This is a genomic window from Micromonospora sp. DT53 (assembly GCF_049841535.1).
Taxonomy (GTDB): domain Bacteria; phylum Actinomycetota; class Actinomycetes; order Mycobacteriales; family Micromonosporaceae; genus Micromonospora.
The window spans coordinates 1-57,044 of record NZ_JBNCKM010000005.1; the positions used below are offsets into that span (position 1 = coordinate 1).

Annotated in this window: 52 protein-coding genes and 1 pseudogene (1 of these 53 running past the window's edge); 14 read left to right on the top strand and 39 right to left on the bottom strand. The window is 71.3% G+C overall.

Annotated elements, in window-relative coordinates; translation table 11 throughout:
* Positions 1-476: 476 nt before the first annotated feature.
* Positions 477-1,316, bottom strand: coding sequence for a GNAT family N-acetyltransferase (locus ACLQ3B_RS16925; protein WP_425781715.1), 840 nt, complete (start codon positions 1,314-1,316; stop codon positions 477-479).
* A complete protein-coding gene (locus ACLQ3B_RS16930) occupies positions 1,246-2,586 on the bottom strand; it encodes an MFS transporter (protein WP_425781716.1) in 1,341 nt (446 codons plus the stop codon). Before ACLQ3B_RS16930 ends, ACLQ3B_RS16925 begins: the two co-directional genes overlap by 71 nt.
* 113 nt (positions 2,587-2,699) lie before the next feature.
* On the opposite strand from ACLQ3B_RS16930, the gene ACLQ3B_RS16935 reads away from it, so the two are divergent.
* Positions 2,700-3,293 (top strand): PadR family transcriptional regulator, encoded by a 594-nt coding sequence (locus ACLQ3B_RS16935; RefSeq protein WP_327032438.1) that lies wholly within the window; start codon positions 2,700-2,702, stop codon positions 3,291-3,293.
* A gap of 128 nt (positions 3,294-3,421) precedes the next feature.
* On the opposite strand, the gene ispG is transcribed toward ACLQ3B_RS16935, so the two are convergent.
* The 7 genes from ispG to ACLQ3B_RS16970 form a co-directional block, all read right to left on the bottom strand.
* On the bottom strand, positions 3,422-4,594 hold the full coding sequence (gene ispG / locus ACLQ3B_RS16940; protein WP_210787026.1) for a flavodoxin-dependent (E)-4-hydroxy-3-methylbut-2-enyl-diphosphate synthase: 1,173 nt from the start codon (positions 4,592-4,594) through the stop codon (positions 3,422-3,424).
* A 9-nt stretch (positions 4,595-4,603) separates the two neighbouring features.
* Complete coding sequence (locus ACLQ3B_RS16945) at positions 4,604-5,854, bottom strand: M50 family metallopeptidase (RefSeq protein WP_425781717.1); 1,251 nt, start codon at positions 5,852-5,854, stop codon at positions 4,604-4,606.
* Positions 5,854-7,065, bottom strand: a complete 1,212-nt coding sequence (gene dxr / locus ACLQ3B_RS16950) for a 1-deoxy-D-xylulose-5-phosphate reductoisomerase (RefSeq protein ID WP_425781718.1) — start codon at positions 7,063-7,065, stop codon at positions 5,854-5,856. Before dxr ends, ACLQ3B_RS16945 begins: the two co-directional genes overlap by 1 nt.
* Before the next feature lie 43 nt (positions 7,066-7,108).
* Positions 7,109-7,741, bottom strand: a complete 633-nt coding sequence (locus tag ACLQ3B_RS16955) for a Uma2 family endonuclease (protein WP_425781719.1) — start codon at positions 7,739-7,741, stop codon at positions 7,109-7,111.
* A 283-nt stretch (positions 7,742-8,024) separates the two neighbouring features.
* Positions 8,025-10,001, bottom strand: a complete 1,977-nt coding sequence (locus tag ACLQ3B_RS16960) for a hypothetical protein (protein ID WP_425781720.1) — start codon at positions 9,999-10,001, stop codon at positions 8,025-8,027.
* A gap of 122 nt (positions 10,002-10,123) precedes the next feature.
* Positions 10,124-10,321 (bottom strand): DUF397 domain-containing protein, encoded by a 198-nt coding sequence (locus ACLQ3B_RS16965; protein WP_425781721.1) that lies wholly within the window; start codon positions 10,319-10,321, stop codon positions 10,124-10,126.
* Positions 10,311-11,192, bottom strand: a complete 882-nt coding sequence (locus ACLQ3B_RS16970) for a helix-turn-helix domain-containing protein (protein WP_425781722.1) — start codon at positions 11,190-11,192, stop codon at positions 10,311-10,313. The genes ACLQ3B_RS16965 and ACLQ3B_RS16970 overlap by 11 nt, the downstream gene beginning before the upstream one ends.
* A gap of 133 nt (positions 11,193-11,325) precedes the next feature.
* Between ACLQ3B_RS16970 and ACLQ3B_RS16975 the strand changes: the two genes are divergently transcribed.
* Complete coding sequence (locus tag ACLQ3B_RS16975) at positions 11,326-11,568, top strand: hypothetical protein (RefSeq protein ID WP_425781723.1); 243 nt, start codon at positions 11,326-11,328, stop codon at positions 11,566-11,568.
* Positions 11,569-12,024: 456 nt separating this feature from the next.
* On the opposite strand, the gene ACLQ3B_RS16980 is transcribed toward ACLQ3B_RS16975, so the two are convergent.
* Both ACLQ3B_RS16980 and ACLQ3B_RS16985 read right to left on the bottom strand, forming a co-directional pair.
* Positions 12,025-15,711 (bottom strand): CARDB domain-containing protein, encoded by a 3,687-nt coding sequence (locus ACLQ3B_RS16980; RefSeq protein WP_425781724.1) that lies wholly within the window; start codon positions 15,709-15,711, stop codon positions 12,025-12,027.
* A 449-nt stretch (positions 15,712-16,160) separates the two neighbouring features.
* The gene (locus ACLQ3B_RS16985; RefSeq protein WP_425781725.1) at positions 16,161-16,712 is read right to left on the bottom strand and encodes a GNAT family N-acetyltransferase; all 552 of its coding nucleotides are present in this window, start codon (positions 16,710-16,712) and stop codon (positions 16,161-16,163) included.
* A gap of 51 nt (positions 16,713-16,763) precedes the next feature.
* On the opposite strand from ACLQ3B_RS16985, the gene ACLQ3B_RS16990 reads away from it, so the two are divergent.
* Positions 16,764-17,594 (top strand): YhjD/YihY/BrkB family envelope integrity protein, encoded by an 831-nt coding sequence (locus tag ACLQ3B_RS16990; protein ID WP_425781726.1) that lies wholly within the window; start codon positions 16,764-16,766, stop codon positions 17,592-17,594.
* A gap of 157 nt (positions 17,595-17,751) precedes the next feature.
* On the opposite strand, the gene ACLQ3B_RS16995 is transcribed toward ACLQ3B_RS16990, so the two are convergent.
* Genes ACLQ3B_RS16995 through ACLQ3B_RS17010 form a run of 4 tightly spaced genes read right to left on the bottom strand, consistent with a single transcriptional unit; the run spans position 17,752 to position 21,377 of the window.
* Positions 17,752-18,948, bottom strand: a complete 1,197-nt coding sequence (locus ACLQ3B_RS16995; RefSeq protein WP_425781727.1) for an ABC transporter permease — start codon at positions 18,946-18,948, stop codon at positions 17,752-17,754.
* Positions 18,945-19,643 carry an ABC transporter ATP-binding protein gene (locus ACLQ3B_RS17000; protein ID WP_425781728.1) on the bottom strand — a complete coding sequence of 233 codons (699 nt, stop codon included), beginning with the start codon at positions 19,641-19,643 and terminating at the stop codon, positions 18,945-18,947. The genes ACLQ3B_RS16995 and ACLQ3B_RS17000 overlap by 4 nt, the downstream gene beginning before the upstream one ends.
* On the bottom strand, positions 19,640-20,773 hold the full coding sequence (locus ACLQ3B_RS17005) for a peptidoglycan-binding protein (RefSeq protein WP_425781729.1): 1,134 nt from the start codon (positions 20,771-20,773) through the stop codon (positions 19,640-19,642). Before ACLQ3B_RS17005 ends, ACLQ3B_RS17000 begins: the two co-directional genes overlap by 4 nt.
* Positions 20,760-21,377, bottom strand: a complete 618-nt coding sequence (locus tag ACLQ3B_RS17010) for a hypothetical protein (RefSeq protein WP_425781730.1) — start codon at positions 21,375-21,377, stop codon at positions 20,760-20,762. Before ACLQ3B_RS17010 ends, ACLQ3B_RS17005 begins: the two co-directional genes overlap by 14 nt.
* A 113-nt stretch (positions 21,378-21,490) precedes the next feature.
* On the opposite strand from ACLQ3B_RS17010, the gene ACLQ3B_RS17015 reads away from it, so the two are divergent.
* The 3 genes from ACLQ3B_RS17015 (at position 21,491) to ACLQ3B_RS17025 (ending at position 25,735) form a co-directional block, all read left to right on the top strand.
* Positions 21,491-22,192 (top strand): response regulator transcription factor, encoded by a 702-nt coding sequence (locus ACLQ3B_RS17015; RefSeq protein WP_425781731.1) that lies wholly within the window; start codon positions 21,491-21,493, stop codon positions 22,190-22,192.
* On the top strand, positions 22,182-24,020 hold the full coding sequence (locus tag ACLQ3B_RS17020) for a HAMP domain-containing sensor histidine kinase (protein WP_425781732.1): 1,839 nt from the start codon (positions 22,182-22,184) through the stop codon (positions 24,018-24,020). Before ACLQ3B_RS17015 ends, ACLQ3B_RS17020 begins: the two co-directional genes overlap by 11 nt.
* Before the next feature lie 119 nt (positions 24,021-24,139).
* Complete coding sequence (locus tag ACLQ3B_RS17025) at positions 24,140-25,735, top strand: phytoene desaturase family protein (protein WP_425781733.1); 1,596 nt, start codon at positions 24,140-24,142, stop codon at positions 25,733-25,735.
* 148 nt (positions 25,736-25,883) lie between these two features.
* Here the strand turns inward: ACLQ3B_RS17025 and ACLQ3B_RS17030 are convergent, their stop codons facing one another.
* Positions 25,884-27,464, bottom strand: coding sequence for a Rieske 2Fe-2S domain-containing protein (locus tag ACLQ3B_RS17030; protein WP_425781734.1), 1,581 nt, complete (start codon positions 27,462-27,464; stop codon positions 25,884-25,886).
* A gap of 197 nt (positions 27,465-27,661) precedes the next feature.
* Here ACLQ3B_RS17030 and ACLQ3B_RS17035 point away from each other — a divergent pair, with 197 nt between their 5' ends.
* The gene (locus ACLQ3B_RS17035) at positions 27,662-27,883 is read left to right on the top strand and encodes a DUF2631 domain-containing protein (RefSeq protein ID WP_124776315.1); all 222 of its coding nucleotides are present in this window, start codon (positions 27,662-27,664) and stop codon (positions 27,881-27,883) included.
* 86 nt (positions 27,884-27,969) lie between these two features.
* Here ACLQ3B_RS17035 and ACLQ3B_RS17040 read toward each other — a convergent pair whose 3' ends face one another.
* From ACLQ3B_RS17040 to ACLQ3B_RS17050, 3 genes are all read right to left on the bottom strand, one after another.
* Entirely contained in the window at positions 27,970-29,163 is a 1,194-nt protein-coding gene (locus ACLQ3B_RS17040) for a DivIVA domain-containing protein (protein ID WP_425781735.1), read from the bottom strand.
* A 31-nt stretch (positions 29,164-29,194) separates the two neighbouring features.
* Complete coding sequence (rlmN, locus tag ACLQ3B_RS17045) at positions 29,195-30,352, bottom strand: 23S rRNA (adenine(2503)-C(2))-methyltransferase RlmN (protein WP_425781736.1); 1,158 nt, start codon at positions 30,350-30,352, stop codon at positions 29,195-29,197.
* A 104-nt stretch (positions 30,353-30,456) separates the two neighbouring features.
* Entirely contained in the window at positions 30,457-31,827 is a 1,371-nt protein-coding gene (locus ACLQ3B_RS17050; protein WP_425781737.1) for a phosphatidate cytidylyltransferase, read from the bottom strand.
* Positions 31,828-32,269: 442 nt separating this feature from the next.
* Between ACLQ3B_RS17050 and ACLQ3B_RS17055 the strand changes: the two genes are divergently transcribed.
* Entirely contained in the window at positions 32,270-32,713 is a 444-nt protein-coding gene (locus tag ACLQ3B_RS17055) for a hypothetical protein (RefSeq protein WP_425781738.1), read from the top strand.
* A gap of 82 nt (positions 32,714-32,795) precedes the next feature.
* Here ACLQ3B_RS17055 and frr read toward each other — a convergent pair whose 3' ends face one another.
* The 5 genes and pseudogenes from frr to ACLQ3B_RS17080 all read right to left on the bottom strand — a co-directional run bounded on the left by frr (position 32,796) and on the right by ACLQ3B_RS17080 (position 37,770).
* Entirely contained in the window at positions 32,796-33,353 is a 558-nt protein-coding gene (gene frr, locus ACLQ3B_RS17060; protein WP_088946658.1) for a ribosome recycling factor, read from the bottom strand.
* An 82-nt stretch (positions 33,354-33,435) separates the two neighbouring features.
* Positions 33,436-34,203, bottom strand: a complete 768-nt coding sequence (pyrH, locus tag ACLQ3B_RS17065; RefSeq protein ID WP_030487501.1) for a UMP kinase — start codon at positions 34,201-34,203, stop codon at positions 33,436-33,438.
* Between the two features lie 161 nt (positions 34,204-34,364).
* Entirely contained in the window at positions 34,365-35,192 is an 828-nt protein-coding gene (gene tsf, locus ACLQ3B_RS17070) for a translation elongation factor Ts (protein WP_425781739.1), read from the bottom strand.
* A gap of 134 nt (positions 35,193-35,326) precedes the next feature.
* Positions 35,327-36,238 (bottom strand): 30S ribosomal protein S2, encoded by a 912-nt coding sequence (gene rpsB, locus ACLQ3B_RS17075; protein WP_425781740.1) that lies wholly within the window; start codon positions 36,236-36,238, stop codon positions 35,327-35,329.
* A 421-nt stretch (positions 36,239-36,659) separates the two neighbouring features.
* Positions 36,660-37,770, bottom strand: a pseudogene (locus ACLQ3B_RS17080) (hypothetical protein).
* A 302-nt stretch (positions 37,771-38,072) separates the two neighbouring features.
* Between ACLQ3B_RS17080 and ACLQ3B_RS17085 the strand changes: the two are divergent.
* From ACLQ3B_RS17085 to ACLQ3B_RS17105, 5 genes are all read left to right on the top strand, one after another.
* Positions 38,073-38,432 carry a YraN family protein gene (locus ACLQ3B_RS17085; protein WP_425781741.1) on the top strand — a complete coding sequence of 120 codons (360 nt, stop codon included), beginning with the start codon at positions 38,073-38,075 and terminating at the stop codon, positions 38,430-38,432.
* A gap of 30 nt (positions 38,433-38,462) precedes the next feature.
* The gene (locus ACLQ3B_RS17090; RefSeq protein WP_425781742.1) at positions 38,463-39,983 is read left to right on the top strand and encodes a YifB family Mg chelatase-like AAA ATPase; all 1,521 of its coding nucleotides are present in this window, start codon (positions 38,463-38,465) and stop codon (positions 39,981-39,983) included.
* Positions 39,980-41,197 carry a DNA-processing protein DprA gene (gene dprA, locus ACLQ3B_RS17095; protein ID WP_425781743.1) on the top strand — a complete coding sequence of 406 codons (1,218 nt, stop codon included), beginning with the start codon at positions 39,980-39,982 and terminating at the stop codon, positions 41,195-41,197. The genes ACLQ3B_RS17090 and dprA overlap by 4 nt, the downstream gene beginning before the upstream one ends.
* A gap of 500 nt (positions 41,198-41,697) precedes the next feature.
* Positions 41,698-42,720, top strand: a complete 1,023-nt coding sequence (locus tag ACLQ3B_RS17100; protein ID WP_425781744.1) for a tyrosine recombinase XerC — start codon at positions 41,698-41,700, stop codon at positions 42,718-42,720.
* A 44-nt stretch (positions 42,721-42,764) separates the two neighbouring features.
* The gene (locus tag ACLQ3B_RS17105; protein ID WP_425781745.1) at positions 42,765-43,946 is read left to right on the top strand and encodes an aminotransferase class V-fold PLP-dependent enzyme; all 1,182 of its coding nucleotides are present in this window, start codon (positions 42,765-42,767) and stop codon (positions 43,944-43,946) included.
* On the opposite strand, the gene ACLQ3B_RS17110 is transcribed toward ACLQ3B_RS17105, so the two are convergent.
* Together ACLQ3B_RS17110 and ACLQ3B_RS17115 are read right to left on the bottom strand one after the other, a co-directional pair.
* Positions 43,867-44,589, bottom strand: a complete 723-nt coding sequence (locus tag ACLQ3B_RS17110; protein WP_425781746.1) for a murein hydrolase activator EnvC family protein — start codon at positions 44,587-44,589, stop codon at positions 43,867-43,869. The two genes, ACLQ3B_RS17105 and ACLQ3B_RS17110, sit on opposite strands and share 80 nt — an antisense overlap.
* A 142-nt stretch (positions 44,590-44,731) precedes the next feature.
* The gene (locus tag ACLQ3B_RS17115) at positions 44,732-45,178 is read right to left on the bottom strand and encodes a DUF4240 domain-containing protein (protein ID WP_425782134.1); all 447 of its coding nucleotides are present in this window, start codon (positions 45,176-45,178) and stop codon (positions 44,732-44,734) included.
* A gap of 145 nt (positions 45,179-45,323) precedes the next feature.
* Between ACLQ3B_RS17115 and ACLQ3B_RS17120 the strand changes: the two genes are divergently transcribed.
* The gene (locus ACLQ3B_RS17120; RefSeq protein WP_425781747.1) at positions 45,324-46,466 is read left to right on the top strand and encodes a sulfite oxidase; all 1,143 of its coding nucleotides are present in this window, start codon (positions 45,324-45,326) and stop codon (positions 46,464-46,466) included.
* Between the two features lie 63 nt (positions 46,467-46,529).
* Here ACLQ3B_RS17120 and ACLQ3B_RS17125 read toward each other — a convergent pair whose 3' ends face one another.
* From ACLQ3B_RS17125 to ACLQ3B_RS17185, 13 genes are all read right to left on the bottom strand, one after another.
* Entirely contained in the window at positions 46,530-46,853 is a 324-nt protein-coding gene (locus tag ACLQ3B_RS17125) for a DUF2469 domain-containing protein (RefSeq protein ID WP_007075222.1), read from the bottom strand.
* On the bottom strand, positions 46,850-47,662 hold the full coding sequence (locus tag ACLQ3B_RS17130) for a ribonuclease HII (protein ID WP_425781748.1): 813 nt from the start codon (positions 47,660-47,662) through the stop codon (positions 46,850-46,852). The genes ACLQ3B_RS17125 and ACLQ3B_RS17130 overlap by 4 nt, the downstream gene beginning before the upstream one ends.
* Complete coding sequence (locus ACLQ3B_RS17135) at positions 47,656-48,141, bottom strand: NUDIX hydrolase (protein ID WP_425781749.1); 486 nt, start codon at positions 48,139-48,141, stop codon at positions 47,656-47,658. Before ACLQ3B_RS17135 ends, ACLQ3B_RS17130 begins: the two co-directional genes overlap by 7 nt.
* A 47-nt stretch (positions 48,142-48,188) precedes the next feature.
* Positions 48,189-48,824 carry a signal peptidase I gene (gene lepB, locus ACLQ3B_RS17140; RefSeq protein WP_425781750.1) on the bottom strand — a complete coding sequence of 212 codons (636 nt, stop codon included), beginning with the start codon at positions 48,822-48,824 and terminating at the stop codon, positions 48,189-48,191.
* 10 nt (positions 48,825-48,834) lie between these two features.
* Positions 48,835-49,704: a signal peptidase I gene (gene lepB, locus ACLQ3B_RS17145; RefSeq protein WP_425781751.1), complete on the bottom strand. Its 870-nt coding sequence runs from the start codon at positions 49,702-49,704 to the stop codon at positions 48,835-48,837.
* Between the two features lie 182 nt (positions 49,705-49,886).
* Complete coding sequence (gene rplS, locus ACLQ3B_RS17150) at positions 49,887-50,243, bottom strand: 50S ribosomal protein L19 (protein ID WP_030487486.1); 357 nt, start codon at positions 50,241-50,243, stop codon at positions 49,887-49,889.
* Positions 50,244-50,387: 144 nt separating this feature from the next.
* Entirely contained in the window at positions 50,388-51,161 is a 774-nt protein-coding gene (gene trmD / locus ACLQ3B_RS17155; RefSeq protein WP_425781752.1) for a tRNA (guanosine(37)-N1)-methyltransferase TrmD, read from the bottom strand.
* A gap of 11 nt (positions 51,162-51,172) precedes the next feature.
* A complete protein-coding gene (rimM, locus tag ACLQ3B_RS17160; protein ID WP_425781753.1) occupies positions 51,173-51,802 on the bottom strand; it encodes a ribosome maturation factor RimM in 630 nt (209 codons plus the stop codon).
* Entirely contained in the window at positions 51,802-52,062 is a 261-nt protein-coding gene (locus ACLQ3B_RS17165; RefSeq protein ID WP_186718042.1) for an RNA-binding protein, read from the bottom strand. Before ACLQ3B_RS17165 ends, rimM begins: the two co-directional genes overlap by 1 nt.
* Complete coding sequence (rpsP, locus tag ACLQ3B_RS17170; protein ID WP_425781754.1) at positions 52,037-52,537, bottom strand: 30S ribosomal protein S16; 501 nt, start codon at positions 52,535-52,537, stop codon at positions 52,037-52,039. Before rpsP ends, ACLQ3B_RS17165 begins: the two co-directional genes overlap by 26 nt.
* Before the next feature lie 219 nt (positions 52,538-52,756).
* Positions 52,757-54,844, bottom strand: coding sequence for a geranylgeranyl reductase family protein (locus tag ACLQ3B_RS17175; protein ID WP_425781755.1), 2,088 nt, complete (start codon positions 54,842-54,844; stop codon positions 52,757-52,759).
* Between the two features lies 1 nt (position 54,845).
* Positions 54,846-55,829, bottom strand: coding sequence for a polyprenyl synthetase family protein (locus ACLQ3B_RS17180; RefSeq protein ID WP_425781756.1), 984 nt, complete (start codon positions 55,827-55,829; stop codon positions 54,846-54,848).
* Positions 55,822-57,044 carry the 3' portion of a hypothetical protein gene (locus ACLQ3B_RS17185; RefSeq protein WP_425781757.1) on the bottom strand. It continues 316 nt past the right edge of the window, so the window shows 1,223 of its 1,539 coding nt (coding positions 317-1,539); its start codon lies off the right edge, out of view — the gene reads right to left on this strand; the stop codon is at positions 55,822-55,824. Before ACLQ3B_RS17185 ends, ACLQ3B_RS17180 begins: the two co-directional genes overlap by 8 nt.

Sequence of the window (57,044 nt, forward strand, 5' to 3'; positions counted from 1 at the left end):
CCAACCCCGAGTACTCCACCACCGCGTTCCTCAAGGGCCTCAAGCAGGTCGACGGCTGGCAGGACATGCCGCTGACCCAGGCCGCGCAGACCGTGCAGGTGTCCGCCTACCCGGACGCGTACGCCCAGTGGGAGCAGCAGGCCACCGACCTGGTCGCCCAGCACTGGAACAGCTGACCCGCACCACCACCGCACGCCAGCACCACCCGCACGACACCACCACAGCACGACACCGACCGCTGGCCGGCACCCGAGACGGGGTGCCGGCCAGCGGCCTTCTGTGCTGTCGCCCACCGCCCACAGGCCGCAGCCCTCAGGCCACTGCCCTCAGGCCCAGGCCGCAGCCCTCAGGCCCAGCCCCCGGGTACCAGACCCCAGGCCGCAGCCTGCGCTGGCCACACCCCCCGGCGGAGGCGGATGACGCCGACCAACGGTTGCACCCGCAGATCTTGGACACCCACCCGACGGGCCGACCCGTCAGAACAGGACGGTGGCCAGGGTGCCGATCGGCTGGAAGCCGCAACGTTCGTAGACGCGGCGGGCCGGGAGGTTGAAGTCGTTGACGTACAGGCTGACGGTGGGGGCGACCCGCAGCAGCGCGTCGCGGACCACGGCGGCCATGGCGGCGGTGGCGATCCCTCGGCCTCGCCACTCCGGTGCCACCCAGACGCCCTGGATCTGCGCGGTCCGCTTGGTCACCACGGCCAGTTCGGCCTTGAAGACGACCTTGCCGTCGACGATGCGGGCGTACGCGCGGCCGGTCCGAACCAGGTCGTTGACTCGCCGGCGGTAGCTGCGGCCGGCGTCCTCGGCCAGTGGGGAGACGCCGACTTCTTCGGTGTACATGGCCACCGCCGCCGGGAAGAGCCGGTCGACCTCGCCGGAGCGGACCTGGCGTACCTCCGGGTCGGCGGGTACGGGTGGCAGCGTGTCGGTGACCAGCAGTGGCTGATTGGGGCGGACGTCTCGCGCTGGCCCCCAGGTGTCGGAGAGCCGATCCCACAACCCGAGGACGGCGTCGGCCCGGCCGACGATGGAGGAGCAGAGCCGTTCCTCGCCCGCGAGCAGGTCGGCGAATGCGGCTACCGCGGCATCGCTCGCCAGCACCGGGGTCAGGTTGCCGCCGAGCCAGCAGAGTGATTCCAGGTTGCGGCGGGCCCCGTACCCCAGGATTCTGCCCTCGGCCCGCCACCAGGAGAGTCCGCGCGCGGCGATCCGCTCGGCGACCTGCGCGCCCGCGAACGGGTCATGGTCGAGCAGTCGCTCGACCGCGCGGCGCTCCGATTCCCCCAGTTGCCGTACCGGCACCGTCAGCACGACTATCAGCCTGCCAGATCGACCCCCCGCTTCGCCGGTCGAGTGCCGAGGCCGGCCCTGGTTCTGCGGGTCCGCTGATCGGCCGGGTCCGGACGGCCCACCGGACGACCGGAGGCACCAGGGCTCCGAGCAGGAGAAACAGGGCACCGAGCACAAGCCAGCCCGGTACGCCCCAGCCGAGCGCGAGGGTGGTCACCACCACCGGTGCGAGCATCTTGCCCAGTTCGTAGCCCATGCCGTACGCCCCCTGGTACTGCCCTTGGGCGTCGACCGGAGCCAGCCCGAAGGAGATCCCCCAGCCGGCGGCGGAGTGCCACAGCTCCCCGGTGACGTGCGCGACCGCCCCGAGGCCGAGCAGGCCCACCGCGCCGGCGGTGGGCAGCGCGCCGCTGGCGGCGAAGAGTACGCAGGCCAGGGCGATGGCCACGCCCGCTCGACGGGCGGCGCGGGCGGCTCCGGGCAGGGTGGCGGCGGTACGCGCGGCGCGTACCTGAAGGAGCACCACAAGCACTGTGTTGACAAGCGTCAGCGCGGAGATCATCCAGGCCGGCGCGCGGGTGTGACCGGCGATCCACAGCGGCAGGGCGATGGTGAGCAGGCTGAAGTGCATCGACATCAGCCCGTCGACCAGGGTGAAGGCGAGGAACGGGCGGTCCCGTAGGGCGACCAGCCGAGGGCCGTGCGTCGGGGCGGCGACTGGAGCGATCCTGGGCAGTCGGAGGAAGACCACCGCTGCGGCCAGTGACGTCGCCGCCGAGGCCAAGATCAGCGCGACGTACCCGGTTCGGGTGTCGGCGGCGATGGCGAAGCCGCCGAGGACGGCGCCGAGGGAGATCCCGACGTTTGTGGTGGCTCGCAGGTAGGCACGGGTGCGGACCCGCTCATCGGCCGGGATCGCGCCGGCGATCAGCGCGCCACGGGCGCCGCGCTCGACCGCGTCGGCGAGCGCGGTGACGGCTCCCACCAGCACGAACGTGGGGAACGACCGGACCGCGACGAGGCCGATGGTCAGGGTGCCGGCGGCGAACAGCGCCCCGACCTGGACACCGCGTGGGCCGACACGGTCGGCCAGGTAGCCGCTCGGTGTGCTGGCCAGCACGCCGACCAGAGCCGAGATGGTCAGCCCGATGCCCACCTGGGTTGCCGACAGGCCGACCGACCGGGTGAGGAAGAGCGCGCTGGCGACGAGCCAGAGGCCCCGCCCGACGGTCTTGACCAGGGTGCCGAGGGTGAGGACCCGGGACGGACCCGGCGGGGGAAGCAGGCGCATGACCGACACTCTAGCAAGACGTACGTACGGTTTGGAAAATTGAGGGTTGTCGCCGATGCATTGCCGATATATCGTTGATGCATCAGCGATAGTCCAAGGAGAGGAAGAACCCGATGAGGTTCCACCGACAGCACCACCCGATGCACGAGGCCCGGATGCGGGGGTTCGGCTTCCCGCCGGTCCCGCCCGGTCCGCACGGTCACGGCCACGAGCACGGACACGGCGGCCCCTGGGGCGGCCGAGGCCGTGGACGGGGTCGGGGCCGACGCCCCAACGTCCGAGCCTCCGTGTTGGCCCTGCTCACCGAGCGACCGATGCACGGCTACGAGATGATCCAGGAGATCGACTCCCGCACCGGCGGCGCGTGGCGACCGAGCCCCGGCTCGATCTACCCCACCCTTCAGCTACTGGAGGACGAGGGCGTGATCGTCGCCAGCACCGAGGAGTCCGGTGGCGGGCGGAAGCGGTTCACGGTCACCGAGGCCGGTCAGGCGGAGGCCACCGAGGCCGCGCAGACCCCGCCGTGGGCGGACGTCGCCCAGGGCACGGTGAGCAGTTGGCACGACATCCGCGACTCCGGCGCGCAGGCGATGAACGCCCTGCGGCAGGTGATGATGAACGGCACCGACGACCAGCGCGAGCGGGCCGCCCAGGTGCTCGACGAGACCCGGCGCAAGCTGTACGCGATCCTCGCCGAATCCGAGTGACGCCAGACCGCACCACCAGCGCCACAGCGCCACAGCGCCACAGCGCCACAGCGCCACAGCGCGAAAGGATCACAACGCAAAGCGGCCGTTCCCCGCACGGGGAACGGCCGCTTTTTCCACATGGAAAATCAGTGCACGGTGACGGTCGGGCCGGTGACCAGCCCGCGCAGCTCCTCGGGCAGCTCGGCGCCCATCTCGTCGGCGATCCGCAGCGCCTCCTCGATCAGCGTCTCGACGATCTGTGCCTCGGGGACCGTCTTGACGACCTGCCCCTTGACGAAGATCTGGCCCTTGCCGTTGCCGGAGGCGACACCGAGGTCGGCTTCCCGGGCCTCGCCCGGACCGTTGACCACGCAGCCCATGACGGCGACCCGCAGCGGCACCGGCAGCCCTTCCAGGCCGGCGGTGACCTCCTCGGCGAGCTTGTAGACGTCCACCTGGGCCCGCCCGCAGGACGGGCACGAGACGATCTCCAGGCCCCGCTCGCGCAGACCGAGGGACTCCAGGATCTGGTTGCCGACCTTGATCTCCTCGACCGGCGGGGCGGACAGCGACACCCGGATCGTGTCGCCGATCCCCTCGGCCAGCAGCGCACCGAAGGCGACCGCCGACTTGATGGTGCCCTGGAACGCCGGCCCGGCCTCGGTGACGCCGAGGTGCAGCGGGTAGTCGCACTGCTCGGCGAGCTGCCGGTACGCCCGGATCATCACGACCGGGTCGTTGTGCTTGACGGAGATCTTGATGTCGCGGAAGCCGTGCTCCTCGAACAGCGAGCACTCCCACAGCGCCGACTCGACAAGCGCTTCGGCGGTGGCCTTGCCGTACTTGCTCAGCAGGCGCTTGTCCAGCGACCCGGCGTTGACGCCGATCCGGATCGGCGTTCCCGCCGCCCCGGCGGCCCGAGCGATCTCCTTGACCTTGTCGTCGAACTGCCGGATGTTGCCCGGGTTGACCCGGACCGCGGCGCAACCGGCGTCGATCGCGGCGAAGACGTACTTGGGCTGGAAGTGGATGTCGGCGATCACCGGGATCTGCGACTTCTTGGCGATCGCGGGCAGCGCCTCGACGTCGTCCTGGGACGGCACCGCCACCCGGACGATCTGGCAGCCGGACGCGGTCAGCTCGGCGATCTGCTGGAGGGTCGCGTTGATGTCGGAGGTGAGCGTCGTGGTCATCGACTGCACGGACACCGGCGCACCACCGCCGACCGGCACCGAACCGACCATGATCTGGCGGCTGGCCCGACGGGGTGCCAGCGGCGGGGGTGGCACTGCTGGCATACCAAGACTGATAGCTGTCACTTCAGGCACTCACCTTGAGAAGAGCGTGATGGGGTTGACGACGTCCGCGGCGATGGTGAGCAGCGTGAACGCGCCACCGATCAGGATCACCGCGTACGTGAAGGGCATCAGTTTGAGGTAGTCCACCCGGCCGGGGTCGACCCGGCCGATCCGCGCGTAGAGCCAGGAGCGGGCCCGTTCGAACCAGGCGATGGCGATGTGGCCGCCGTCCACCGGGAGCAGCGGCAGCAGGTTGAACACGCCGATGAAGAAATTCAGCGACACGAAGAGCATGAAGAAGACCAGCCAGGCGTTGTTCTCCACCGCCTCGCCGCCGAGTCGGCTGGCGCCGACCACGCTGATCGGGGTGTCGACGTCCCGCTCGCCGCCGGTGAGGGCGGTCCACAGGGCGGGGACCTTCTGCGGGAGGCGCTGGAGCGCCTGGGCGGTGCCGACGGCCAGCTCACCGGTGAAGTCGGCGGTGGCGCCGAAGGCGCCGATCGGGCCGTACGTCACGCGGGTGGGCGTGCTGGGGACGAGCCCGACGCCGAGCGCGGCGACCGGCGCGGCGGCGCCCTCGGGGTCGTCCAGCGGCGGGCGCTGGGTTTGCGCGAGGACGGTGCTTGTGGTGCCCGGCTGGCCGTCGCGGACGTACGCGATCTGCGCGGTGTCGCCCGGCTTGAGCCCGCGCAGCTTGGTGAGCAGGTCGCCGTAGGAGTTGATCGGGGTGCCGTTGACCGAGGTGATCCGGTCACCGTTCTGCAGTTGCGCCTGGGCGGCCGGGCTGGCGGCGTCGGCGGGGGTGCACGCCCGCAGCGAGTTCTCCGGAACCACGCACTCACTGAGCCGGATGACGGCCGGCTCCTGACGGGCCTGCGTGTCGGTGGTCGGGAAGTCGGGGTTGGGCAGGCCGGCGGAGACGGCGAGGATCCAGATGGTGACCAGGGCGAGCGCGAAGTGCGTGATCGACCCGGCGGCCATCACGATCGTCCGCTTCCAGACCGGGTAGCGCCACATCACCCGCGACTCGTCGCCCGGCTCGACGTCGTCGTCCTGCGGCGTCATCCCGACGATCTTGCAGAAGCCGCCGAGCGGGATGCCCTTGAGGCCGTACTCCGTCTCACCCCGTTGGAACGACCAGATGGTGGGGCCGAAACCGACGAAGTACTTGGTGACCTTCATCCCGAACATCTTGGCGGTCAGCAGGTGACCCGCCTCGTGCAGACTCACCGAGATGAGAATGGCCAGGGCGAAGAGGACCACCCCGAGCAGGTACGACATCAAGCTCCTTCCACCGAACCCGCGATGATCTCCTGCGCGTGCGCGCGTGCCCACGACTCGGCCGCGAGCACGTCCTCGACGGTACCTGGTTCGTCGAAGTCCGGAGCCTCCTCCAACACGCGTTCGAGGGTGTCGACGATGCCGAGGAACGGCAGCCGGCCCGCCACGAACGCGGCCACGCACTCCTCGTTCGCCGCGTTGTAGATCGCCGGCCGGCAGCGCCCGGTCTCCCCGGCGGCCTTGGCCAGGGCGACGGCCGGGAACGCCTCGTCGTCGAGCGGCGCGAACTCCCAGGTGTGCGCGGCCGTCCAGTCGACGGCGGTGGCGGCCTCGGGCACCCGGTCCGGCCAGCCGATGCCGAGGGCGATCGGCAGCCGCATGTCCGGTGGGCTGGCCTGGGCGATCGTCGACCCGTCGACGAACTCGACCATCGAGTGGATCACCGATTGCGGGTGCACCATCACGGCGATGTCGGCGTAGGGCACGTCGAACAGCTCGTGCGCCTCGATCACCTCCAGCGCCTTGTTGACCATGGTCGCCGAGTTGATCGTGACGACCGGCCCCATGTTCCAGGTCGGGTGCGCGAGGGCCTGCTTGGGTGTGACCTGCGTCAACTCGTCGCGCCGCCGACCCCGGAACGGGCCGCCGCTGGCCGTGACGATCAGCCGACGCACCTCGCCGCGCGCCCCGGAGCGCAGGCACTGCGCCAGCGCCGAGTGCTCCGAGTCGACCGGAACGATCTGCCCCGGCCGCGTCACCGCGGCCTTGACCAGCGGGCCGCCGGCCACGAGCGACTCCTTGTTGGCCAACGCGAGAGTACGACCACCGCGCAGCGCGGCCAGCGTAGGAGCGAGGCCCAGCGAGCCGACCACCCCGTTGAGCACGATGTCGCACGGCCACTGGGCCAGCTCGGTCATGGCGTCCGGGCCGGCCACGATCTTGGGAAGCTTGAAGTCGCCGGTGGCCCACCCGCGCCGGCTCGCCTCGGCGTAGAACGCGAGTTGCAGGTCCTGCGCGGCGGACGCCTTGGCCACCCCGACCGCCTCGACGCCCAGTTCGAGAGCCTGCGCGGCGAGCAGCTCGACGTTGCCGCCGCCGGCACCCACGGCGACCACCCGGAACCGGTCCGGGTTGCGCCGGACGATGTCGATGGCCTGGGTGCCGATCGAGCCGGTGGACCCGAGCAGAACGAGGTCGCGGGGGGAAGTCACGCGCCCATTCTCCCCCACTGCCGCTGTACGCCCGCTGGGAGCCTCAGCCCTCCCCGTCCGACTCCTCCTCGTCCAGCAACTCTGCCGGGTCGATGGAGAATTCGAACGGCTCCCGCATCGCGAAGGTGCTCCCTGCCGCAGCGGCGGCCAACGGGCAGTAATCCCCGTCGACCAGCTCCAACAGCGCCATGGTCGGCACCCGGTTGCGCAGGTCCACCCGGAGGAAGAACGGCACGCCGACAGCGGCGTACTCCCTGGGCCTGTCGATCACGTCCTTGCGCCGATTTCCGGGGGACACGATCTCCCCCAGCAGCACCGCCTCGGCGATGGGGACCGTCGTGCGACCACCACCTGATTTGCGCAGCACAACGATGTCCGGGATGAAGAGGTCATCCCCGGAGATGACGTTGATCTCCGGATAGACCCAGAATCCGGCCTTCCGCGCAGCACGGTGCAGCACGTAGGGCAACTCCCGCTCGACCGACTGATGATCGATTCCCGCGTGTGGTGTCACGATCACGCTTCCGCTCAGGACCTCAACCTTGGGGCCGTTGGTCTCCGGCAACAGGTCGAGGGCGAGCTGCGCGGTCCACGGCTCGTCGTGCCACCGCAACACGTCGAACGACGGCTCGGTGTGCTGCGGCGCCGGCTCCGGCGCGAACGCGGCCTGGGCCATCCGGGCTCACCCCCTCAGCGGGACATTCTGCTCAGGTCAGCCTAGCCACCGCCGCCCCTGTTGTGCGTCATCGCACACCCGGTCCGACACCCAAGTGGCTGACGGGCAGCCGCACTGCTCCTCACCAATGGGCCGGGGTGACACGACCGCCCCCGGCACCACGATGCACGGGTGGTTCGTGCAGATCTTGGACACTTTCCGTTACGCCCTAACGGAAAGTGTCCAAGATCTGCGGGCGGCAGCGAAGTCGCGGCACGGCGCGCCGCCAGTCAGGGAGATCAACTCAGGTAGACAGGATCATGGGACCGGGGCCGACCGCGATCAGGTGGCCCTCGGTGAGGACGATGATCTGGTCGGCGGCGACCGAGACGATCCGGCTGACCGGTTGGGGCAGGGCGACGGACCAGATGGTGTGGCCTGTCCCGATCTCCCAGACCCGAAGAGTCCGGTCGGCGCAGCTGGTGGCGACCACCGGAACACCATTGAGGACCGTTGGCAGTATCGCCAAGACCTTGTTCGGATGGGTCAGGGCCGGTCCGGATGGCTCCCCGGTGGCGATGTCGGCGCTGGTGACGGTGTCATCGACGGCCACGATCACGACGGAGCCGAACACGTCCAATCCGGTGACGGCCTCCGGTCCGGGCCAGTCCAGGCGCCTGACGACGGGGCGGTTGGGTCGCTCGGCGAATCGGCCTGGTGGGGTGATCTCGGTCAGGTCGGCGCTGTCGAACCAACGAATCCCGCCGCCTGCGGTGCCGGTCAGTACGACGGTGCGGCCGTGCAGGTCAGCGAGCGCAAGCGAGATCGTCCCGTATGCGTCGGCCAGTTGGAACGAAGCGCGCAGCGTCAGGGTGGCCGCGTCCCAGACAGCGAGTACACCTTTGTCGTTTGTCGCCGCTATGAGGCCGTTGCGGGTGGCGATCAACCCAGGTGTTGCTGGGCTCAGCGACGGCTCGGGCGCGGTGCGGGTATCGCCAGTGGCCGGGTCGACGGTCGTCGGGCCAGACTCCGACATGACGACAAGGAGGTCCCGGTCGCCTGCGGCGACAACTCCCGGTCTGGGGTACCAGACGTCGGTCCGGAGTGTGATTCTCCGCTCGCTGGCTGGGGCGCTGAACCTCCGCCCATCGGCGGCGTCGATGACCTCGAACGAGCCGCCCGCTTCCACTGCGATGATCGCGGGCCGCCCGTCGATCATGGCCGGGACGGCGTCTCGGAAGTACGGCCGGTCCTTGTCGTCCTGGGCGAGGGGATCGGTCAACTCAAGGAGGTTGGTCCGCTCGCCCTGCGCCGCGAAGACGAACGTGCCGTGCACGGCGACCATGTCGATGGGCTTGGTGAAGTCAGTCCGGATCGTCCCGCGCACCGCGCCGTTCCGAAGGTCCATGATTCGTAGCGCTAGGTTCTCGCCGAGCACTACACAGGCCCCGTCAGCGGTGAAGACCAGCGCCTCACGTGGGCGTGCCGCAGTGGGAAACTGTGCCACCGGTGCCGCCGCGACGGGATCCCAGACGGTCAGTAGCCCATCTTCGGCGACTGTCACCGCCCGCCGCTGACCGTCCAGCACCGTCCAGCCGCCGCTACCCGCCTGCTCGGGCACAGCCACCTCGCCGGTGCGACGAAACCCGTCGAGGTCATGGAAACAGAGCGTCTCCGTGAACCTGTCCTCGCCGCCGAGGCTCAACACGATCGGAGCGCTGTCGGTGCTGATCGCCACGCGGTTGACATCACCGCTGTGGGCGGCGGTCCTGCCCAGCAGTCGACCGTCGGCGAGATCCCACTTCAGCAGATAACCCCCCTTGGTGCCAGTCACCGCCACTCCGGCACCGACCGCGAGGCTCCGCAGGGACCCCGCGCGGAGGGGAACGTCATCCGGGTCGGTCGCCAGTAGCAGCCTCCCCGTCACGAGGTCCCACACGAGCAGCCGCTCGTCCTCCACGGCGACGACCGTCGCACCGTCGAACGTGGCTTCCCCATAGAAGGACTCGTGCCTGCCATCCAGGCGCAGCCGTTGCGCCTCGCCGCCGGCAAGGGGCATCCGGCAGATGCTGCCGTCGACCATCGCCCAGGCATACGAGTCGTCCACGCGGACTGCACTGATCGACCACTCGAATTGATGCACCTGCCGCAGCGCCGGGCTCAACGGGTCGCCGGCCGTCCACCGGGGCAGCAGCGCCCCGGGCGCCTCGGCCCGTAGTTGATCGGCACGTTCCGTCTGTCCGCTGCGCAGCAACGCCACCATGCGTTCGAACTGGTCCACCCCGCCCCCTCCCCAGGAATCGCGGGGAGGCTAACCCTGGCCTGCGACAGATCTTGGAGGGAAATCGCCCCTCCCGGGGCCGAATTCTTCCAAGATCTCGGTGTACGAGGTGGCCGAGCGGCTCAGTGGCGGTTGTTCGACTGCTTTGCGCGGGTTGACGCGATGAAGGCGGTCCAGACCGAGGGGGTGAAGGTCAGCGTTGGGCCCTGCGGGTCCTTGCTGTCGCGTACTCCGACCGTCTCGGCGAAGCCCGCCACCTCGACGCAGTCACCCTCGCCGCCGGACCGGGTCGACTTGCGCCAGACTCCGTCACGCACCATCGGTCATCTCCTTCGCTATGGCCGCGATCAGCTCGCCGGACTCGTCGGCGCTGAGCGCCCGCTCGCCGAGGGAGCGCCACGCGTCTTCGTAGATCTCGATCTCGTGGGTCTTGTCAAGGTAGACGGCGCCGCACGGCCCGTCCATGTAGATCGTCGTCGGCTCCGGCTCGCGCACGTCGGACGGGAAGTCGAGCATGGTGAAGGTGCCGGCCTGCGCCCAGCGGACCAGGCCGGCGTCGAACGGCAACACCCGGATGCCGATGTTGGGCTGCCGTGACGACACCACAAGTGACTCCAGCTGCCGGACCATCGCCGCCCGATCACCGAGCGGGCGACGCAGCACCGCCTCGTTCAGGATGACGTCGAGACGCGGAGCGCGCGGTATCGCCCGAGCCAGCAGTCGCTGGCGGCGAAGCCGCACGTCGACCTTCGCCTGACGCTCCGACTCGACCATCTGCGGGTGGTCGGTGGCGATCACCTCGGTCATGTACTCGACCGTCTGCAACAAGCCCGGAACGAGATCGGCTTCGTACTTCCGGATGCGGGTGGCGGCGGCTTCCAGGCCGACGTACAGCTTGAACCAGTCTTTGATCGCCTCGCCGTAGCTGTGCCACCAGCCGTGCGCCTTGGTCTCGCGGGCCAGCGCCCGCATCGTCTCGATCGTCTCCGGGGACGCGCCGTAGACGCGGCACATGGCCGCCACGTCGTTCGGGTGCATGGAGACCTGGCCGGTCTCGTACCGCCAGATCCGGGGCGCCGACCATTCCAACTCCTTGGCCGCCGCGGTAACCGTCACATACGCGTTTTCGCGAAGCTCTCTCAGATATCTACCGAGTTGCCTCCGTGGAACTGTGCTGCCGGAGTCGTCCACGTCATCTCCCTGGCTGTCGTCGCGTAAGACACCTCATCCCTTGGTCCGCATTCTGCTCCGAAAGATTGCGCCAGACCAGCCCCAGAACGACCATCGTGGATGACAGAAGAGTGATCGCATTGAAAGGAGAGCCATGGACACGAGCGATGATCTGCCGATGCCGCCCTACGTGACCACCGAGGACGTCGTGTTCGCGCTGCGGGCGGTCAGCGTGCACGCCCCCGAGCAACGGCCCGACGGTCAGCGGTGCCGCAAGGACCAGGCCGCGCACCCGTGCCGGCTACACCGCTGGGGCCGTCGCGTCCTGACCAAGCGCGGCCTGACCGACGGGCAGATCCAGACGCTGCTCAGCGGGGGAACGGTGGCACTGCGATGAGCCACCCGACGGATGAGCGCCTACCACCGCAGCCGGCCGGGCCCGCACTACGAGCGAACCACGCGACGGGCAGCCATCCACCGCCAGCGGGCCGGCCCGCACTACGAACGAACCCCGCGACGGGTGACCGCCCGCCACCACCAGCGGGACGAGCCGCGCCACGCTGGATCGTCCACCTGCCGACCACGCTGACCAGCCTCGACGAGGTCACCGCCCTGGCCGTGGCGCTGCGCGACTCACTCGGTCACCTCGCCGTCATCGACTTCGGTGAGACCACGCTCAGCGAAGAGGACGCGCAGTTTCTGCGTACCCGAGTGTTTTGTGACGCCAAGCTTCCCGGTGCCGGCCGCTGCCGGCGGCCCGACGCCCACGACGGACCCTGCGCGGCAGTGCCCGACACGGAAGTCGGGGTGTCCGCGACATCCGGACACCCCGACTTCACTCAATCAGTGTCGATCAGGGAGTGATGACAAACTGCGAGCCCGGCTGGATGACGATGTTGCCGTCGGCCGAGTTGGTGATTGTCACGTTGGTCAGGTTGGCGTTGCCGCGCGCGCCGCTCATCGCGAGGATGCCGGCACCGTTGACGGACTTGTCGATCCGCACGTTTGTGATGGCGAGGTTCGGTATGTTGCCGCCACCGTTCTTGAACTGGATGCCGTCGTACGTGGAGTCGATGATGTCGGTGTCCCGGATGGTGACCCCGACGATGTCCCGGGTGGCCGGGAAGATCGTGATGGCACCGAACTCCTGGTCCTCGTTCCAGAACGCGCCACCGGTGCGGTAGAGCCCGTTGTTGGCGATCAGCGTCGTGCCGGAGAACGGCAGCGGGTCGTGGTCGGTCGCCAGCATGATGCCCGGGTAGTTCGCGGTGTCGTAGATCAGGTTGTTCTCGATCGAGTTGTCGTAGCCGCCGTAGATGGCGATGCCGTTGGCCCGCCAGGGCAACTGGATGGTGTTGTTGACGAAGTGGTTGTCGTGGGCGATGTCGACGCTGCGGTCCTTGACGTACGGGTTGGCCCAGACGGCGAGCGCGTCGTCACCCGTGGTGCGGAAGGACGAGTTGAACACCCGCGAGTTGCGCGTGCCGTTGCTGAAGTTGATGCCGTCGGCGTACGTGTTGCGGATCCGCATGCCGGTGAACTCCAGCCCGTCGGCCGGCCCCCACAGGTCGGGGATGTTGTCGTAGTCGCGGCCGACCCAGACGCCCACGTTGGCGTGCTCGATCCAGACGTTGCTGATCTTCGTGCCGGTGCCGAAGCGTCCGTTCAGACCGACGCCACCCTCGGCGTTGCCGTCACCGCCGCGAATCCGGCCCGAGCCGAAGATGGCGATGTCGGAGATCTGGGTGTTCTTGTCGATGTCGAAGCCGAAGTTGCCTTCGTGCGGGTGGTTGATGCCACCCACCACGTTCTGCGGCTCGGTCAGCGTGTAGAGCTGCGAGTGCCACATGCCGGCACCTCGGATCGTGACGTTGCTGATGCCGACCTGGTTGTGCGTACCCCGGTTCAGCGGGTCGTCGGTCAGGATCTTCTGCTCCTGCCGCCACTGCCCGGCGGGGATCCAGACGCAGCTGATGACGCCGTTCTGGTCGTCGGTCACCGCCCGCTGGATGGCGGCGGTGTCGTCGAGCCCGTCGTTCGGGACCGCACCGTACGACGTGATCGAGGTGCAGCCGGCCGGCTGGCTCGCCGCCGGCGCCACCTGCTCCAGGTCGATCGTGTCGATGACGTAGAAGGAGGCGGTGTCCCCCGAGTCGCGCTGCAACTTGAACCGGGTGCCGGCCGGGTACGACTGTGCCAGCAGCGCGTTCGACTCGTCGAAGAGCCGACGGGCGTCGGCCTGTGGGGTGTTGGTCAGCGCCTCCGGCCCGTCGGTGTTGCCGTAGAGCCAGCTGTGCTTCGACGACAGGGTCAGCTTCCGGGAGAAGACGTCGTTGACGTAGAGGCTGATGGTCGCCTCGATGCCGCCGCCACCGGGCGCATCCGGGATGGAGTTGCGCACCACGATGGAGTTCGCCTGGTTGGCCGAGGTGAACTCGACGAACTGTCCGGTGCTGTTCAGCCGTACCGACTTGCGACCCGAGGACTCGCTGGCGAAGTTGGTGTGCCCGAAGGTGCGCAGCGCGTCGGCCTCCAGCAGCGTGCCCTGGTAACGGCCGGCCTCCGCCTCGTAGGAGACGTACGGGACGGCGGCCCCACGGCCCACGACTATCGACTGGCTGAACGCGTTGTTGGTCTCGTTGGTCTCGGTGACCACGTTTGTGGCGTCGGCGGTGGCGGTGATGGTGGCGCCGCCGCTGGTGGCGGTCCAGCTACCGGTGACGGCAACGGTGACCGTCGCGCCGGCGGCGATCGAGGCGGTGGTGGTGTTGAGCGTGGTGCTCCCCGCCACCAGCCGGGTGACAGTGGTCGCACCGGTCGCGGTGGTGCCCCGGTTGCGGACCGTCACGGTGAAGGTGACGGACGCCCCGACGGCCGGGTTCGGCGGGTTCGAGGCGATGCTGAGCACCTGGAGGTCGGGGCCCGGCGCCTGGGTCACCACAAGCGGCGACGCGGCCGTGAGGCTGTTGTTGCCGTTGTTCTGCTCGACGATCGTGTTAGCCGGGTCGACCACCGCCGAGACGGCGTAGCTGCCCATCGGCCGGGCACCGGCGTTGAACGACACGGTGGTCGAGGCGCCCGCGGCGAGCGCGCCCACCGAGGCGCTGCCGACGACCGCGCCGGCCAGGCTGAAGTTCACAGTGGTCGCACCGGCGGACGCCGAGCCGATGTTCTGCACCACTGCCGAGAGCGTGACCGACGAGACCTCGCTGGGCGACGAGGGCGACCAGGTCACCGAGCTGACCACCAGGTCCGGGTTGGGCGCCGGGGTGCCGCACACCTCAAGCTCCGCGACCTGGCCGGACGGGGCACCGGTGTTGCCGGTGAACCGCAACTGCACGTCCGCGGTGGTCGCACTGACCGGGATGGTCACCGCGTTGGCGCCCTGCACGAACTGGTAGGCCGCCGCCGACACCAGACTGGTGTACGAGGATGACGCCTGGTCGCGACCGAGGACCTGGATGGTCTGGGTACGGGTGCCCCAGGACGGGTCCGGGTTGAGCTTCACGGTGACGCCGGAGACGGAGTGGTTCGCGCCCAGCGCCACGGTCAGGTTCTGCGGGTAGCTCGACGCGCCCTCCCAGTAGGTGCTGAGCTGCCCGTCGTTCGCCTTGTCCGGGGTGAAGCTGAAGGTGGAGCCGCTCGCCGTCATGCTCTTGCCCTGCGCCACGTTGGTGCAGGCGGGCGGGTTGCTGCCGGTCCGGGTGACGGTGTTGCTGTTGCCGGACAGGTTGCCGGCGCCGTCGCGGGCGCGGACGTGGTACGACACGGTCGCCGTCGCCGGTTGGGTGTCCTGATAGGTGAGGACGGTGCCCAGCGTCGCGATCAGGTTGCCGCCCCGGTAGACGTTGTAGCCGGCCAGCCCGCTGCCGCCGGAGTCGGTGGAGGCCCCCCAGGTGAGCGTGATCGTGCTGCCCGAGGTGCTCTGCGACAGCGTCCCCGGGGTGCTCGGCGCTGTGGTGTCGGGGGTGGTGCCGCCGCTGCCGTACACCTCCAGCTCGGAGAGCTGCCCGGCCGGCCAGCCGCTGTTGGCGGTGATGGTGATCCGGACGTAGCGGGTGGAGGTCGAGCTGAAGTTGATCGTGGCAGTGCTGCCGCTCGCCGGGTTGAAGGTGTACGTCTGCGACCCGACCAGATCGGTGAAGGACGTGCCGTTGGCGCTGCCCCGCACGCTCAGGGTCTGCGTCCGGGTGCCCCAACCGGAGGTCGGAAGCTTCAGCACGACCTGGTTGACGCTCTGCGACGAGCCGAGATCGACCTGCACCCACTGCGGGAACGCGTTGTTGACGCTCTCCCAGTAGCTGCCCGCGTTGCCGTCCACGACCTTCGACGAGTCGTAGACGTCGGCGTGGCCGCTCTCCTGGGTGGGGCGGCCCTGCGCGAGGTTGGTGGCCGCCGGGGCGAAGCCGGCGCTCGGTGTGGCGGCCGGGTCGGCGGGGCGGGCGGCGGCCGGGTTCGCGACGGCTGTCGCCCCGGCCGTGGCGATCAGCGCGGCGGCGGCCGTGGCCGCCACCATCCTGAACAGATTCGTTCGTCTCATCACTGTCCTTGTCGTCGGGGGACGGTTGCCGCGGTGGCGTGACCACGGGGTGGGGGTGCGGCGGTGCAGCGCCGGCCGATGCGCGGGGGCCGGTGTGGAGAGAGACGGTGTGGTGCGGGCGGCGCGGGGGCGCCGCTCGCCCTGGAAACACCAGATGGGTACGACCATCAACGGGCCTCCCCAGGAGGCCCGTTGAATCTTCCGAGAGCATGCACGGAATCGTGCACTTGCTTGTCGAAATCTTGCGTTACTTTGGCCCAAAGATTACTGACGTGCTACTAGAGCGTCAACACTTCGACCACCATGACTATTGACGGACTTGTCTGTCCTGGTGGCCGTCACCGGGGCCGACCTGCCCACAATTTCGGGGAAGGTGTCACCTCCCGACGACTGGAGGTGACACCTTCCCCGAAGTTGCGCTGATCTTGCGTCAGGTCGTGCGAGAACGATCAGACGTCTGGTGCCCTCAGCACGAAGGTCTCCAGCAGCTCCCCGCCGTACCAGTCGGTGCGCCGGCCCACCTGGATCATGCCCAGCCGCCGCGCCACCGCCATCGACGGCTCGTTGCCCGGCGACACGACCGCGTAGATCTCCCGGGTGCCGGCGGCGAACTCCCGCGCCACCGCCGCGCGGGCCGCCTCGGTGGCATAGCCGTGACCCCACGCGTCCGGGTGCAGGTGCCAGCCCACCTCTATGTCGTCGCTTCGCACCGCCTCATCCCGGCCCGGCAGCGGCTTGAGCAGCACCGTGCCCACCACCTGGCCGGTCTCGCGCACCTCGACCGCCCAGGTGCCGTAGCGGTCACCGTCGGCGGCGTGCCGCTCCCGCCAGATCCGCAGCCGCTCGACCGCCTGCGCCGGGTCCGTCATCGGCAGACCCGACGAGACGCCCAACCAGCGGGCGATCTCCGGGCGGGAGTAGATGTCGTAGATCCGGGCCAGGTCGGCCGGATCGTCGGTCCAATCGCGCAGGATCAGGCGTTCGGTGGTGAGAACAGTCATGACCGGCGATCTTAAGGAGTGACGGCCCCGACGACAGGGAAGGAGAACCCGATGGGCAACGGATGGCAGCGCGCGAAACGGATCACCAGTGCCGCGTTCCGTCCGGTGCGCGGACGGGACCTGTCGCTGCACGCCGCCGCGATCACCTTCTACGGGGCGATCGCCGTGGTGCCGGTCGCGCTGCTGGCGATCTGGCTCACCGCACTGGTGGCGGGGGCCGACCGGGTACGCCGGCTCACCTCGTACGCCGTGGAGGCCCTGCCCACCGCGATCGGCGCGCCCCGGGCGGTGGACGCGCTGGTCGACGCCGGGGTGGAGTTGACCCCGGTGCTGGCGCTGGCCTCTTTGCTGCCCGCCTCGCTCTACGGCGAGGGCCTGCGCCGGGCGTTCGTCTCGGTGGCCGCACCCCGCTCCGACGAGCACCTGGTCGGCTGGCGGGGGCGGCTCCTGCTGCTGCCACTGCTCGCGCCGGCCCCCGCGCTGCTGCTGTCGATCCTGCTGGCGCTCCCGCTCACCACCCGCCTCGTACGCCAGGGCGGTTGGCTCGGTGTGCTCGGCGTGGTGCTGTCGTTCCTCGCGGTCTGGCTGGTGCTCACGCCGGTGCTGGTGTGGGTGTTCCGGGTCGTCGGGCCGGCCTCACCGGACTGGCTCTCCACCCTCGGGATCGGGTCGTTCACCGCGGCGAACCTCTCCGGTTTCCTGCACGGCTTCGTGCTCTTCGCCTCGCTCCCGCTGGACCTGGGGGTGCCGTTCGGTGGCTTCGACGACATCGGCGCCGGCGTGGCCGTACTCCTCTGGCTCTACCTGTTCCACGTGATCGTCCTGGCCGGATACTCCGCCACCCTGGCCCTCTCCCGCTGGCGCACCACCCCCGAGCCCTGAGCCCTGAGCCCTGAGCCCTGAGCCCTGAGCCCTGAGCCCTGAGCCCTGAGCCCTGAGCCCTGAGCCCTGAGCCCGGTTGATCATGAAGTTATTGCCACGACACGCCGCGGCGAGTGGCAATAACTTCATGATCACCGAGGGGGTGGGGGTGGGGCGGTCAGGGGGTGGAGAGGGCTTCGGTGGGGGTCAGGCGGGCGGCTCGGATGGACGGGTAGACGCCGGCTGTCACGCCCACGATCAGGGCGCCGGCGATTCCGCCCAGCACCGCGGTCGCCGGGATCGTGGGCGGCCAGCCCTGGTAGCTGGCGTAGCCGACGGTCGCGAGCACCCCGAGGGCCGCCCCCGCGGCGCCGCCGAGCACGCTGAGCAGCACCGACTCGGTGAGGAACTGCACCCGGATCTGGCCACGGTTCGCGCCGAGCGCCCGGCGCAGGCCGATCTCCCGACGACGCTCCAACACCGAGATGACCATCGTGTTGGCCACGCCGATCCCGCCGACCAGCAGGGCGACCGCCGCCAACCCGAGGAACAGCGCGGAGAAGCTGTTCTCCGTGGCCCGTTTCGCGGCGAGCGCGTCGGAGGGGCGGCTGACCTGGACCAGCCCGGGCAACTGCGGGTTGAGGGTGGCCGGCAGCACGCCACGGACGTCCTCCAACGCGTCCTCCCTGGCGCGCAGGTAGACGACGGTGGGGTGACCGTCGAAGCCGAGCATGGCCTTGGCGGCGTCCCACCCGACCAGCACCGAGCGGTCGAGATCCGGGGAGAGCGGCAACGGGTCCAGGATGCCGATCACGGTGAACCAGCGCTCGCCGATGAACACCTGGGGTGGTTGCCGGGGGTCCACGCTGGCGAAGCCGAGCCGGCTCGCCGCGACGTAGCCGAGGACGGCGGTCGGGAGCCGGGCCGTCCCGGCGTCGAGGGCCCGACCGCTGCGGATCCGGCCGTTGACAGTCCCCAGCAGGTCCGGCCGGGACGCGAGCACGCTCAGCCCGGACGTGTCGTACCTGTCCAGCAGGTCGTTGCGGCGCACTGTGGTGTGGGTGTTCGCGACCGCGCTCGCCGTCTCGACCGGCCCGACCCTCGCCACCATGGCGGCGGCGTCCTCGGGCAGGAGGGCGGGCGGGTCCTGATCCGGTACGGGCTCGGCCCGCAGCAGGTTGGTGCCGAGCGCGGAGAGCTGGTTCATCAGGTCGCGCTGGCTGGACGCGGGGATTCCCACCACGACGACCAACGTGGCGATGCCGATGGAGATGCCCAGAGCGGAGAGGACGGCCCGCATCCGACGCGTGGTCACCCCGAGCAGACCGAGCCGGAGTACGTCGGTCGGGGCGAGCCGGGACGGGCTCATGCTCATGCCCCGCTCCCGGTGACGGTGTCGGCGACGATCCGGCCGTCGCGGATCTCCACCTGTCGAGGCGTACGGGCGGCGAGATCGCGGTCGTGGGTGATCACGGCGATGGTGGTGCCCTCCGCGTTGAGATTCGTGAGCAGGGCCAGAACCGCCTCCCCGTTGACGGTGTCGAGGGCGCCGGTCGGCTCGTCGGCCAGCACCAGCGCGGGCTCGTTGACGAGTGCCCGAGCTATCGCCACCCGCTGCCGCTCCCCGCCGGAGAGTTGCTGCGGCAGGTGGTCGACCCGGTGCGCCAGGCCGACCCGGGCCAACGCCTCGATCGCGGTGCGGCGGCGGCGACGGCGGGGCACCCCGGCGTAGAGCAGACCGGTGGCGACGTTCTCGGCGGCGTCCAACCCGTCGGTGAGATGGAACTGTTGGAAGACGAAACCGAGCCAGCGACCCCGCAGCGCGGAGAGCCGACGGTCGGAGAGGGCGGTGACCTCCTGCCCGGCGACGCGTACGCGGCCGCTGGTCGGCAGGTCGAGGGTCCCCATGATGTTCAGCAGCGTGGACTTGCCGGACCCGGACGGCCCGACGATGGCCAGCATCTCGCCAGCGCGCACGGTCAGTGAGACGTCGTCCAGCGCGGTCACCCCGCCGGGGTACGTCCTACTGACCCCCTCGACGTTCAGCACCGGCTCGGCGGCGGCGATCACGATGCCGTCACCACGTCGAGGCCCTCGGTGACGCCGGTGCCGCTGATCTCGACCAGGCCCCGGGCGAACATCCCGGTCTCCACGGCCACCAGCCCGCCGTCGGGCAACTGCAGCGCATGCCCGCCCTCACGGAGCGCCACCAGCGCGCCGACCGGCACCGCCAGCACGTTCTTGTGGACGGCGGTGGTGAACCGGACCTGCACCGCTGCCGCGTCCAGCTTGGCCACGTCCGCCGCCCGGGTCGGCGCGACCAGGACGTCCACCGTCGGCGGGCTGCCCTGCCCGGTGCCGCCGTCGGGGCCACCGCCACGCACCGTCTGGGAGATGGAGGCGACCTTGGCCGGGATCTCGGAGCTGTCGGGCAGGGCGACGACCACGGCGGCGCCCACGGTGATGGCGCCGACCTCGGTGGCCCCCACCGGTACGGTGACCAGCTTGACCTTCTCGGTGACGGCCAGCAGCTCACCGGCGACCGGGTCACCGGGCAGCGCCTTCACCGCGCTGACCCGGGCCGGCCCGCTCAGCACCGCGACCTGCCCGACCCCGATCGTGCCGGTGGGCTCCAGGCCGACGGCCTGCTGCCACTTCTTGATCGCGGCGACGAGGCTTCCGGTGAGCAGGGCCTGACCCGGGCCGATCTTCGTGCCGTCGGTGCCCCTGGACGGCTGCGAACCGGTGCGGTAACCCAGCGCCTTCAGGTTGTCCCACACGATCCGTACGTCGCTGCCCACCAGTCCGGGTTTGTCGAGGGTGCGAAAGAGCGGGGTCCCGCCGAACAGCACCGGCACGGGTCGGTCGTCGACCCGGTAGAGCGCCTTGCCCCGGGCCACCGCGTCGCCCACCTTCGGCAGCCGGGTGACGACACCCTCCCCGGCACCCTTCACCAGCCGCTCCGGGCCGAAGCCGAGCGTGCCGTTGAGCGAACGGGTGTCCGACAGGTCGGCCCGGGTCACAGTCGTCGTGGCCACCGACGGTGGGGTGCTCGCGACGTCATCCCGCTGATCGCGACGCAGGGCCAGCGCCCCGACGCCGGCCCCCACGGCGACCACCAGGGTCACCGTCGCCACCACGATGGCGGTACGCCGGGTCGTCCGCCGACCAGGATCGTCGGTCGGACTACTTCTTGGCACCGAAGATCTCCATCGTGCATTCCCTCTCGGCCTTGTCCAGCGCGGGACCCTCAAGGCCGCCGGTCGGGTCGGCGACCCCGTCGTCGTACGTCCAACCGGAGCCGTCCGGCAGCGAGTGAATCTTCATCCCGCGTCCACGCAGGCACTGGACGTAGTCGTTCCACTGGCTCACGTAGTTCGGGTTCTTCTCCGGGTCCAGCTCCGGCGGCTGGAGCGGCAGCTTGTTCGCGCACGCCACGTACGCCGCCTTCGGCTCCCCGCTCTGGTCGAGGGACAGGCCCGTACCGTCCCCCACCGGGCCGGGTTGTGACCGGCCGTCGTTCAGCTTCACGCCGTTGTCGTGCAGGCAGATGTTGTACGTCCCCCAGAGCCGCTCCTCCTCCTCGTCGGTCATGTCCAGGCGTAGCTGCGGCCGACCGTTCGCGGCGACGCCTCCGGCGGGGGTCGCGCTCGCCGGGGCCGACGGAGTGGTGAGCGAGGCGACGTCACCGCCGGCGGTGTCCTTGTCGGTGCCGGACGTTCCGCCGCCGCAGCCGGTGAGGGCGACAGCGAGGACTGTGAACGCGGCGAGCCCGGCCGCGACTCGACGGGTTGAGTTGGTCATGGTGTGGAGCTTCACCCCCACCTGTCAGAGACCTGTCAGGAACCGGTCGTCATCCGGTAGCCCCAGCTCAGCGGCACTGCCGGACCCGACCGAGGCCACGTACAGTCGCTGCCGTGTGTGCGTACGTGCTGGTAGCCGAGGACGACCAGAAGCAGGCCGAGTTGGCGCGCCGGTATCTGGAACGCGAGGGACACGAGGTGGTCGTGGTGGCCGACGGGCGGGCCGCCCTGGAGCAGATCCGTCAGCGGCCCCCGGCGCTGCTGGTCCTCGACGTGATGATGCCGAAGGTCGACGGCCTGGACGTCTGTCGCATCCTGCGCCGAGAGTCCGACCTGCCGGTGCTCATGCTGACCGCCCGGTCGACCGAGGACGACCTACTGCTCGGCCTCGACCTGGGCGCCGACGACTACATGACGAAGCCGTACAGCCCGCGTGAGCTGGTCGCCCGGGTCCGCAGCCTGTTACGCCGAGGCCAGCGGACGGTGCAGCAGGCCGACCCGGTGCTGCGGGTCGGCGCCGTGCACGTCGACCCGGTACGCCACGAGGTACGCAGCGACGGGCGCCTCGTCGACTGCACACCTGGCGAGTTCCAGCTGCTGCAGGCGATGGCAGCGCAGCCCGCCCGGGCGTTCACCCGGGACCAGCTCCTGGGTTACCTGCACGGGTTCGACAGGTACATCACCAACCGGACCGTCGACGTGCACGTCATGAACCTCCGCCGGAAGATCGAGCCCGACCCGCGCAAGCCGGCCCGGCTGGTGACCGTGTACGGCATCGGATACAAGCTGGTCGAAGAGTCACCCCGTGTCGCGTGAGGTCCCGCTGCGCCGCAGCCTGTTGCTCCGGCTGCTGGCGCTGGCCGTCCTCATCGCCCTCGGCTCGATCGCGGCGACCGCGTGGCTGGCCGTGCGCACCACCACCGGGGCGATCCGGCAGGAGCAGGGCCAGGCGCTCGCCGACGACGCGCGCATCTACGACACAGTGCTCGCGTACGCGGCGACCCACCCGAACTGGGACGGGGTCGACGCGGCAGTTCGGCCGCTCGCGCAGGACGTCGGCCGGCGGATCGCCCTGACCACCGACACCGGTGCGCCGATCGCGGACTCGGCACCCGGCGCGGGCCCGTTGCCGACGACGTCGTCCGCGACCGTCGACGCGCTCGCCGTCGACACCGCCCTGATGCCCGGGACCACCCCGCCGAACAGCGGTGACGGCGGCACCAGTCGCATCGACCCGCGCACCACCGGGCCGTACCTGCTGCCGCCGGAGGAGCGCGCCGCGCTGCGCGACAAGGCGGCCAAGGCGGTCCAGTGTCTGCGGCTGCGGGCGCAGATCGACGCCACGGTCGTGGACGGACCCACCGGCCGCCCACGGATCGACACCCCCGGCACCGACCTCACCGACAGCGCCGCCTGCTATCAGGCGAGAGATGATCTCGCGACCCGTACGGCCACCGAGAGCAAGGCGCTCGCCCAGCTCAACGCCCTGGTGAACACCTGCCTGGCGCGGCGGCGCCTGCCCGCTGTGCAGGTCGACCTGAACTGGACCTGGACGAGGCAGCCGGCGGCCAGCGCACCCGACTCCCGCAGCGCGGCCGGCGTCGACCAGGAGCACAACCGTGCGATCAGCGCCTGCGTCGGCACCAGTCGACGCGAGCAACTCCTCCCGTACGTCGCCCCGGCCGCGACCCTCTTCGTCACCGACCCGGGCGGTCGCCCCTCGACCACCTTCGACCTCTCCCCCGCCAACCAGACCCGCATCGTCGCGGTCGCCGGTCTCGTCCTGCTGGTGGCGATCGGCTTCACAGTCCTCGCCGGCATCCGGCTGACCCGCCCGCTGCACGCCCTGACCGGGGCGGCCCAGCGGATGCGCGACGGCGACGGCTCCGCCCGGGTCCGGGTGACCGGTCGCGACGAGATCGCCCGGCTGGCCGAGGTCTTCAACGACATGGCCGAACGGCGAGAACGGCTGGAGCAGCTGCGCCGGGCCATGGTCAGCGACATCGCGCACGAGATGCGTACGCCGGTGAGCAACATCCGGGGCTGGCTCGAAGCTGTCGAGGACGGCGTCGCGGCCCCCGACCGCAGGCTGCTCTCCTCACTGCTGGAGGAGGCGACCCTGCTCCAGCACGTGATCACCGACCTGCAGGACCTGGCCGAGGCCGACGCGGGCGCGCTGCGGCTGCACCGCGAACAGGTCTACCTCACCGACCTGCTCGCCCAGGTCGCGGAGGCGCACCGGGCCCAGGCCGACCGGGTCGGCGTCACCATCGCGGTACGCACGGAGGCCGACCCGCAGGTGGACGCCGACCCGGTGCGGCTCCGCCAGGCCGTCGGCAACCTGGTCGCCAACGCGGTGCGGCACACCCCGTCGGGCGGGCACGTGACGATCAGCGCCGGCGCGACCCACGCCGGGGCCTTCGTCTCCGTGACCGACACCGGCAGCGGTATCAGCGCCGAGGACCTGCCCCGGGTCTTCGACCGCTTCTGGCGGGCCGAGAAGTCCCGGAGTCGGCAGACCGGCGGCAGCGGCCTGGGCCTCGCCATCGTGCGCAAGCTCACCGAGGCCCACGGCGGCACGGTCAGCGCCACCAGCACCCCCACCCAAGGCTCCACCTTCACCCTCCACCTCCCCACCCTTTGAACCGGTGATCAAGAGGTTTGCGTCAATGGGGGGCCGTCGAACGACGCAAATCTCTTGATCACCGAGGCCGGGCGCGGGAGGGATGACCGGCCTGGCGGGGCGGACTAGGCTGCCGCGGCATGAGCAGTGAGATTCCGGCCCGCGTCGACGTCGTGATCGTCGGTGCCGGGCACAACGGTCTGGTCTCCGCGGTCCTGCTGGCCCGCGCCGGCCTGGACGTCCTCGTGGTGGAGGCCGCCGACGTGATCGGCGGCGCGACCCGTACCGAGAACCCGTTCCCGAAGGTGCCGGGGCTGCGCCACTCCACCGGCTCGTACCTGCTCGGGCTGATGCCCCCGGAGCTGCTCGCCACGCTCGACGTACGGATCCCGGTGCTGCGCCGCGACCCGCACTACTTCCTCCCCACCCCGGGCGGCCTCGGTTCGCCGTACCTGCTCTTCGGCAGCGACACGGCCGCCACCCGGGCGCAGCTCGCCGAGTTCTTCTCCCCCGCCGACGTGGCCGCCGACGACGCCATGCAGGCCGAACTGGCCGCGCTGCGGGAAGACCTCGCCCCGGCCTGGTTGGCGGAGCCGCTGAGCGTCCAGGAGACCGCCGAGCGGCACGTCCGCCCGGCACTGCGCCACGTCTTCGTCGACCTCGTGCAGGGCTCCGTCGCCGACTACCTGGCCCGGTTCGAGTTCCGCTCCGAGCTGCTGGTCAGCATGTACGCGGTCACCGACGGCCTGTCCGGGCTCAACGCCGGCCCGGACGACCCCGGCACCGGCCACAACTTCCTCGTCCACAACATGTGCAGACTCCCCGGCTCCGGCGGCACCTGGATGATCGCCGAGGGTGGGATGGGCACCGTGTCCCGGACGTTCGCCGAGGCCGCGCTCGCCGCCGGAGCGACCATCCGGACCGGTACGCCGGTGCGCGCGGTGACCCTGGACGGCGGCGCGGCGAGCGGAGTGGTGCTGGCCGACGGTCGAGAGGTCGCCGCCCGGGTGGTGCTCGGCGCGTGTGACCCGTACCGGCTGATGGACCTGTTGCCCGACGGCGCGCTCCCGGCGCGGCTCGGCGAACGGATGGCGGCGGTCCGCCGGCCCGGCACCACACTCAAGCTCAACCTGGCGCTCACCGGGCTGCCCCGGTTCTCCTGCCTGCCGGACGGTACGCCGAGCCCGTTCGGCTCGACCATCCACCTGCTGCCCGGGTCGGCGTCGCTGGTCGGCGGGGCGGCGACGTCGCCGATGACCGCGCTGCGCGCGATGTGGGCGGACGTGCAGGCCGGGCTGCTGCCGGCGGAGCCCACCATCGAGTGGTACCTGCACACCACCGTCGACCCGTCGCTCTCCGACGCGGCCGGGCACCACTCGTCGGCGCTCTTCGTCCAGTCCGTCCCCTACGAGCTGGCCGGCACGACCTGGGACGCGGAGCTGCCCGGCTACGTCGATCGGCTCATCGGGATCGTCGAGCGGTACGCCCCCGGCACCGCCGACCTGATCGCCGACGCGGTGCCGCTGCCGCCGCCCGGCATCGAGGAGCATTTCGGCATCACCGGGGGGCACATCCACCACGTGGACAACACCGTCTCGTTCACCGACCGGATGCCCTACGCCACAGGCATCGACGGCGTATACGCCGGCAGCGCCGGCTGCCACCCGGCCGGCAGCGTCATCGGCGCAGCCGGCCACAACGCCGCCCGCCGAATCCTCAAAGATCTGTCGACCTAACCCCTAACCGCGCCCCTCCCCGACCTCCGACCCCGACCCCGACCCCCGACCCCGCTCTCGTTGATCATGAAGTTATTGCCCGCCGTGGCGGCGTGTCGTGGCAATAACTTCATGATCAACGGGGGCAGGGGCGGGGTTGGGGAGGGGGTCAGATCACGGCTTCGCCGGCGGGGGCTGGGGTTTCCGCGTCCACGCGGTGGGCTCGCACCTTGTGGCCGACGCTTGTCAGGCAGCGGCCAGAGGGCAGGTCGAACTTCCAGCCGTGCAGCTGGCACGTCAGCTGGTCACCGTCGACGATGCCGAAGCGGGTCAGGTCCGCCTTCAGGTGCGGGCACCGCCGCTGCACCACCCAGTCGCCCAACGTGATGTCCTCGGCGTCGGTGCTGCGCTCGTGCTCGTCGTACCAGCCCTCTGCGTACTGGAGCCGCTCCTCGGAGAGGCACTTGAAGAACGCGTACACGAACTCGTTGTACTGGCCGATCCGGGCCGCCGAGAACCGGCAGGACAGGAAGAGCGAGTTGACCCAGTCCACCTCGTCGATGAAGAGCAGGTGCTCGATCAGCGACCGCTCGGTCCGGAACCGGTAGCGCACCTTCTCGTCCGCGTACGGCCGGACCTCCTTGCCGGGAAAGTCCACCACGATCGACTCGACGCTCGCGCCGTCATACCCCACCAGGTCGAAGCGGACCGGGCCGCCGACCCCCTTGGCCAGGTAGATCGACTCGTCGAGCAGCGGCTCGATCCGACGCTTCATCTCGCCGAGCACGTCCACCTCGGGATGCCGCCAGGACGCCTTCTCCGCCTCGATGATCGGGCGCTTGCGCTCCCGCATCTCCTCCAGGTGCGCGACCTTGTTCGCGAAGAACTCCTCCACCGGCACCGGGTGGGTGGTGCTCGCGCCCTCGGTGGTGACCTCGGCGACGCTGCCCGGCAGCAGCACGATCCCGTTGGTGCCGCCGACCTTGGCGTACTCGGACAGGAAGACGGACTGGTCGGGGAAGATGTTGCCCTCGTCGCCGTGGATGTCGTTGAACTGCCACAGGGCGTCGTCGAGGAAGCACGGCGGACCGGCGATCGGGAAGACGTGCGACGCCTTCAGGTCGTCGATGTAGCGCCAGGTCCGGTCGAACTGCCGATCACGCTTCTGCTTGCCGAACGCGGTCTTCGCCGCCTGCGGCAGTTCGTAGACCATCGGGTACCAGATCGCACCGGAGAACTGGAGCAGGTGCGCGTGCACGTGCCCCAGCTCGGCGAAGACGCTCAGGTCGGTGGGGCGGGCGTCGTTCTGGTTGAGCAGCCGCACACCCTCGTACTCCACCCAGAGTGAGGAGTCGCCGATCGGTCCGTCGGTCGGGCTGGTCAACGCCTGAATCATGATCTTCAGGCCGCCGGGCAGCTCCACCACCTGCTCGTTGGGCGCCTTCAGGAACTTGGTGAAGCCCAACGCCCGGAACTCGTCCTCCATCTCCGAGGTGGGGAACTCGGGGAGCAGGACGGTGGCGTCCTTGGAGACGAAGTCCCGCAGGTGCTTCGCGTCGAAGTGGTCCCGGTGCAGGTGGGAGACGTACAGGTAGTCGACCTGGCCCAGGCTCTCCCAGTCGAGGAGCGAATTGTCCGGAAAAGGAAACCACGACGCGAAGTAGGCCGGGTTGACCCACGGGTCGCACAGGATGCTGCCCGCGGCCGTGTCGATCCGCATGCTGGCGTGCCCGGTTCCGGTCACTCGCACCGCACAGTCCCCCTCAAACAGACAATCAGGTGTACGCCAAACGCTACCGGAGCGAGTCTGACCGCCGCCCCGCGACGCCGGTAGTGCCGTCCAGCCCGGGTGGGGAGGGCCGATGGCCAGGAAACCCCCACCCCACCGCGTCGCGCACGAGGCGTGCCAGACTAACCAAAGATCCGATCGCGAGGGAAGGACCGACAGTGGCAGGAAGCGAGCCGGTAACGTCGCCAGACCAGCACAAGCCCGGGCACCGCAAGGCCGGGCAGATCGGCGCCGTGCTGTCCGCACTGGCGCTGCTGGCGATGATCTGCGGCAACCACGAAGGCAAGGTCGAGGACATCTGGCTGATCGGCCTGGCCGCGCTGCTGCTGATCATCGTGATCGGCGACATCGTGCTGCGGCGCAACGGTCTGCGCTCCTGACCCGACCCACCGCCGGACGACCGTCCAACATACGCCGAGGGCCCGCCCCCACCAGGGGGACGGGCCCTCGTCCGTACGCGTCGGGATCAGCGCCCGAAGAGGATGTCCTGCACATCCTTGAGCGCGGCGTCGACCTCGGCCTCGAAGTAGCCGCCCGGCACCAGGCCGAACCGGAGCGTGTCCAGGTCCTTCGGGTCGACAGGCATCGGGTTGCGGCGCTGCATGCCGCCGAGCAGGGTGTCGAAGAACCGGTCCACCTGGTCGGGGTCGTACCCGCTGCCGAACCGGCGCACCTGGAAGCTACGGCGGATCTGGTCCACCCGGTACAGGTCGCTGCCGGGCGGACCGGCCATCGGGGGACCACCCATGGGCGGGCCACCCATCGGCGGGCCGGCCACCGCCGGCGGGCCGGCCATCGGCGGACCACCCATGCCCTGCTGCGGCAGCGGAGGCGGACCGGCCGGACCGCGGCGCATGTCGCGCAGGTCCCGCTCGGGCATCCGGATCTCGGCCGTCATGTCGGCGCGACCGTGCCGCCCGGCCTCGAAGCCGTCGAAGCGCGGCTCCTCCGGGGGAGGCGGATAACCGCCGGGCGCGCGCTGATCGTCGGGGCCGTACCCGCCGCGCTGATCATCCGGGCCGTACCCACCGGGTGAGCGCTGGTCGTCCGGGCCGTACCCACCGGGTGAGCGCTGGTCGTCCGGGCCGTACCCGCTGGGGCCGGCGGGCAGGCCGCGCTGCGGCATGCCGTGGCCACCCATCGGGCCGGGGCCCATCGGGCCACCGGGACCCATCGGGGGGCCGGCCGGGCCACGTGGCGCGTCGTAACCACCGCCGCGAGGGGCGTCGTACCCGCCGGCGAAGGCACCTGTCGGCTCGTCGTAGCGACCGTAGGGCGGACCGGCCTGCGCGGGCATCGGCCGGGGCGGCATCGGCTGCGGAACCATGCCCCGGTCGTCACGCATCGGCGGACCCATCCGGTCCGGTGGGCCCATCCGGTCACCCATCCGGGGGTCGGCACCGCGCCCGGCGTTGTTGCGCTCCTCCAGCTCGGCCAGCTGCCGCTCGACCCGATCAAGGTGCAGGTCGACCTGCCACTCGTCGTAGCCGTTGAAGCGGACCCGGAAGACGACGTCGTGGACCTCCTGGGAGGCCACCGGGGCGCCGACCTGTCGGCCGTCGAGCGTCGCCTCGACCCGGTCGAGGAAGGCATCCACCTCGTCGACCTTGTATCCCCGGCGGAGCGCCTTGCGCCGGAAACGCTGACCCTGACTCGCCACTATGTCTCCTGGTCTCGTTCGCCACGCCCGGTCACGCCGGTGCCTCTCCGGCGCGGTCGGTGTTGGTGTCGTTGTCCTCGGCGGCGGCGAGCTGGCCACACGCGCCGTCGATCTCGCGACCTCGGGTGTCCCGAACTGTGGTGGACACCCCGGCATCGCGCAACCGCCGGACGAACTCCCGCTCGACCGGCTTCGGGCTCGCGTCCCAGCGGCTGCCCGGCGTCGGATTGAGCGGAATGAGGTTCACGTGAGCCAATTTGCCGGCCAGCAGCCGTCCGAGCAGGTCGGCTCGCCACGGCTGGTCGTTCATGTCCTTGATCATCGCGTACTCGATCGACACGCGACGGCCCGTCCGGGCGGCGTAGTCCCACGCTGCGTCCAGCACCTCGGCTACCTTCCAGCGCTGGTTTACCGGCACGAGTTCGTCGCGCAGATCATCATCGGGCGCGTGCAACGACAGCGCAAGGGTCACTGAGAGGTCTTCGCTGGCCAGTCGGCGGATGGCCGGAACCAGGCCGACCGTGGAAACGGTGATGTGCCGCTGGGACAGGCCGAGCCCCTCCGGGGCCGGGCTGACCAGCCGACGGATCGCCGCGATCACCCGGTTGTAGTTGGCCAGCGGCTCGCCCATGCCCATGAAGACGACACGCGACAACCTCGGCGGGGAGCCCGCCACCACGCCGGAGGCAGCCACCCCGGCCATGTACACCGCCTGGTCGACGATCTCCGCCGTCGACAGGTTGCGGGTCAGCCCGGCCTGGCCGGTCGCGCAGAACGGACAGGCCATGCCGCAACCCGCCTGGCTGGAGATGCAGACGGTCACCCGGTCCGGGTAGCCCATCAGCACGCTCTCCACCAGCGCACCGTCGTGCAGCCGCCAGAGCGCCTTGCGGGTCGCGCCGTCATCGCAGGCCAGCTCGCGAACCGGGTTGAGCAACGTCGGCAGCAACTGGTCGGCCAGTCGCTCCCGGGTCGCCGCGGGCAGATCGGTCATCGCCTGCGGGTCGCGGACCAACCGCCCGAAGTAGTGGTTGGAGATCTGCTTGGCGCGGAAGGCCGGCTCCCCCAGCCCGGTGACCAACGCCTGGCGGCCGGCCAGGTCCAGGTCAGCGAGGTGCTGAGGGGGCATGGAGGCCCGGCGCGCGGCGGGGGCGACCGAGATGGCGGGGATCAGGGGCAGGCTCGTCATGGCTGGTCCAGTGTGTCACGCCGTCGGCGGCGGATGCCGGTCCGGAGGTGCCGAACGGGCTGCGACCGCCGGAGCCGAATGCCCAGGTGACAGTGATTCATACCTCAGCTCACCACCGGCACGAGGACCGCCAACAGCAGGTAGGCCGTCGGCACCGCGAACAGAATCGAGTCCAGTCGGTCCATCAGACCGCCGTGGCCGGGCAGCAGGTTGCTCATGTCCTTCACGCCGAGATCCCGCTTGATCATCGACTCGGCCAGGTCGCCGAGGACCGCCGCGCAGGAGACGGCCACCCCGAACAGCGCACCCCACCAGGGGGCCACCTCGAACATCAGCCACAGCAGCAACGCGCTGCCCAGGGCCGCCGCGGTGACCGAACCGGCGAAGCCCTCCCAGGACTTCTTCGGGCTGATCGACGGGGCCATCGGGTGACGGCCGAAGGAGACGCCGGCCGCGTACCCACCGGTGTCGGAGAGGACCACCCCGATCAGCGTGGCCAGGATGCGCAGCGGACCGTCGTCGGGGGCTGCCGCCAGCAACGCCGCGAAACCGGCGAGGAACGGCACGTAGACCGCGATCAGAGTGGCCGCGGTGAGATCCCGCTGGAAGCCGGCCGGCCCGTCACCCAACCGCCAGATCATGGTGCCCAGCACGGTGACCAGCAGCCCCAGGCTGAGCGCGTCCGGGCCGGCGAACCAGGCCAGACCCACTGTCAACACGCCACCGGCGATCAGCGGCACCAGCGGCGGGTGCGCGCCGCTGCGCCGGACCGCGCGGGCCATCTCCCACATGCCGATGGCGACCGCTGCGGCGATCACCGGCAGGAACGCCAACGGGTAGAACGCCAACGGCACCACGATCAGCGCGCCGAGGCCGAGCCCGACCCCGATCGCCGCGGGAAGGTTGCGTCCGGCCCGGCCGTTGCCCAACTGCTGGGTGGCCGGTCGGTCGAGACTGGCCCGACGTCGACCCTTCGGCCGTCGACCGGTCGTCGGAGCCTCGTCCGGCACCACCTCCGCCCGGATCGGCGCGAGCTGCTCGGTCGGGTACCCCGGGTCGTCGAGGCGGGCGGGAGGGCTCGGCTCGTCGAAGCGCACACCCTCCGGGCCGTCGTAACGGGGAGGCCCGTCGCCGGCGGCGGGAGGCCGGTCCGGGTACCGGTCCCCGCGACCCCGGTCGTCGTACCGGTCGGGCTGGTTGCGGTCGTCCACGTGCCGGTCGCGGTCGTCGAAAAGATCGTGCCGGTCGCGGTCGTCGAAACGGCCGTCCGGGCGGCCACGCTCGTCGTACGGGTCCGCGGGTTGTGGGTCGGCGTACGGCCGGGCGTGCGGGTCGGCGTACAACTCAGGGCCGGCGGCCGGACGGCGGCTCCACTGGCCGGCCTCCAGCTCCTGCTCCGGCCAGGGCAGCGCCACCGGGCGCTCCGGCCGGTCCCAGCCGCGAGGCTCGCTGCCGTAGGGGTCGGGGTGGGACATCACGCACCGCGAGGCGACACGAGAACCACCACATGACGCAAGACCACAAGCATCCCCTACACGTGCGATGTTCCTCCGATTGACCGCCCCGACGGTCGGTCGATCCCCGGTGTTCACCACCCGGTGGCCGGGAATCCTGCCGAGCCTACTGCACCCGCCGCCGGGGCGAGGCGGACGATGGCGCCCCTGCCCGTCGGGCCCTCTGCGGGGGTCGCGGTGGGCGGGATCCGGCGAGTGGCCGCGCTGGCCGGGGCGGGTGTGGCCCGACGGCATCCGGAGAATCACGCCCGCCGCCCGCACGAGCGCCGGCGGCGCACCGACGCCTATCCGACCGTGCATCCGGGCGAACAGGGGATGACCCGCACTGCCCATCGATGGTCGGCTGTCGGTGTGCCGGCGTCCGCCGGACGCTTTCCAGCATGACAGCGGAGAAGGAGCGTTCGTGCGCAGAATCAGCCTGGCGGTGTTGACGATGGTCGCCCTCGTCCTGACGGCGGCCACACCGGCCACCGCGGCGACGCGGAACGCCAGCATCAGGATCGACCACCGCACCAGCGAGATCTACCTGTACGACGGGAGCCCCGACGGAACCGGGCCGGCGTTCCCGGCCGTCACCGCCCGAGGAGAGGTGCACAACTGCCCGACCGGCGTGTACTTCCTGTCGGCGTCGCTGACCCAGGACGGCCTGCCAACCTACTGGGCCACCAGTGGCCTCGGCGCTGGCGAGATCGTCTGCAACGGCGGCACCGCCAGCATCTCGATGGGTTTCTACCGGGGCGACCCGGTGCTGCACCCGGGTCGGGCCACCGTGCGTTTCGAGCTGCACGACGCGTACGTCGGAACGACCCTGACCGAGACGACCCGTACCGTCCGGATCCCCTGCTGACGCTCGAACAGCACGAGGCCCGTCCCCGAATCGGGGGCGGGCCTCACGTCGGCTGCTGTCCCGGCGGACGCCGGGTGGGGCCTCAGACCTCCAGCAGCTCGGTTTCCTTGTGCTTCACCAGGTCGTCGATGCTGGCCACGTACCGCTGGGTCAGGTCGTCGAGTTCCTTCTCGGCACGGCGGCCGTCGTCCTCGCCGGCCTCGCCGTCCTTGACGATCCGGTCCAGCTCCTCCTTGCCACGGCGGCGGACGTTGCGGATCGCCACCTTGGCCTCCTCACCCTTGTGCCGAGCCACCTTGATCATGTCGCGGCGGCGTTCCTCGGTCATCTGCGGGAGCAGGATGCGCAGCTGGTTGCCCTCGTTGTTCGGGTTCACCCCGAGGTCCGAGTCGCGGATCGCCTTTTCCATCGCGTTGATCTGCGAGTTGTCGTACGGCTTGATGATGGCCATCCGCGGCTCGGGCACCGCGATGGACGCCATCTGCGTCAGCGGCGTGGGCGTGCCGTAGTAGTCGATGATGACCTTGGAGAACATGGCGGCGTTGGCGCGACCGGTACGGATGGCGCCGAACTCCTCCTTGGCGTGCTCAACCGCACGCTCCATCTTCTCCTCGGCCTCGAGGAGGGTGTCGTCGATCACCGGTCTCCTCGCCTCCTTCTGTGCTCGTGGTGGGCTCTGCTGAAAGTCGTCAGACCGCTGCTGTCGTCGCCATCGGCGAGACTCAGGCGGTGATCAGGGTGCCGATCTTGTCGCCACCAACCGCGCGGATGATGGTGTCGTCACCCTGCGCGCCGAAGACCAGCATCGGCAGGCCGTTCTCCATGCAGAGGCTGAACGCCGCCGCGTCGGCCACCCGCAGGTTGCGGCGCAGCGCCTCGGAGAAGGTGATCGAGTCGAGCTTGCTGGCGGTGGGGTCGATCCGGGGGTCGGCCGTGTAGACGCCGTCCACGCCGTTCTTGCTCATCAGCACCACGTCGGCCCGGATCTCCAGCGCCCGCTGGGCGGCCACCGTGTCGGTGGAGAAGTACGGCATCCCCGCACCGGCGCCGAAGATGACCACGCGGCCCTTCTCCAGGTGCCGGATGGCCCGCAGCGGGATGTACGGCTCGGCGACCTGGGCCATCGTGATGGCGCTCTGCACCCGGGTCTCGATGCCCTCCTTCTCCAGGAAGTCCTGGAGCGCGAGGCAGTTCATCACCGTGCCGAGCATGCCCATGTAGTCGGCGCGGGCCCGGTCCATCCCACGCTTCTGCAGCTCCGCACCACGGAAGAAGTTGCCGCCGCCGACCACCACGGAGACCTGCACGCCGCGGCGGACCACTGTGGCGATCTGCCGGGCGATGGCCTGGACGACGTCCGGGTCGACGCCGATCGCGCCGCCACCGAAGACCTCACCGGAGAGCTTCAGCACCACGCGGCGGGCACGCCCCGGCGGCGGTGCCGTCGGATCGTCCAGCTCCAGCGTCCGGTCACTTACAACCTGCGTCATCCGCCCCGCCCTTCCCCACGCGCACGCCCCGTGCGGCGCGTACCGCGAACCTGCCGCTGCCGACCCTATGTGACGAGGAGGCCGCGGTGCCTGTCACGTACACCGGCGGCCTCCTCGTTGACGTCTTCTGCCCACGGGCGCGCGCGGCGCCCGGTGACGGCTCAGGCCTGGCCGACCTCGAACCGCACGAAGCGGGTGACCTCGATGCCGGCCTCGGCCAGCAGCTGCTTCACCGACTTCTTGTTGTCGGAGACGGACGACTGCTCGATCAGGACGAAGTCCTTGAAGAAGGAGTTCACCCGGCCCTCGATGATCTTCGGCAGAGCCGCCTCGGGCTTGTTCTCCTCGCGGGCGGTCTGCTCGGCGATGCGCCGCTCGGACTCGACGACCTCAGCCGGAACCTCGTCCCGGGTGAGGTACTTCGGCCGCATCGCGGCGATCTGCATGGCCACACCACGGGCGTCGGCGTCGCCGGCCTCGTCGGTCTTGCCGGTGTACGACACCAGCACGCCAACGGCCGGCGGCAGGTCCTGGGCCTTGCGGTGCAGGTAGACGGCGGTGGTGCCCTCGACCCGGGCGAACCGGTTGAGCACCAGCTTCTCGCCGATCTTGGCGGACTGCTCCTGGATCAGGTCCGCGATGACCTTGCCGTCGAGCTCGGTGGCGAGCAGCTCCTCGGCGGAGTTCACGCCGGAGCGCTCACCGTGCTCGACCAACTGCTGGCCCAGCGCGATGAACGACTCGGTCTTGGCGACGAAGTCGGTCTCGCAGTTGAGCTCGAGCAGCGCCTTGCCGGAGTGGGCGACCAGGCCGTTCGCGGCCGTACGGCCGGCCCGCTTGCCGACGTCCTTGGCGCCCTTGACGCGCAGGATCTCGACGGCCTTGTCGAAGTCGCCCTCGGCCTCGGTCAGCGCCTTCTTGCTGTCCATCATGCCGGCGCCGGTGAGGTCGCGGAGCTTCTTGACGTCCGCGGCGGTGATTTGGGACATGGCTCTCTCTTCGGTGTTGAGACGGCGTGTGGATGGTCAGAGGTGCCGGTTACCCGGATCCGGGCGGATCGTGCCCGGCGTACCGTCGCTGCCCGCCGTTCGCGAAAACGGACGGCGGGACAGCGACGGTGCGATCACTCCGCGGTGGCTGCCGCCGGCTGCTCGGTGGCGGCCTGCGCCGGCTGCTCCGGGGTGGCGGGCTGCTCGGCAGCGGCAGCGGCGGGCTGCTCGGCCGGGGCGGCCGGAGCGGCCGAGTCGTCGGCCTTCTTCGGCTCGAGCAGCTCGCGCTCCCACTCGGTCAGCGGCTCGTCGCTCGCGACACCCTCGGGCTTCTCGTCATTGCCCCGGCGACGGCCGGAACGCGCGATCAGACCATCCGCGACGGCGGCCGCGACGACCTTGGTCAGCAGCTCGGCCGAGCGGATCGCGTCGTCGTTACCCGGGATCGGGAAGTCGACCTCGTCCGGGTCACAGTTGGTGTCCAGCACCGCGATGACCGGGATGCCCAGCTTGCGGGCCTCGTCGACGGCGATGTGCTCCTTCTTGGTGTCGACGATCCACACCGCGGCGGGAAGCTTCTGCATGTCCCGCAGGCCACCGAGGGTGCGGGTCAGCTTGATCTTCTCGCGGGAGAGCTGCAGGGTCTCCTTCTTGGTGTAACCGGCGGCGGTGCCGCTGAGGTCACCCAGACCCTCCAGCTCCTTCATCCGCTGGAGCCGCTTGTACACGGTCTGGAAGTTGGTCAGCATGCCACCGAGCCAGCGGTGGTTGACGTACGGCTGGCCGACCCGGGTCGCCTGCTCGGCGATCGCCTCCTGGGCCTGCTTCTTGGTGCCGACGAACAGGATGCTGCCGCCCTCGGCGACGGTCCCACGCACGAACTCGTACGCCTTCTCGATGTACTCGAGGGTCTGGCGCAGGTCGATGATGTAGATGCCGTTGCGCTCGGTCATGATGAAGCGCTTCATCTTCGGGTTCCAGCGCCGGGTCTGGTGCCCGAAGTGGACACCGCTCTCCAGCAGCTGACGCATGGTCACGACGGCCATGGTTGGGGTACTCCTCAAGGTCCCTGGTTGTCACGCCCGGCCGGTGGCCGGGCGTCCTGGCGCCTGGTCGCCGACCCATGGTGGACCCGATCAAGATCGGGACCAGGGAGGCCGTCGCTCCACGACGATTCGTGAAGAGGGCGCGCGAGGTCGACCGCACGAGGCGGTCGCCAGTTGGCCAGTGTACGCCCCTCACCCGTTCAGCCGCCCTGGGGTGCGCGGGGGCACCGCTCGACCGCCGCGCCGCTCGACCGCCGCGCCGCTCGCTTGCGCGAGTTGCTGCAAGATCGCGCTGTTTCGTGGAAATAGTGGCCTCCGCGTCTCCGGAGGCCACTATTTCCTGGTTCTTGTCCGAATCGCGCGCGCGGGGCCGACGTCCGAATCGCCTGGGCGCGCGGGGCCGACGGCGGATCGGGCCGCGTCAGCCGGCGGCGAGCGCGGCGGCCACGAAGAGCACCAGGCCGACGGTCAGGTAGGCAGTCGGCGGGCGAAGCCAGCCCCGACCGTTGTCGGCGAGCGCCAGACCTCCGGTTCGTAACCCGTACAGCCCGGTCGCGAAGATCGGCAGTCCGGCGACCAGGGCGATGCCGACCACCACGTTTCCGGCGTCCACCGGGTCGCCGGTCACGCCCGCCAGCAGCACCCGCAGCGCCGGGACCTCGAAGACCAACACCAGCAGAGCGAAGAGTACGGCCAGCACCGGTCGACGGGTCCGATAGACGCCGTCGGCGGCCGGCGGATACGCCGGAGGCTCGCCCACGGGCAGGTCGGGTCGCGGACCGATCCCCGGCATCGGGCCGGTCGGCATCTCCAGCGGGTGCGGCGTGTCGCCGCCGCCCCGGGTCGGCTCGACGATCGGGTACCCGCCGAGCGGGGCGGGACGAGCCTGATCCGTGAGCACGCTGGCCGGCGCGACGGATGCCGACGTGGCGTCGCGGGGGGCCTCCGGCGCGGCGCCGGTCAGCGGGGAACTCGCCGTGGTCGTCTCGCGCGCGGCCCGGCGACCGGGCAGCTCACCGGACGTCTCCGAGGGGTCTCGGTCCGCCCGCCGTGACCGGGTGGCCCGGTAACCGTCCACCTCCGGCCGCGCGCCCCCCAACGGGTCGACCGCGCCGAAACGCCCCGAATCAGCCTCACTCGCTCCGAACCGACCGGTCTGATCGTCCAGGGCGCCGAAACGACCGGAGTCCGACTCCGGGGTGCCGAGACGGCCCGCCTCCACCGCACCCAGACGACCCGAGTCCGACTCCGGCGCAGCGCCGAAACGACCCGCGTCCACGGCGCCGAAACGACCGGAGTCCGGCTCCCGCCGGCGGCCGACGCCGGTGTCCTCGACGGAGCGGCCGCCTTCCGCGCCACGCTGCTCGGGAATCTCGCCGTCCCGGTACCGCGGCTCGCCCGCGCCGCGCCACTCCGACTCGCCGTAACCGCGACCCCGCTCGTCGGGGTACCAGCGCGACTCCTGATCTTCCGGAAAGCTCCGTCGTCCGTCCACGTCAGGCACCGTATGCGACAGGCCACGCCCGCGCCATTTCAGCCCGGCGGGACGCCGGTCGCACAGGCCACCGACCCGCCACCCGCGCGCGAGCCCTCTCGCGCGATCTAGCACTTACTGTCCCGGCATAGGGGGCATGCGACTCATCTCCACAGCCGAAACTGCTAGGTCTGCGCAGTGGGTGTCCTGGGGCGGACCCGGGCGATGGGCTCGCTGGGTTTGGTAGAGGCCTAGCACAGGGCACGCATGATCGTTTGGTTGTCCACAACTCACCTGTTGTCCACAGCTGGGCCGATGCCGGGTCGCGGCGACCGCCCTCCGGCGGGCACCGTGCCGACCATGACGAATCGGAACCAGGCCGTTGGGGCGTACGGCGAGCGGTGCGCGGCCCGGCACCTGACCGAGGCGGGGCTGCGGCCGATCGCCCGCAACTGGCGCTGCCCGGCCGGGGAGATCGACATCATCGCGTGGGACGGGCCCGTGCTCGCCTTCTGCGAGGTCAAGACCCGCCGAGGGGAGGTCTTCGGCACCCCGGCCGAGGCGATCGTGCCGGCCAAGGCCCGCCGGCTGCGAGGGCTCGCCGCGCGGTGGCTGACCGAGACCGGTACGACCGCCGAGGAGGTGCGTTTCGACGTGCTCTCGGTCCGGCTGCCCGACGCCGGCCCGGCGCAGGTCGACCACCTCAAGGGCGCGTTCTGACATGCGTTCCCGGAGGATCGGTGACGCGTCGTGAGCTACGCGAAGGTGCTCTGCGTGGGGCTGGTCGGGGTGACCGGCCACCTCGTCGAGGTGGAGGCCGACCTGGCCGCCGGCCTGCCGGCGGTGGTGATCTCCGGTCTGCCGGACACCGCCCTGCACGAGGCCCGCGACCGGGTCCGCGCCGCCGTGGTCAACTCCGGCCAGCGCTGGCCCAACCGGCGGATCACCCTCAACCTGCTGCCCGCCACGCTGCCGAAATTCGGTTCGGCCTTCGATCTGGCCATCGCTGCGGCGCTGCTGGGCGGCTCGGGTGAGCTGCCGCTGCTCCCCCTGGAGGGGGTGGTGGTCCTCGGCGAGCTGGGGCTCGACGGGACGGTCCGGCCGGTACGCGGCGTACTCCCGATGGTCGCCGCCGCCGCCCAGGCCGGTGTCACGCGGGTGATCGTCCCGGTCGGCAACGCCGCCGAGGCCGCTGTCATCCCCGGGGTACGGGTGCGAGCGGTGGACACCCTGCACCGGCTCGTCGCCTTCGTCCGCGACGGGACTCCGCTGATCGAACCACCGCCGGACATCCCGGCACCTGTGGTCGGTGGGCCGGATCTCGCCGAGGTCGCCGGGCAGCGGATGGGTCGGCGCGCGCTGGAGGTCGCCGCGGCCGGCGGGCACCACCTGGCACTGCTCGGGCCTCCGGGCGCCGGCAAGACGATGCTCGCCGAACGGCTGCCGTCGATCCTGCCCGAGCTGGACGACGACGCGGCGCTGGAGGTCACCGCGCTGCACTCGGTCGCCGGGCTGCTGCCGCCGGGCGGTCGGTTGCTGCGTCGCCCACCGTTCCAGGCGCCGCACCACACCGCGACCGTGCCGTCGCTTGTCGGTGGCGGCTCGGGGCTGGCCCGACCCGGCGCGGTGTCGCTGGCACACCGCGGGGTGCTCTTCCTGGATGAGGCTCCCGAGTTCAGCAAGGGCGCGCTGGAGGCGCTGCGCCAGCCGCTGGAGCACGGCCGCATCCAACTGAACCGCAGCGGGGGCGGCACCGTGTATCCAGCCCGCACCCAGTTGGTGCTGGCGGCCAACCCGTGTCCGTGCGCGAAGCCAGCCGGTGACGCGCAGTGCGAGTGTTCACCGCTGGCCCGCCGCCGCTACCTGGGAAGACTCTCCGGGCCGCTGCTCGACCGGATCGACGTCCAGGTGCGGCTGAATCCGGTTCGGGCGGCCGAGCTGATGGCGACCGACGGCGACGTCGAGCCCTCCGCGGCGGTCGCCGCCCGGGTGGCGGCGGCCCGGCAGGCGGCGGCCACCCGCTGGGCCGACCTCGGTCGGCGGCTCAACGCCGAGGTGGAGGGCACGCACCTCCGGCGACCGCCGTGGCGGCTGCCGACCCGGGTCACCGTCGAGCTGCGTGGCCGGCTCGATTCCGGCTCACTCTCGGCGCGCGGCTTCGACCGGGTGATCCGGATGGCCTGGACCATCGCTGATCTCGACGGTCGCAATCGACCGGACCGGGACGACGTCCGGGAAGCGCTTCAACTACGGACGGGGGAGGCGACGTGAGCGCCGAGGAGGAACGCAGGCTGGCCCGGGTAGCTCTGACCTGGTTGGCGGAGCCGGGCACGCGCGCGGTACACCGGCTGGTCGAACGGCATGGCCCGGTGGCGACCCTGGACCTGCTGCTCGACGGCGGCAGCCCGGACGGCTGGCTGCACACCACTGTCGCCGCACGCTCGGCGGCCGGCGACGCGCGGGCGGTGGCGGCGGAGGCCCTGGAGCGGGCGACCCGACTGGGCGCCCGGCTGGTCACGCCGGACGACGAGGAGTGGCCGGCCCAGGTTGCCGACCTGGTCACGTTGCGTCTGCCGGACGTCAGCCGCCGGGTGGACGGTGAGACCGCCCCGCCGCTCTGTTTCTGGGTACGCGGAAGCTGGCCGCTCGGCGAGGCCCTGGATCGTTCGGTGGCCGTGGTGGGGGCGCGGGCCGCCACCGGCTACGGGCAGCACGTCGCGACCGAGTTGGGGTACGGGTTGGCGGAGCGGGACTGGACTGTCGTGTCCGGTGGCGCCTTCGGGATCGACGCCGCCGCCCACCGAGGCGCCCTCACCGCGGGCGGTCTGACCGTCGCGGTGCTCGCGTGCGGGCTGGACCGTCCGTACCCGATGGGCAACTCCGCGCTCTTCGACCGGATCGCCGAGACGGGGCTGCTGGTCAGCGAGTGGCCGCCCGGCGCCGAGCCGCTACGGCCCCGCTTCCTGATCCGCAACCGGGTGATCGCCGCAGGCACCCGGGGCACCGTCGTGGTGGAGGCATCGGCGCGCAGTGGCGCGACGCAGACCGCGCGGCGAGCCATCCACTCCCATCGGGTGGCCATGGTGGTGCCGGGGCCGGTGACCTCGGCGATGTCCGTCGGCGCGCACGAGTTCCTCCGGGAGCACCCCAAGGCCCGGCTGGTCACCGGGGTGGCGCACGTGCTGGAGGAGGTGGGCCGGATCGGCGCCGACCTGGCACCGCTGGCCCGTGGACCCCAGCGGGCCACCGACGCGCTGGACGACGACGCGCGGTCGTTGCTGGAGGCGCTACCCCGCCGAGGCGCGATGGGCGTGGACCGGCTCTCCTCGCGCGCCGGTGTCGATGTTCGGACGGCGCTGCGCAAGCTGTCGCTGCTGGAGGAGCTGTCCATGGTGGTCCGTCGCGACGACGGCTACGCCCTCGCCCCACCCGCCAAACCCAAGCGTGTTGCGGCAGCGGAGACGACCGGTCGGCCTGGCACCTGAGCCGATGCGTCAGCGCCGGTCGTCCTCGTCACCGGCGCCAGCCGCGGCATCGGCGGGCCGGCCGGGGTGGCCTGGATGCCCGCACCTTCTCGGGCTCGGGGCCCCGGCCAGCCGATACTGCCGGTACCGTGCCCGGTCATGGGTGCAATCAAGCCGTGGCACATCAGCGTGCTCTGCTGTCTCGTCGTGACCGCCGTGCTCGTTGTCGGCTTGCTCGTGTTCCTGAGCAAGAGAAGCAACCGCCGGTAGTCGGGCAAACACCGCCACGGACGGGGCCGGTGATCCGCACCGCTCGGCCGGCGGCTGGTCCGGTGCCAGCCGTGGCTGAGGGTGAACCCTCGTCGAGGTCCCCCGGTGCTGTGCCGACCGCAGAACCAGTGGAAGTGGCGGGTGTTGCGGGGTGGGCTGGCGTAGGCGGACCCGCCGTACGCTGGTGCCGTGCTAGCCGTGAGTGAGGGTGCCGGGGCCGTCGAACCGGCCCGCACGTCGGCGTGGCCACGATGAGCCGGCCGGACCGGGGCACCCGGGCCATGCACCAGGCGTTACCGCCAGCGCTGCGTGACGCGGTCGACGACTTCGCCGAGCACCTTTCCCGGGTCCGTAACCGGTCGGCGCACACCGTCCGTGCGTACGTCACCGATCTCGTCTCGCTGCTCGACCACGCCGTCCGGATGGGCTGCGTCGACCTCGCCGAGCTGGACCTGTCGGTGCTGCGCAGTTGGCTGGCGCGACAGCGCACCACAGGTGCGGCCCGCACGTCGCTGGCGCGGCGGGCCGCGTCGGCGCGGGCGTTCAGCGCCTGGGCACATCGGGCCGAGCTGCTCCCCGCCGACGTGGGCGCCGCGTTGGCCAGCCCCCGCGCGCACCGGGAACTGCCCAGCGTGCTGCGCGCCGACCAGGCCGCCGCACTGGTCGAGGCACCGTCCCGGCAGAAACCGACAACCAACCCAGCGGGCACGGACCAGGCACACACGGACCCGGCGGCCGGAGCAGCGCAGGGCAGCACGAGAGAGGCCGAGGCGGTGCCGCTGCGGGACCGGGTGCTGCTGGAGCTGCTCTACGCCACGGGCGTACGGGTCAGCGAGGTGTGCGGGTTGGACGTTGGCGACGTCGAGCACGGCCGGCGGGTGATCCGGGTGTTCGGCAAGGGCGGGCGGGAACGCTCGGTGCCGTACGGGGTGCCCGCCCAGCGGGCGTTGGACGACTGGCTGCGCCGGGGCCGCCCGGCGATGGTGGGCGCCCGCTCCGGCGACGCGCTGCTGCTGGGTGCCCGGGGCGGTCGGCTCAACCCGACGACGGCGCGTCAGATCGTCGGTGCGTACGCCGAGACCGCCGGGCTGCCCCGGACCAGCCCGCACGATCTGCGCCACTCCGCGGCCACCCACCTCCTGGAGGGCGGCGCCGACCTGCGCGCCGTGCAGGAGCTGCTCGGTCACTCGTCGCTGGCGAGCACGCAGATCTACACCCACGTCTCGGTCGAACGGCTGCGCGCCGCGTACCGGCAGGCGCACCCACGCGCCTGATCAAGGGTCGGAGGGCGCGCGAGCGCGGCGGTTACGATCATCACGTGAGCGACCCGCAGCCCCCCGAGCCGATCCCGGGCGCCCGCCTGCTCTTCTCCCTGGACCCGGCGGTCAGCCACCTCAACCATGGCTCGTTCGGCGCGGTGCCGGTCGGCGTGCAGCGCGCCCAGCAGCGGCTGCGCGACGAGATGGAGGCGAACCCGCTGCGTTTCTTCACCCAGGGGCTGGTCGACCGGATCGCGCACAGCCGCCGGCACCTCGCCGGGTTCCTGGGCGCCGACCCGGACGGCAGCGCCCTGGTGGGCAACACCACCACCGGCGTCGCCGTGGTGCTCCAGTCGATGGGCCTCCAGGCCGGCGACGAGGTGCTGAGCACCGACCACGGGTACGGGGCGGTGAGCCTGGCCGTCCAGCGCGAGTGCCGCCGTACCGGCGCGGTCAGCCGGGTCCTGCCGATCCCCCTGGCCGCCACCGACGAGCAGATCGTGCAGACCATCCGCGCCGGCCTGCGCCCCGGGCGGACCCGGCTGCTCGTCGTCGACCAGCTCACCTCGGCCACCGCGAAGCTCTTCCCGACCGCGGCCATCGTCGGGGTGGCCCGCGAACACGGCGTGCCGGTCCTGGTGGACGCCGCGCACGCCCCGGGCATGCTGTCCACCCCGGTGGCCAGCATCAGCGCCGACTTCTGGGTGGGCAACCTGCACAAGTGGGCGTACGCGCCGCGCGGCACGGCCCTGCTGACGGTGGCACCGCAGTGGCGGGACCGGATCGAGCCGCTTGTGGTGTCCTGGGAGCAGGAGTCGGGGTTCCCGGCCCGGATCGAGTGGCAGGCGACCCTCGACTACACGCCCTGGCTGGCCGCCCCGGCGGGCCTGTTCACGATGCGCAGTCTCGGCGTCGACCGGGTGCGGGCGCACAACGCCGCGCTCGCCGCGTACGGCCAGCGGGTGGTGGGTGACGCGCTGGGGGTGCGCCCCGCCGACCTGCCCGACCCTGGCGGGCCGGGGGTAGCTCTGCGCCTCATCCCGCTGCCGGCCGGCCTGGGCAGCACGATCGACGCGGCGCGGGCGTTGCAGGCGCGGATCGGTGCGCGGCTCGCCGCCGAGGTGGCCGTGATGAGCTGGAACGGCCGGGGGTGGCTGCGGCTCACCGGCCAGGTCTACAACGCCGCCGACGAGTACGAACGGCTGGCGGCACGGCTGCCGGCACTGCTCGCCCAGCGCTGACCGAAGCGACCGGAAGCAGGCGCACCGAAGCGACCCGGAGCAACCGCACCGGACCGACCGGGAGCAGGCGCACCGGGCCGAGGCCGAGCAGTGCGAGCGGGTCGAGGTACTCCTCGCCCCGGCGCAGGCCCCAGTGCAGGCACGTCTCGACCGGGCAACCCGGGTGGCCGGGCAGCAACTCGCCAAGCGGCGCGCCAGCGGTGACCGGCTGGCCCTGGCGTACGGCGGGTTGGACTGGTTCGTGGGTGGTCCGCAGCCCGTCGGCGTGCCCCACGGTGACCACCTGTCGACCGGCCACCAGGCCGGCGAAGAGCACGGTACCCGGCCCGGCGCTGCGGACCACCGCTCCGGACGGCGCGGCCAGGTCGACGCCGCGGTGGCCGGGCAGCCACGGCCGGGGCGGCGGGTCGAACCGGCGCACCGGACGGGGCGGCCCGTCGACCGGCCAGCGGAACCGCCCGGCGGGCGCCGGGTCGGCGACCTGCACGGTGAGGGCCGCGACCTGCGCGGTTGGCGTCGGTGGTTGGCCGGGCACCGCCGCGACAAGCACTGCCAGCCCGCAGAGCTGGACGGTCAACACGAGCGGGAGCGCGGCGCAGAGCAGCACCGTGCGGCGGATCGAACGGACGGGTGGCTGTCGCATGACAGCAGCCTCCGGCCGAGGCCGGGTCGTCCGCCGGCCCGGCCGACGGGGCTGTGGACAACCGGAGGTGCTGTGGACGACCACCCGACGCCCCCGATGATCTGCTATGCCCGGACGCCCGCCCGACACCTACCGGACCAGGTCACCACCACTGTTCGTTGGAACCGGTCTCGTAGTCGTACTCCTCGACGTGCTCCCACTCCGTCCCGGTCGCCTTCTCAAAGGCGTCGGACGGGACGTCGAGAATCGATTCCGCGTGGGCGGCCTCGTCGGTGGTGAAGCGCGCGAACGCCGCCGGATCGGCCAGTACGGCAGCGAACGCCGCCGGTCCGGCCACCACCACCGCGCATCGCGCGTACAGGAAGCCGTCATCGGACAGTCGGTCGGCGCCGGGAAGGACGGTCTGAGCGAGCACCCGACGGTCCAGTTGGTGGAGGTGGAACGCGAGCGTCTCGGCGAAGCCGATGATCCGCTCTACCGGCTCGTCCGCCAGCACGTCTGTCAACCGCTCGTACGGCCCGTCGTCCTGGGCCTCGGGCCGACCGCCCAGCACCGCGACGAGCCGCCAGAATTCCTCATCCGCAATCATCACAACCCTTGATGATCGCTCGGACGAACCAGTACCGGCCGCTGACCCCACGCCGCCGTACCTCTGGCGCCGTTTTCGGGCCGCCACGGAAGGCCTAGGCTGGGCCGCGTACGGCGGGTGCCGCCGTCTGTACCGGGGAGGCCGCATGACCACTCTCGATGACCGGACGTCGTCCCCCACCGGGCCCACCGTGGCCGACGTGAGCGGCCCGTCCCGGCTCGCCGAGCCGGACGAGGCGATCAGCGCCGAGGAGTTGCAGCTCGCGGCCCGCAACCACGGCATTCCGTTGGAGGCGCTGCGCTACGACGTCACCCCGGCCGGGCTGCACTACCTGCTGATCCACTACGACATTCCGGAGCTCGACCCGGCGACCCACACGCTGACCATCGGCGGGGCGGTGGACCGGCCGCTGACGGTCACCCTCGCCGACCTTCGCGAGCGGCCCCGGGTCACCCGACAGGTGACGCTGGAGTGCGCCGGCAACGGGCGGGCCCTGCTGCACCCCCGGCCGGTCAGCCAGCCCTGGCTGGTCGAGGCGGTCGGCAACGCCGAGTGGACCGGCACCCCCCTCGCTCCGCTGCTACGGGAGGCGGGCATCGACCCGGACGCCGTGGACGTGGTCTTCACCGGCGCCGATCACGGTGTGGAACGCGGGGTCGAGCAGGACTACCAGCGGGCGCTTCCGGTCGCCGACGCGCTGCGCGAGGAGGTGCTGCTGGCGTACGAGATGAACGGCGCTCCCCTGCTGCCGCAGCACGGCGCGCCGCTGCGGCTGATCGTGCCGGGCTGGTACGGCATGGCGCACGTGAAGTGGGTCCACTCCGTCGAGCTGCGGACCGAGCCGTTCGAGGGGTACCAGAACGCCGTCGCCTACCGGGTGCGCCGCGACGCCGACGACCCGGGCGTGCCGGTCACGCGGATCGAGCCGCGGGCCCTGGTCCGCCCGCCCGGCTTCCCCGACTTCATGTCCCGTCGCCGGGTGCTGCGACCCGGCCCGTGCACCCTGGACGGTCGGGCCTGGTCGGGGCACGCGCCGGTGGTCGCCGTGGAGGTGACCACCGACGGCGGGGAGAGCTGGACGCCTGCCGAGCTGGACCCGACGGACGCGGGGGATTTCGCCTGGCGGCGCTGGCGGCACGAGTGGGTCGCCGCCCCCGGCCGGTACGTGCTCGGCGCGCGGGCGACCGACGCGTCCGGGCGGACCCAGCCGGTCGCGCAGCCGTGGAACCGTGGCGGCTTCGCCAACAACATGGTGCAGCGGGTCGAGGTCGTGGTGCCGGCCGAGTGATCGGCGGCGGGTGTCACGCCACGGGTGGGGGCCCGTGGCACGGCCCAGAGGGCTCGGGTGCGCTCAGCCGCCGAAGCCGGAGTCGGCGGGCAGCGAGATGTCCGGCTTCTCCAACTCTTCGACGTTGACGTCCTTGAAGGTCATCACCCGGACGTTCTTCACGAAGCGGGCAGGACGGTACATGTCCCACACCCAGGCGTCGTGCATCTCGACCTCGAAGTAGACCTCGCCGTCGGAGTTACGCACGTGCAGGTCGACCTGGTTGGCCAGGTAGAACCGACGCTCCGTCTCCACCACGTAGGAGAATTGGCGGACAATGTCGCGGTACTCCCGGTAGAGCTGCAGCTCCATCTCGGTCTCGTACTTCTCGAGATCTTCCGCGCTCATCGCACTCCGCCTTCCATGGCCACATCTTCCCCCACCGGCGTCGGAGGCCGAGGCTGCTCGCCCAACGCCACGCCGACGGTACCCCCTGACGCCCATGAGCGCTCCATCGGCTCATCCGGGCCTTGCCCGCCGGGCCGTCGGGCGCGCGGCGGCCGGCCGTCGCGGCCGGAGACCGCGGCGACATTGACGTACGAGAACCGGTGCTCCCGGCACGGCCCGTGCTCGCGCAGCGCCGCCGAGTGCTCCGGGGTGATGTAGCCCTTGTGCTCGGCGAAGCCGTACGCCGGGAACACCCCGTCCAACTCCACCATGAGGCGGTCCCGGGTCACCTTGGCCAGGACGCTGGCCGCCGCCACACACGCCGCCACCCGGTCGCCCTTCCACACCGCCAGCCCGGGCGCACCCAGGCCGTCCACGCCGAACCCGTCGGTCAGCACGTACTCCGGGCGGGTGGTGAGCGAGGCGAGCGCCCGACGCATCGCGGCCAGGTTGCACACGTGCAGGCCCCGGGCGTCGACCTCCTCGGCCGGGATGACCACCACGGCGTACGCGAGCGCGCGGTCCACGACCTCCGCGTACACCCGTTCCCGGCTGGCCGGGGTGAGCAGCTTCGAGTCGGCCAGCCCCTCTATCTCGCCGCGCCGCCCCTCGGGCAGCACCGCCGCGGCGGCGACCAGCGGGCCGGCGCACGCACCACGGCCCGCCTCGTCGGCACCGGCGACGTGCCGGAAGCCACGTCGCTGCAACGCCCGCTCCAGGGCGTACAGGCCGGCCTCTCGGCGCACCACGGTGCGCGGCGGGGTCAGCACGATGCCTCGTCCTGGTCGGCGGCGGTCGACTGCCCGAGCCGGGTCAGCAGGGCGGGCAGTTCCGGCGGGTAGAACCGGTCACCGCTGGCCGCCAGCTCGTCCGGAACCCACCAGCGGTGGTCGGCGATGCTGCGTCGCTCGATGTCGTTGAAGCCCGTGGTGTCCACCCGCCAGGAGTCCACCCGGAAGAGGAAGAAATCCTGCTCCTGGCGGTACCAGATGCCGTCGAAGGAGAACTCTGTCGCGTCGGACCAGACCGGCTCGCCCAACTGGGCCGGGTCGAGCCGCAGGCCGGTTTCCTCGGCCAACTCCCGGGCCGCGCCCGCCGCGGGCGACTCCGACGGATCGAGTCCGCCTCCGGGCGTGAACCAGTATCGGTGCCCGGGTCGGGCCGGGTCGAAGCCCTCGAACAGCAGGACCCGGCCGGCCGCGTCGAGGAGCAGCACGCGAGCCGCGCGTCGAGGGGTGTAGACGGTCACCGCACCAGCCTGCCAGACCGAGGACGGATCGCCCACGCCCCGTCGGCCTACGGCTTGGGAATGCCGTCGAACCCGTCGGGCACGGTGAGCCAGGTGGCCCGGCTGACCGGCCAGAAGACGGTGAACGCCCGCCCGACCACGGAGTCCTCGGGGATCGTGGCCTCGGTGATGTTCTGCTGGGACTGCTGCCAGTGCTCCAACGAGTCGCCGGAGGCCGAGCGGTGGTCGCCCATCACCCACAGCCGGCCCTTCGGCACGGTGATGTCGAACTCCTGGTCGGCCGGCTTGTCGCGAACCCCGTCCAGGGAGAAGATGTACGGCTCGTCCAGCGACTTGCCGTTGATCATCAACCGTTCCTCCGGGTCGCAGCAGACCACGTGGTCGCCGGGGATGCCGATCACCCGCTTGATGAAGTCCTCACCGTCGGGGTTGCCGCTCCACTCGGTCGGAGCCTTGAACACGATCACCTCGCCCCGGTGCGGTGATCGGAAGTCGTAGACCAGCTTGTTGACCAGCACCCGGTCATCGATCTTGAGAGTGTTTTCCATGGACGGGGAGGGGATGAAGAAGGTCTGCAGCACGAAGGCGCGGACCAGCACCGCGACCAGGATCGCCACACCCAGCAGGATCGGCAGCTCCTTCCAGAAGGAGCTGCGCGGCTTGTCGGTCTGCTCGTCAATCACGCAAAGGAGCCTACGTTGCCCGACTGGACGGCACCGTCCGGAACGCGCGGGAACCGCGTAGCGCGGCTGCCAACGGCAGCATCAGCAGCACACCGCCCTGCGGAGTCGGTCGCACCGGAGGCGTACCAGGGGACGCCGTGGCCGCCCCGGACACGTCCTCGAACGTCGGCGGCACCGACAGCGCGCTCCACCGCGACGAGGGCCAGACCACCATGAAGGCCCGGCCGACCACGTTGGCGATCGGCACCGGCCCCTGGCAACGCGCGTCCTGGGAGACCTCTCGGTGGTCGCCCATCACGAAGATCTGACCGGGCGGCACGACCACCTCGTCGAAGCGCCGGGAGCGACACTCCGCCGGGTTGGGCGGCAGGTCCAGTGGTGAGTCCCGCAGGACGTACGGCTCGTTGAGCGGGGTGCCGTTGACGGTCACCCGCCCCTGGCTGTCGCAGCACTTGACCCGGTCACCGGGGAGACCGATGACCCGCTTGATGAAGTCCTTCTCACCGGGGCGGCTCACCCCGATCAGATCACCGACGGTACGGGCGAGCCGGCCGGCGACACCGGGCTTCGGCTGGTCGTCGACCTGCGGCGCCCAGCGGTCGGTGCCCCGGAAGACCACCACCTCGCCGCGCAGCGGGTCACGAACGTCGTAGACGACCTTGTTGACCAACACCCGGTCACCGACGAGGAGGGTGTCCTCCATCGAGCCGGACGGGATGAAGAACGCCTGGAGCAGGAAGGTGCGGATCAGCACCGCGAGGCAGAACGCGACCACCAACAGCAGCGGCAGCTCCTGCCAGAGGGGCATCTGCCGGCGGGTGCGGCGAGCCCGTCGGCGCCACGGATCGACGGTGCCGTCCTCGTCAAGCGTCTGCACCACGCCACTCCCCGGTCCGCAGAAACACCACCGCCCGGGAGCCTCGTCGAGGCTCCACGGGCGGTAGTGGACAACTGCCCGCCACCTGGGCGGGACCGCCGCCTCACTGCGCCCGTACCGACCAGGGTAGTGCGCTCTGGTCGGTACGGCATACGCGCAGCTCGGGCGGCGTGGCGAACGGGAAGTCAGCTGGGCTGCTTCTCCCGCTTCTCCTTGATCTTGGCCTTCTTGCCGCGCAGCTCGCGCAGGTAGTAGAGCTTGGCGCGACGCACGTCACCGCGGGTCACGACCTCGATCCGGTCGATGCCCGGGCCGTTGATCGGGTAGGTCCGCTCGACGCCGACGCCGAAGCTGACCTTGCGGACCGAGAAGGTCTCGCGCAGACCGTCACCCTGGCGGCGGATCACGACGCCCTGGAAGATCTGGACACGGGACCGGTTGCCCTCGACGACGCGGGCGTGCACCTTGACGGTGTCACCGGCCCGGAAGTCGGGAAGGTCGGTCCGCTTCGACTGGGCGTCAAGGGCGTCCAGGATGTTCATCGCTGCGTCCTCGTAAGGCTCACGGCGCACCGTCACTCGGTGCGCGGGTGGGTGATTCTGATTCCCGGGTGGTGATCGGCGGACCGACCCCCGGTCGGGGATCCTCGCAGCCGACCGCGGGCGCGGACGGATGCGGCAACCCCCCTACTTTGCCACATCCCCCGGCGGAGGTTGAAATCCGGCCTGGTCGAGGGCCGCGATGTCCCGTTTGTCGAGCCGGTCGGCGGGCAGCGCGGCCAGCAGGTCCGGGCGGCGGGCCGCGGTGCGCAGCAGACCCTCCTCGCGCCGCCAGCGGGCGATCTTGCCGTGGTCACCGGAGCGGAGCACCTCCGGCACGTCGTGCCCACGCCAACTCGGCGGCTTGGTGTAGATCGGCGCCTCCAGCAACCCGTGCGCGTGCGACTCCTCGTCCAGCGAGCCCGCGTTGCCCAGCACCCCCGGCAGCAGCCGGGTGACCGCCTCCACCATCACCAGGACCGCGACCTCGCCGCCGAAGAGCACGTAGTCGCCGAGCGACACCTCGGTGACCGGCATCCGGGTGGCGGCGTGCGCCAGGACCCGCTGGTCGATCCCCTCGTAGCGGCCGCAGGCGAAGAGCAGATGCGACTCGGCCGCCAACTCGTACGCCATGGCCTGGGTGAAGGGGGCACCGGCCGGCGACGGCACCAGCAGCCGGGGCGGCGGGGCGTCGACCGGTGCGAGGGCGTCCAGTGCCTCACCCCACGGCTCCGGGCGCATCACCATCCCCGGCCCGCCGCCGTACGGGGTGTCGTCGACCGTGCGGTGCACGTCGTGGGTCCAGGTCCGCAGGTCGTGCACGGCGAGTTGGAGTACGCCGTTGGCCCGCGCCCGTCCGATCAGCGACAGGTCCAGCGGGGCGAAGTACTCCGGAAAGATCGACACGACGTCGACGCGCATGCGGGCTGGTCCTAAAGGTCGAGCAGTCCGGCTGGCGGGTCGACGATCACACGTCCGCCGGCCAGGTCGACCTCCGGAACGATCGCCCGGACGAACGGGATCAACGCGGTACGCCCCTCGGGGCGCCGCAGCACCAACAGGTCGGAGGAGGGCGCGTGGTCGATGCGGGCGACCTCGCCCAGGCGTTCGCCGGCCGGGGTCACCACGGCCAACCCGACCAACTGGTGGTCGTGGAACTCCTCCGGGTCGTCCGGTGGGGCCACGTCGGCGCTGTCCATCACGAGCAGCGTCCCGCGCAGCGCCTCGGCGGTGTTGCGGTCCGGGATGCCTTCGAACGCGATAAGCACCCGACCCTGGTGGAAGCGGGCTTCCTCGATGGTCAGCTCAGCCGGAACCCGGAACGGCAGGCCAGGCCCGTCCGCGGGCGTCGCCCCTGGCTCACTGTTGCGGGCGGGCGGGGGTGTTGCCCCTGGCTCAGTGCCCAGCACAGTGTTGCGCGCAGGCGGGGGCGTCGCCCCTGGCTCAGTGCGCAGCACTGTGCCAGGGGCGAACCGTGCCTCGGGCTCGTCGGTCCGCACTTCCACGGTGACCTCACCGCGGACACCGTGCGGCTTGCCGATCCTGCCGACGACGAGTTGCATCAGTACGAGTCGACGATGTCGACGCGAACCCCGCGGCCGCCGATGGAGCCGATCACCTGGCGCAGCGCCTTGGCGGTCCGGCCGGACCGCCCGATCACAGTGCCGAGGTCCTCGGGGTGCACGCGGACTTCGAGCCGCTTGCCCCGACGGGAATCGACAAGCCGCACCCGGACGTCATCCGGGTGGTCGACGATGCCCTTGACCAGGTGCTCCAACGCCGGACGCAGTGGCATGTCAGGCCTGCTCACCGGAGTCGGCAGCGGCCGGGGCCTCGGCCGGAGCCTCGGTCTTCGGCGCCTCGGCAGCCGGAGCCTCAGCCGCAGCCTCGGTCTTCGGAGCCTCGGCAGCCTTGGCGGCCTTCTTGGCCGGCTTGGCCGGGGTCTCCGGGGCGAGCCCGGCGGCGGCCTTCGCCTCAGCCTCGTACGTCGCCTTGCGGTCGGCCCGCTCGGGGGCGACCAGGAGCGGCGGCGGGGCCGGCAGGCCCTTGTACTTCTGCCAGTCACCGGTCAGCTCCAGCAGCCGCTGCACCGCCTCGCTCGGCTGAGCGCCGACGGACAGCCAGTACTGGACCCGCTCCGACTTGACCTCGATGATCGAGGGGTCTTCCTTGGGCTGGTAAACCCCGACGAACTCGATCGCCCGACCGTCACGCTTGGTGCGCGAGTCGGCGATGACGATGCGGTACTGCGGGTTGCGGATCTTGCCCATCCGCAGGAGCCGGATCTTTACGGCCACAGTTGTTTCGCTCCTGTTGCGATCTCACCGGCCCAAACGGGCGGTGTGCATGGGTGAGCGCCGACCGGACCCGTGGGGTTGGGCCGGAGACTACTCGGTGGACTGGCGACGCGCCCGGGTTAGAGGGCGCCGGACGCGCGCCGGATACCAGCGACCCATTCTGCCAGATGAAGCGCCGATCACTCGCACCGGAGCCCCGGACCGGCCCGCCCGACGCCGCTACGTGACCGACATCACTCTGCCTTCGGGGTCCACGCGGCCCGGCAACCCGGGCGTGGCCAGCCGAGCCAGCAGCTCGCGGGCCGGACCGGCGGGCACGATCCGCAGCGCCTCTCGCGCCCGTTGGGCGTGTTCGGCGATCAGGCCGAGCAGACCGGCCACCCGGGGGTCGTCGGGCGCAACCGCCCCGGGCTGTGCCGCCCCACCCCACCGGGACGCCCCTGCCAGCTCCCGAAGCTGCTCGCCGAGGGCGTGGGCCGCGCCGACCTCACGACCGTACGTGGCCAGCGCGTTCACCACCGGAACCCGGGCGCCTCCGAGCCGACCGCCGAGCCGACACGGCAACTCGAACGCGATGGCCGCGCGCCCGGCCAGGACGGCGCCGCCGGCTCCGCCGCCCGACGACGGGTCGTCGCGCAACTCCTGAGCCCGACCTTCACAGGCCACGGTCAACGCCTCGGCGAACTCGGCGACCACTGGGCCGCCGCCCTGCGCGGCGAACTCGTAGGCACGGGCCAACAGGAAGTCCGCGACCAGCACCGCGAACCGATTGCCCCACGGCGTCGGTCGGGGCCCGGTCGACCGGGGCTCCTCCCGGGCGCTGTCCACCGCCAGCCCGGCGAGCAGACCCAGGTCAACAGCTGCGGCGAGGGCGTGCCGAAGCGGATGCTCACGGCCCCCGACCGCCGCGGCGACCAGCAGCAGCACCGCCGGACGCAGCGAGAGGGTCGACAGGTCCTCGTCCACCCCGCCGAGCCGGACGAACATCGGCCAGTCCTCGCGTACGCAGCCGGCCAGCAGCTCGCCCACCGCCATCAGATCGCGCCGCAGGTCACGGGCAAGTTCCGGAGCTGGCTGGGGCAGCGGGTCCAGCAGAACACCCGCCCGTGCCCCGTCGGGGAAGAGCGCCAGCCGGCGGCAGAGGGCGAACAGTGGCCGGTCGTCGTCGAAGGTGGCGTCGAGCACCCGCCAGGCGAGCAGGTAGCGGCGCACCGAGTACCGGCCGGTCTCGAAGTAGCCGGACTGCCGGGCGGCCAGCTGCCGAGCGTACGGAGCTGGGTCCACCGGTCCCGTCTCGGCGCGGCGAAGTGCCGTGTCGATCCGGTCGGCGGCGAGCAGGCCCGATTCCAAGGCGAAGCTGATGCCCTCACCGGTGAACGGGCTCACCAGCCCCGCCGCGTCGCCGACCAGCAGCAGCCCAGGCACACCGCACCGGGACGGGTCGAAGTCCAGCCGCAGCGGCGCACCTGTCATCGGTCCGGCCGGACGGGCGGCCCGGAACCGGTGGTCGGTCGCCACCAGCTCGGTGACGAAACGCTCGTACAGCAGTCGGACGTTCTCCCGGTGGGCCGGGTCGAAGAGGCCCACGCCGACGTTTGCCGTCCCGTCGCCGACCGGAAACACCCAGCCGTAGGAGGGCAGCACCCGGCGGTCCGTGACGTCCGCCAGCGGGAGGTGGATCTCCAGCAGTTCGTCGAGGTCCGCCACCTGGGTGAAGTAGCCCCGGGCGGCGAACCCGGTCCACTCCCGGTCCGGACTCCGCAACCCGGCCTGATGGGCCAGCCGCGAGGAGGCCCCGTCGGCAGCGACCACAGCCGGGGTACGCAGCGCGAAGCGGCGGCCCGCGTACTCGACCTGCACACCGTGGACCCCGGCGGCGCCGCCGAGCAGCCGGGTGGCCCGTGCACCGGTCCAGAGCACCGCGCCGGCGCGCACCGCCCGCCGGCACAGCACCGCGTCCAGCTCCAGCCGGGGCACCACCATGCCGTACCCGGTGCCGTCGGGGTCCTCGTAGTGGAAGTCGCGACCACCCCGCCCGCGCATCCGGATCCGCACCCCGCCGACCCGCTGGGCACCCGTCAGCTCGTCGAGCACTCCCATGTCCGCGAGCAGACGCACCGCGCTGCGGGTCAGGCCGTCGCCGCAGCACTTGTCGCGGGGGAACTCGCGCCGATCGATCAGCAGAACCCGACGACCCAGCACCGCCAGCCGGTAGGCCGCGGCCGCGCCGCCCGGGCCGGCGCCCACGACGACCGCGTCGAAGCCGTCGAGCCGGTCCGGGACCATCGGCGGGTCCGGCGTAGCCACCTCAACCCGCCCTGGTGACGGCGTAGTCGGCGAGTCGGACCAGCGAGTCCCGGGCCGGGCCGGGCGGCAGCGGGTCGAGCCGCCGGGCGGCCCGAGTGGCCCGGCTCCGGGCCTCGGCGAGGACCTCGTCCACGGCACCCGAAGCGACGACCAGCTCCGCCACCTCGGCCAGCTCCGCCGGGGTGGGCTCGCGTACCTCCAGGAGGTCGCGTACCCGGCCGGCCGCCTGTGTGTCGCGGGCCAGCAGCCGCAGCACCGACATGGTGTAGATCCCTTCTCGCACGTCCGTCAGCGGCCGCTTGCCGAGCGCCGCGTAGCTGCCGCGCACGTCGAGCGCGTCGTCGGCGAGTTGGAAGGCGACGCCGAGGTCGTGGCCGTACCCGGCCAGCGCCTCGACGGTCGCCGGCGGCGCCCCGGCGAGCAGCGCGCCCAACCGGCAGGGCAACTCGAACAGGGTCGCCGTCTTGCCGGCGATGATCTCCAGGTGCTCCGCCTCGGTCAGGCCGGTGTGGAACGCGTTCTCCGTCTCGCGGAGCTGCCCGGTGCAGAGCGCGACGAGCGCGGCGGCCGCCTCCCGGCCGTACCGGTCGTCGAAGGCGGCGAGCAGGGCGATCGCCCGGGCCACCAGGAAGGTCCCGGCGACCACGGCCGCCGGCTCGCCCCATTCGGCGTTGACGCTGGGGCCGTGCCGCCGGGTGACGGCCCGGTCCATCACGTCGTCGTGGTAGAGCGAGGCCAGGTGCAGCAGCTCCAGCGCCGCGGCGGCGTCGAGCAGATGTGCCGGACGGACGGTGCCGAATTCGGCCGCGACCAGCAGTAGCGCGGGACGGATCCGCTTGCCACCGCGGCGCTGCAGTGCCGTCGCCATCGCCCACAGCGCCGGGTCCGACGCTGCGACGGCCTCCCGCATCCGCCGGTCCAGGCCGGCCAGCGCCTCCCGGGTACGGGCGCTGGCCAGCCAGTCCAGTTCAGGTGCGTTACCCACCGTGACCGGCGCTCCCACCGCCACCGCAGCCACAGCCGCCGTCGCCGCGCCGCCCACTGCCCGGAGCACAGAGAGTGGGCACCCGCTCGACCAACTCCTGTGCCTTGTGCAGCAGTTGCTCGTCGTCGAGCATCCGCAGGATCTCCACGGGAGTACGACCAACGGCGTCGTTCGCCAGCGCCAGCACCTCCTCGGCGGCGGAGAGCTCCTCGGTGGTCAACCGGTCCGCGAAGCGGCGCAGCGTCTTGCGGGCTTCGTCGATGTGCTCGGTGGTGAGCGTCACCTCGGAACGCTGCGGCTGGAGCATCACGGCGCGTGCCGTCTCGGCGTAGGTGTCGTAGAGCTGCTGCAGGTGCCGCCGGTCGGCGTCGGAGAGCTTCATCGCCCGCGCCCGGGCGACCAGCCGGTCCTCGTTGGCGAAGTAGGTGTCGACAGCGAACCGGCCGACCCGGGTCTGCTGTAGGTAGCGCTGCCGGAACTCCTTCTCGACAGCCACATCGAGGTCGACGTCACGGTCCAGGACCCGGCGGGCGGTGCTGCTGGAGGCGCAGCCGCAGGCGCTCTCGTTGCCACCCTCGCCACCCAGGTAGACCACCGACCCGGAGTCGCCACCCTCGGACAGGTGAGCGGTGGCGATCTGGCCCTCGAAGGTGGCCACACCGACGCCGGGACCGTAGTCGATGCTCGCGCTGACATCCAGCTCGGTCACCGTGGAGGTGGTGTACTCGGTGGTCCGGCCGACCTTCTCCACATTGCTGCCGATGTCGACGCCGGCGATGGCACCCGCACCGCTCAGGAATGTCACGTCGAGCTGGCGCAGCACCTCGTCGATGGGGTTGATCAGAGTCCGGTTGCAGGAGCCGGCGAAGAGCAGACCGATCGCCGGATGGTTACCGTTGGCCACCGGGAAGATGTCGTTCTTGACCTGGTCGATCACGTCGTTGGGCTGGGAGACCTGGCCGATCGCGCAGTCGACCCGGTTGCCGGCCGGGTTGATCATCACGAATCGCTTGAGGGTGGCGATGGTGTCGGCCGGCGCGGTGCCACCGTCGTACGAGCCGGGCTGCGTGATCGCGTCGCCGATCGCCCCGGCGTTGGAGTTCGCCAGCACGTGGTTGTTGCTCAGGATGCAGAGCGAACCGTCGGTGTTGTCGGTGACCAGTGCCCCGAGCGTGCCGGCCGTGACGTTGACGTGCGCGACGCTCACCCCGTTGG

Coding starts and splice junctions, on each gene's coding strand:
- ACLQ3B_RS16995 (WP_425781727.1), bottom strand. CDS start 18,948: ATGAGCATGAGCCCGTCCCGGCTCGCCCCGACCGACGTACTCCGGCTC.
- rlmN (WP_425781736.1), bottom strand. CDS start 30,352: ATGACGAGCCTGCCCCTGATCCCCGCCATCTCGGTCGCCCCCGCCGCG.
- rpsB (WP_425781740.1), bottom strand. CDS start 36,238: ATGGCCGTCGTGACCATGCGTCAGCTGCTGGAGAGCGGTGTCCACTTC.
- ACLQ3B_RS16985 (WP_425781725.1), bottom strand. CDS start 16,712: ATGACTGTTCTCACCACCGAACGCCTGATCCTGCGCGATTGGACCGAC.
- ACLQ3B_RS17120 (WP_425781747.1), top strand. CDS start 45,324: ATGACCACTCTCGATGACCGGACGTCGTCCCCCACCGGGCCCACCGTG.
- pyrH (WP_030487501.1), bottom strand. CDS start 34,203: ATGACGCAGGTTGTAAGTGACCGGACGCTGGAGCTGGACGATCCGACG.
- ACLQ3B_RS16935 (WP_327032438.1), top strand. CDS start 2,700: ATGAGGTTCCACCGACAGCACCACCCGATGCACGAGGCCCGGATGCGG.
- ACLQ3B_RS16945 (WP_425781717.1), bottom strand. CDS start 5,854: ATGTCGTACCTGCTCGGGGTGGTCCTCTTCGCCCTGGCCATTCTCATC.
- ACLQ3B_RS16980 (WP_425781724.1), bottom strand. CDS start 15,711: ATGAGACGAACGAATCTGTTCAGGATGGTGGCGGCCACGGCCGCCGCC.
- ACLQ3B_RS17085 (WP_425781741.1), top strand. CDS start 38,073: ATGACGAATCGGAACCAGGCCGTTGGGGCGTACGGCGAGCGGTGCGCG.
- ACLQ3B_RS17025 (WP_425781733.1), top strand. CDS start 24,140: ATGAGCAGTGAGATTCCGGCCCGCGTCGACGTCGTGATCGTCGGTGCC.
- ACLQ3B_RS17010 (WP_425781730.1), bottom strand. CDS start 21,377: ATGACCAACTCAACCCGTCGAGTCGCGGCCGGGCTCGCCGCGTTCACA.
- ACLQ3B_RS17110 (WP_425781746.1), bottom strand. CDS start 44,589: ATGCGACAGCCACCCGTCCGTTCGATCCGCCGCACGGTGCTGCTCTGC.
- tsf (WP_425781739.1), bottom strand. CDS start 35,192: ATGTCCCAAATCACCGCCGCGGACGTCAAGAAGCTCCGCGACCTCACC.
- rplS (WP_030487486.1), bottom strand. CDS start 50,243: ATGAACATCCTGGACGCCCTTGACGCCCAGTCGAAGCGGACCGACCTT.
- ACLQ3B_RS16975 (WP_425781723.1), top strand. CDS start 11,326: ATGGACACGAGCGATGATCTGCCGATGCCGCCCTACGTGACCACCGAG.
- ACLQ3B_RS16965 (WP_425781721.1), bottom strand. CDS start 10,321: ATGGTGCGTGACGGAGTCTGGCGCAAGTCGACCCGGTCCGGCGGCGAG.
- ACLQ3B_RS16930 (WP_425781716.1), bottom strand. CDS start 2,586: ATGCGCCTGCTTCCCCCGCCGGGTCCGTCCCGGGTCCTCACCCTCGGC.
- ACLQ3B_RS16955 (WP_425781719.1), bottom strand. CDS start 7,741: ATGGCCCAGGCCGCGTTCGCGCCGGAGCCGGCGCCGCAGCACACCGAG.
- rimM (WP_425781753.1), bottom strand. CDS start 51,802: ATGCAACTCGTCGTCGGCAGGATCGGCAAGCCGCACGGTGTCCGCGGT.
- ACLQ3B_RS16990 (WP_425781726.1), top strand. CDS start 16,764: ATGGGCAACGGATGGCAGCGCGCGAAACGGATCACCAGTGCCGCGTTC.
- trmD (WP_425781752.1), bottom strand. CDS start 51,161: ATGCGCGTCGACGTCGTGTCGATCTTTCCGGAGTACTTCGCCCCGCTG.
- ACLQ3B_RS17115 (WP_425782134.1), bottom strand. CDS start 45,178: ATGATTGCGGATGAGGAATTCTGGCGGCTCGTCGCGGTGCTGGGCGGT.
- ACLQ3B_RS17100 (WP_425781744.1), top strand. CDS start 41,698: ATGAGCCGGCCGGACCGGGGCACCCGGGCCATGCACCAGGCGTTACCG.
- ACLQ3B_RS17050 (WP_425781737.1), bottom strand. CDS start 31,827: ATGTCCCACCCCGACCCCTACGGCAGCGAGCCTCGCGGCTGGGACCGG.
- ACLQ3B_RS17125 (WP_007075222.1), bottom strand. CDS start 46,853: ATGAGCGCGGAAGATCTCGAGAAGTACGAGACCGAGATGGAGCTGCAG.